The 56,941-nt window shown below is 73.4% G+C and carries 50 protein-coding genes (2 of these 50 running past the window's edge); 34 read left to right on the top strand and 16 right to left on the bottom strand.

The genetic code is table 11. The features are described from left to right. The 5 genes from ABZ898_RS17115 to ABZ898_RS17095 form a co-directional block, all read left to right on the top strand. A protein-coding gene (locus ABZ898_RS17115) for an NAD(P)H-hydrate dehydratase (RefSeq protein WP_361658816.1) crosses the window boundary here: on the top strand, positions 1 to 133 show its 3' portion. It extends 1,301 nt beyond the left edge of the window; the window shows 133 of its 1,434 coding nt (coding positions 1,302-1,434); its start codon lies off the left edge, out of view; the stop codon is at positions 131 to 133. A gap of 82 nt (positions 134 to 215) precedes the next feature. Continuing rightward, positions 216 to 1,370 (top strand): alanine racemase, encoded by a 1,155-nt coding sequence (gene alr / locus ABZ898_RS17110; RefSeq protein ID WP_361658813.1) that lies wholly within the window; start codon positions 216 to 218, stop codon positions 1,368 to 1,370. An 88-nt stretch (positions 1,371 to 1,458) separates the two neighbouring features. Further along, a complete protein-coding gene (locus tag ABZ898_RS17105; protein ID WP_361658810.1) occupies positions 1,459 to 2,700 on the top strand; it encodes an alpha/beta hydrolase in 1,242 nt (413 codons plus the stop codon). After that, on the top strand, positions 2,666 to 3,178 hold the full coding sequence (gene tsaE / locus ABZ898_RS17100) for a tRNA (adenosine(37)-N6)-threonylcarbamoyltransferase complex ATPase subunit type 1 TsaE (protein WP_361658807.1): 513 nt from the start codon (positions 2,666 to 2,668) through the stop codon (positions 3,176 to 3,178). The genes ABZ898_RS17105 and tsaE overlap by 35 nt, the downstream gene beginning before the upstream one ends. Before the next feature lie 127 nt (positions 3,179 to 3,305). Continuing rightward, positions 3,306 to 3,479: a hypothetical protein gene (locus tag ABZ898_RS17095; protein WP_361658805.1), complete on the top strand. Its 174-nt coding sequence runs from the start codon at positions 3,306 to 3,308 to the stop codon at positions 3,477 to 3,479. Between the two features lie 15 nt (positions 3,480 to 3,494). Here ABZ898_RS17095 and ABZ898_RS17090 read toward each other — a convergent pair whose 3' ends face one another. Then, complete coding sequence (locus ABZ898_RS17090; RefSeq protein ID WP_361658802.1) at positions 3,495 to 4,046, bottom strand: hypothetical protein; 552 nt, start codon at positions 4,044 to 4,046, stop codon at positions 3,495 to 3,497. A gap of 140 nt (positions 4,047 to 4,186) precedes the next feature. Here ABZ898_RS17090 and tsaB point away from each other — a divergent pair, with 140 nt between their 5' ends. Genes tsaB through ABZ898_RS17070 form a run of 4 tightly spaced genes read left to right on the top strand, consistent with a single transcriptional unit; the run spans position 4,187 to position 6,702 of the window. Beyond that, on the top strand, positions 4,187 to 4,843 hold the full coding sequence (gene tsaB, locus ABZ898_RS17085) for a tRNA (adenosine(37)-N6)-threonylcarbamoyltransferase complex dimerization subunit type 1 TsaB (RefSeq protein WP_361658800.1): 657 nt from the start codon (positions 4,187 to 4,189) through the stop codon (positions 4,841 to 4,843). Positions 4,844 to 4,860: 17 nt separating this feature from the next. After that, positions 4,861 to 5,355, top strand: coding sequence for a ribosomal protein S18-alanine N-acetyltransferase (rimI, locus tag ABZ898_RS17080; RefSeq protein ID WP_361658999.1), 495 nt, complete (start codon positions 4,861 to 4,863; stop codon positions 5,353 to 5,355). Then, the gene (gene tsaD / locus ABZ898_RS17075; RefSeq protein WP_361658797.1) at positions 5,348 to 6,451 is read left to right on the top strand and encodes a tRNA (adenosine(37)-N6)-threonylcarbamoyltransferase complex transferase subunit TsaD; all 1,104 of its coding nucleotides are present in this window, start codon (positions 5,348 to 5,350) and stop codon (positions 6,449 to 6,451) included. The genes rimI and tsaD overlap by 8 nt, the downstream gene beginning before the upstream one ends. Beyond that, complete coding sequence (locus tag ABZ898_RS17070) at positions 6,448 to 6,702, top strand: hypothetical protein (RefSeq protein ID WP_361658794.1); 255 nt, start codon at positions 6,448 to 6,450, stop codon at positions 6,700 to 6,702. The genes tsaD and ABZ898_RS17070 overlap by 4 nt, the downstream gene beginning before the upstream one ends. Positions 6,703 to 6,913: 211 nt before the next feature. Here ABZ898_RS17070 and ABZ898_RS17065 read toward each other — a convergent pair whose 3' ends face one another. From ABZ898_RS17065 to ABZ898_RS17050, 4 genes are read right to left on the bottom strand one after another with little or no spacing between them, the layout of a single operon-like run. Next, the gene (locus tag ABZ898_RS17065) at positions 6,914 to 9,220 is read right to left on the bottom strand and encodes a glycoside hydrolase family 3 N-terminal domain-containing protein (protein ID WP_361658791.1); all 2,307 of its coding nucleotides are present in this window, start codon (positions 9,218 to 9,220) and stop codon (positions 6,914 to 6,916) included. A gap of 33 nt (positions 9,221 to 9,253) precedes the next feature. Then, positions 9,254 to 10,072 carry a carbohydrate ABC transporter permease gene (locus ABZ898_RS17060; protein WP_361658788.1) on the bottom strand — a complete coding sequence of 273 codons (819 nt, stop codon included), beginning with the start codon at positions 10,070 to 10,072 and terminating at the stop codon, positions 9,254 to 9,256. A gap of 4 nt (positions 10,073 to 10,076) precedes the next feature. Beyond that, positions 10,077 to 10,937 carry a sugar ABC transporter permease gene (locus ABZ898_RS17055; protein WP_361658785.1) on the bottom strand — a complete coding sequence of 287 codons (861 nt, stop codon included), beginning with the start codon at positions 10,935 to 10,937 and terminating at the stop codon, positions 10,077 to 10,079. Then, the gene (locus ABZ898_RS17050; RefSeq protein ID WP_361658782.1) at positions 10,934 to 12,241 is read right to left on the bottom strand and encodes an extracellular solute-binding protein; all 1,308 of its coding nucleotides are present in this window, start codon (positions 12,239 to 12,241) and stop codon (positions 10,934 to 10,936) included. The genes ABZ898_RS17055 and ABZ898_RS17050 overlap by 4 nt, the downstream gene beginning before the upstream one ends. Before the next feature lie 117 nt (positions 12,242 to 12,358). On the opposite strand from ABZ898_RS17050, the gene ABZ898_RS17045 reads away from it, so the two are divergent. Then, positions 12,359 to 13,408: a LacI family DNA-binding transcriptional regulator gene (locus ABZ898_RS17045; RefSeq protein WP_361658779.1), complete on the top strand. Its 1,050-nt coding sequence runs from the start codon at positions 12,359 to 12,361 to the stop codon at positions 13,406 to 13,408. 38 nt (positions 13,409 to 13,446) lie between these two features. Here the strand turns inward: ABZ898_RS17045 and ABZ898_RS17040 are convergent, their stop codons facing one another. Further along, positions 13,447 to 14,739 (bottom strand): methyltransferase domain-containing protein, encoded by a 1,293-nt coding sequence (locus tag ABZ898_RS17040; RefSeq protein ID WP_361658776.1) that lies wholly within the window; start codon positions 14,737 to 14,739, stop codon positions 13,447 to 13,449. Between ABZ898_RS17040 and ABZ898_RS17035 the strand changes: the two genes are divergently transcribed. The 4 genes from ABZ898_RS17035 (at position 14,722) to groL (ending at position 18,522) form a co-directional block, all read left to right on the top strand. Continuing rightward, on the top strand, positions 14,722 to 15,627 hold the full coding sequence (locus tag ABZ898_RS17035) for a polysaccharide deacetylase family protein (protein ID WP_361658773.1): 906 nt from the start codon (positions 14,722 to 14,724) through the stop codon (positions 15,625 to 15,627). The two genes, ABZ898_RS17040 and ABZ898_RS17035, sit on opposite strands and share 18 nt — an antisense overlap. Next, on the top strand, positions 15,624 to 16,145 hold the full coding sequence (locus ABZ898_RS17030; protein ID WP_361658771.1) for a hypothetical protein: 522 nt from the start codon (positions 15,624 to 15,626) through the stop codon (positions 16,143 to 16,145). The genes ABZ898_RS17035 and ABZ898_RS17030 overlap by 4 nt, the downstream gene beginning before the upstream one ends. A gap of 321 nt (positions 16,146 to 16,466) precedes the next feature. Continuing rightward, positions 16,467 to 16,775: a co-chaperone GroES gene (gene groES / locus ABZ898_RS17025; protein ID WP_018543953.1), complete on the top strand. Its 309-nt coding sequence runs from the start codon at positions 16,467 to 16,469 to the stop codon at positions 16,773 to 16,775. Between the two features lie 118 nt (positions 16,776 to 16,893). Beyond that, a complete protein-coding gene (gene groL, locus ABZ898_RS17020; protein WP_361658768.1) occupies positions 16,894 to 18,522 on the top strand; it encodes a chaperonin GroEL in 1,629 nt (542 codons plus the stop codon). Between the two features lie 68 nt (positions 18,523 to 18,590). Here groL and ABZ898_RS17015 read toward each other — a convergent pair whose 3' ends face one another. The 3 genes from ABZ898_RS17015 to ABZ898_RS17005 all read right to left on the bottom strand — a co-directional run bounded on the left by ABZ898_RS17015 (position 18,591) and on the right by ABZ898_RS17005 (position 20,966). Continuing rightward, positions 18,591 to 19,397, bottom strand: coding sequence for an isocitrate lyase/phosphoenolpyruvate mutase family protein (locus tag ABZ898_RS17015; protein ID WP_361658765.1), 807 nt, complete (start codon positions 19,395 to 19,397; stop codon positions 18,591 to 18,593). Between the two features lie 74 nt (positions 19,398 to 19,471). Continuing rightward, positions 19,472 to 20,245 (bottom strand): SDR family oxidoreductase, encoded by a 774-nt coding sequence (locus ABZ898_RS17010; protein WP_361658762.1) that lies wholly within the window; start codon positions 20,243 to 20,245, stop codon positions 19,472 to 19,474. 52 nt (positions 20,246 to 20,297) lie between these two features. After that, entirely contained in the window at positions 20,298 to 20,966 is a 669-nt protein-coding gene (locus ABZ898_RS17005) for an MOSC domain-containing protein (RefSeq protein ID WP_361658760.1), read from the bottom strand. A gap of 80 nt (positions 20,967 to 21,046) precedes the next feature. Between ABZ898_RS17005 and ABZ898_RS17000 the strand changes: the two genes are divergently transcribed. Further along, complete coding sequence (locus ABZ898_RS17000; RefSeq protein ID WP_361658757.1) at positions 21,047 to 21,946, top strand: LysR family transcriptional regulator; 900 nt, start codon at positions 21,047 to 21,049, stop codon at positions 21,944 to 21,946. A 66-nt stretch (positions 21,947 to 22,012) separates the two neighbouring features. Here the strand turns inward: ABZ898_RS17000 and ABZ898_RS16995 are convergent, their stop codons facing one another. Continuing rightward, a complete protein-coding gene (locus ABZ898_RS16995) occupies positions 22,013 to 22,336 on the bottom strand; it encodes a WhiB family transcriptional regulator (RefSeq protein WP_361658754.1) in 324 nt (107 codons plus the stop codon). A 381-nt stretch (positions 22,337 to 22,717) separates the two neighbouring features. Here ABZ898_RS16995 and ABZ898_RS16990 point away from each other — a divergent pair, with 381 nt between their 5' ends. The 4 genes from ABZ898_RS16990 (at position 22,718) to ABZ898_RS16975 (ending at position 27,476) form a co-directional block, all read left to right on the top strand. Next, complete coding sequence (locus ABZ898_RS16990; protein ID WP_003948568.1) at positions 22,718 to 23,329, top strand: response regulator transcription factor; 612 nt, start codon at positions 22,718 to 22,720, stop codon at positions 23,327 to 23,329. 541 nt (positions 23,330 to 23,870) lie between these two features. Next, a complete protein-coding gene (locus ABZ898_RS16985; protein ID WP_161149924.1) occupies positions 23,871 to 24,458 on the top strand; it encodes a sigma-70 family RNA polymerase sigma factor in 588 nt (195 codons plus the stop codon). A gap of 247 nt (positions 24,459 to 24,705) precedes the next feature. Continuing rightward, positions 24,706 to 26,214: an IMP dehydrogenase gene (gene guaB / locus ABZ898_RS16980; protein ID WP_361658751.1), complete on the top strand. Its 1,509-nt coding sequence runs from the start codon at positions 24,706 to 24,708 to the stop codon at positions 26,212 to 26,214. Between the two features lie 137 nt (positions 26,215 to 26,351). Beyond that, positions 26,352 to 27,476: a GuaB3 family IMP dehydrogenase-related protein gene (locus ABZ898_RS16975; RefSeq protein ID WP_361658748.1), complete on the top strand. Its 1,125-nt coding sequence runs from the start codon at positions 26,352 to 26,354 to the stop codon at positions 27,474 to 27,476. A 90-nt stretch (positions 27,477 to 27,566) separates the two neighbouring features. Here ABZ898_RS16975 and ABZ898_RS16970 read toward each other — a convergent pair whose 3' ends face one another. Next, the gene (locus tag ABZ898_RS16970; protein ID WP_361658745.1) at positions 27,567 to 28,769 is read right to left on the bottom strand and encodes a nucleotide sugar dehydrogenase; all 1,203 of its coding nucleotides are present in this window, start codon (positions 28,767 to 28,769) and stop codon (positions 27,567 to 27,569) included. Between the two features lie 294 nt (positions 28,770 to 29,063). On the opposite strand from ABZ898_RS16970, the gene ABZ898_RS16965 reads away from it, so the two are divergent. After that, positions 29,064 to 30,770 carry a glycerol-3-phosphate dehydrogenase/oxidase gene (locus tag ABZ898_RS16965; RefSeq protein WP_361658742.1) on the top strand — a complete coding sequence of 569 codons (1,707 nt, stop codon included), beginning with the start codon at positions 29,064 to 29,066 and terminating at the stop codon, positions 30,768 to 30,770. Positions 30,771 to 30,799: 29 nt separating this feature from the next. Here the strand turns inward: ABZ898_RS16965 and ABZ898_RS16960 are convergent, their stop codons facing one another. Further along, on the bottom strand, positions 30,800 to 31,957 hold the full coding sequence (locus ABZ898_RS16960; protein WP_361658739.1) for a serine hydrolase domain-containing protein: 1,158 nt from the start codon (positions 31,955 to 31,957) through the stop codon (positions 30,800 to 30,802). A gap of 171 nt (positions 31,958 to 32,128) precedes the next feature. Here ABZ898_RS16960 and ABZ898_RS16955 point away from each other — a divergent pair, with 171 nt between their 5' ends. The 8 genes from ABZ898_RS16955 to ABZ898_RS16920 all read left to right on the top strand — a co-directional run bounded on the left by ABZ898_RS16955 (position 32,129) and on the right by ABZ898_RS16920 (position 46,480). Continuing rightward, entirely contained in the window at positions 32,129 to 34,087 is a 1,959-nt protein-coding gene (locus tag ABZ898_RS16955; protein WP_361658736.1) for a serine/threonine-protein kinase, read from the top strand. Positions 34,088 to 34,250: 163 nt separating this feature from the next. After that, on the top strand, positions 34,251 to 36,713 hold the full coding sequence (locus ABZ898_RS16950) for a protein kinase (protein WP_361658733.1): 2,463 nt from the start codon (positions 34,251 to 34,253) through the stop codon (positions 36,711 to 36,713). Between the two features lie 168 nt (positions 36,714 to 36,881). Beyond that, complete coding sequence (locus tag ABZ898_RS16945; RefSeq protein ID WP_361658730.1) at positions 36,882 to 38,510, top strand: serine/threonine-protein kinase; 1,629 nt, start codon at positions 36,882 to 36,884, stop codon at positions 38,508 to 38,510. A gap of 75 nt (positions 38,511 to 38,585) precedes the next feature. Then, the gene (locus ABZ898_RS16940; protein ID WP_361658727.1) at positions 38,586 to 40,169 is read left to right on the top strand and encodes a protein kinase; all 1,584 of its coding nucleotides are present in this window, start codon (positions 38,586 to 38,588) and stop codon (positions 40,167 to 40,169) included. A gap of 79 nt (positions 40,170 to 40,248) precedes the next feature. Beyond that, positions 40,249 to 41,874, top strand: a complete 1,626-nt coding sequence (locus ABZ898_RS16935) for a serine/threonine-protein kinase (RefSeq protein ID WP_361658725.1) — start codon at positions 40,249 to 40,251, stop codon at positions 41,872 to 41,874. Positions 41,875 to 41,940: 66 nt separating this feature from the next. Further along, on the top strand, positions 41,941 to 42,861 hold the full coding sequence (locus ABZ898_RS16930; protein ID WP_361658722.1) for a serine/threonine-protein kinase: 921 nt from the start codon (positions 41,941 to 41,943) through the stop codon (positions 42,859 to 42,861). A gap of 124 nt (positions 42,862 to 42,985) precedes the next feature. Further along, on the top strand, positions 42,986 to 44,599 hold the full coding sequence (locus ABZ898_RS16925; RefSeq protein WP_361658718.1) for a succinic semialdehyde dehydrogenase: 1,614 nt from the start codon (positions 42,986 to 42,988) through the stop codon (positions 44,597 to 44,599). Positions 44,600 to 44,725: 126 nt separating this feature from the next. Continuing rightward, entirely contained in the window at positions 44,726 to 46,480 is a 1,755-nt protein-coding gene (locus ABZ898_RS16920; RefSeq protein WP_361658996.1) for a GMC family oxidoreductase, read from the top strand. 693 nt (positions 46,481 to 47,173) lie between these two features. Here the strand turns inward: ABZ898_RS16920 and ABZ898_RS16915 are convergent. Further along, a complete protein-coding gene (locus ABZ898_RS16915; RefSeq protein WP_361658715.1) occupies positions 47,174 to 47,443 on the bottom strand; it encodes a chorismate mutase in 270 nt (89 codons plus the stop codon). 320 nt (positions 47,444 to 47,763) lie between these two features. Here ABZ898_RS16915 and guaA point away from each other — a divergent pair, with 320 nt between their 5' ends. The 4 genes from guaA to ABZ898_RS16895 all read left to right on the top strand — a co-directional run bounded on the left by guaA (position 47,764) and on the right by ABZ898_RS16895 (position 52,412). Beyond that, positions 47,764 to 49,344 carry a glutamine-hydrolyzing GMP synthase gene (gene guaA / locus ABZ898_RS16910; RefSeq protein WP_361658712.1) on the top strand — a complete coding sequence of 527 codons (1,581 nt, stop codon included), beginning with the start codon at positions 47,764 to 47,766 and terminating at the stop codon, positions 49,342 to 49,344. Positions 49,345 to 49,470: 126 nt separating this feature from the next. Then, positions 49,471 to 50,265, top strand: coding sequence for a class II aldolase/adducin family protein (locus ABZ898_RS16905; RefSeq protein WP_361658709.1), 795 nt, complete (start codon positions 49,471 to 49,473; stop codon positions 50,263 to 50,265). A 190-nt stretch (positions 50,266 to 50,455) separates the two neighbouring features. Further along, entirely contained in the window at positions 50,456 to 51,742 is a 1,287-nt protein-coding gene (locus ABZ898_RS16900; protein ID WP_361658706.1) for a hypothetical protein, read from the top strand. 139 nt (positions 51,743 to 51,881) lie between these two features. After that, a complete protein-coding gene (locus ABZ898_RS16895) occupies positions 51,882 to 52,412 on the top strand; it encodes a DoxX family protein (RefSeq protein ID WP_361658703.1) in 531 nt (176 codons plus the stop codon). 56 nt (positions 52,413 to 52,468) lie between these two features. On the opposite strand, the gene ABZ898_RS16890 is transcribed toward ABZ898_RS16895, so the two are convergent. Next, positions 52,469 to 52,684 (bottom strand): hypothetical protein, encoded by a 216-nt coding sequence (locus tag ABZ898_RS16890; RefSeq protein WP_361658700.1) that lies wholly within the window; start codon positions 52,682 to 52,684, stop codon positions 52,469 to 52,471. Next, a complete protein-coding gene (locus ABZ898_RS16885; RefSeq protein ID WP_361658697.1) occupies positions 52,671 to 54,113 on the bottom strand; it encodes a PspC domain-containing protein in 1,443 nt (480 codons plus the stop codon). Before ABZ898_RS16885 ends, ABZ898_RS16890 begins: the two co-directional genes overlap by 14 nt. A 175-nt stretch (positions 54,114 to 54,288) precedes the next feature. On the opposite strand from ABZ898_RS16885, the gene ABZ898_RS16880 reads away from it, so the two are divergent. After that, positions 54,289 to 55,581 carry a PspC domain-containing protein gene (locus tag ABZ898_RS16880; protein WP_361658694.1) on the top strand — a complete coding sequence of 431 codons (1,293 nt, stop codon included), beginning with the start codon at positions 54,289 to 54,291 and terminating at the stop codon, positions 55,579 to 55,581. Continuing rightward, positions 55,578 to 56,300, top strand: a complete 723-nt coding sequence (locus ABZ898_RS16875; protein WP_361658691.1) for a response regulator transcription factor — start codon at positions 55,578 to 55,580, stop codon at positions 56,298 to 56,300. Before ABZ898_RS16880 ends, ABZ898_RS16875 begins: the two co-directional genes overlap by 4 nt. Positions 56,301 to 56,354: 54 nt before the next feature. Here ABZ898_RS16875 and ABZ898_RS16870 read toward each other — a convergent pair whose 3' ends face one another. Next, positions 56,355 to 56,941, bottom strand: partial view of a C40 family peptidase gene (locus ABZ898_RS16870; protein ID WP_361658688.1) — the 3' portion only. It continues 514 nt past the right edge of the window; 587 of the gene's 1,101 nt are visible here — the last part of the coding sequence; the start codon falls outside the window, past its right edge; it ends in the stop codon at positions 56,355 to 56,357.

The raw sequence follows: 56,941 nt of genomic DNA, 5'->3' as shown, positions 1-56,941 counted from the left end.
GCTGGACGCGGGCAGTGCCGCCGCGTATCTGCACGGCCTCGCCGGACGCCTCGCCTCGCGCGGTGCCCCCATCGCCGCGCTGGACATCGCCGAGCGCCTCCCCGAGGCGTGGCGTGACGTCGTACGGGACTGAGCGGGGCCCCGGCGCGGCCCGCGCGGATCGCCGAGGAGTGCGGCCGGGGGCCGGTGGCGCCCTCTGAGAGACTGGGGGCGCCATGAGTGAGACTTCTGCTGTGCCGACCGCGCCCCTGCGCGCCCGCGCCGAGATCGATCTGGGTGCGCTGCGCGCCAACGTCCGGGCGCTGCGCGCCCGTGCGGAGGGCGCGCACCTGATGGCCGTCGTCAAGTCGGACGCGTACGGCCACGGCGCCGTGCCGTGCGCCCGCGCCGCCCTGGACGCCGGTGCGACCTGGCTGGGCACCGCCACCCCGGAGGAGGCTCTCGCGCTGCGCGCGGCCGGGCTGCCGGGCCGGATCATGTGCTGGCTCTGGGTGCCCGGCGGGCCCTGGCGGGAGGCGATCGAGGCCGACCTCGACGTGTCCGTCAGTGACATGTGGGCGCTTCGGGAGGTGACGGCGGCCGCCCGGGAGGCGGGCCGTCCCGCGCGGGTGCAGCTCAAGGCCGACACCGGGCTCGGCCGCAACGGCTGCCAGCCCGGCGACTGGCCCGAGCTGGTCGCCGGGGCGCTGGAGGCCGAGGCCGCCGGGCTGATCGAGGTCACCGGCCTGTGGTCCCACTTCGCCTGCGCCGACGAGCCCGGCCACCCCTCCATCGCCGCGCAGCTCACCCGGTTCCGGGAGATGACGGCGTACGCGGAGGAGCGCGGCGTCACGCCCGAGGTGCGGCACATCGCCAACTCCCCGGCCACGCTGACCCTTCCGGAGTCCCACTTCGACCTGGTCCGCACCGGGATCGCCATGTACGGCATCTCGCCCAGCCCCGAGCTGGGCACCCCGGCCGACTTCGGGCTGCGCCCGGTGATGACGCTGAGCGCGTCGCTGGCGCTGGTCAAGCGGGTGCCGGGCGGCCACGGCGTCAGCTACGGCCACCACTACGTCACCCCCGGCGAGACCACCCTCGGCCTGGTGCCGCTGGGCTACGCCGACGGCATCCCCCGGCACGCCTCGGGCGGCGGCCCGGTGCTCATCGACGGCAAGCCGCGCACCGTCGCGGGCCGGGTGGCGATGGACCAGTTCGTGGTCGACCTCGGCGGGGACGAACCCGAACCGGGCACGCGGGCCGTGCTGTTCGGGCCGGGCGACGGCGGCGAGCCCACCGCCGAGGACTGGGCGCAGGTGTGCGGGACGATCGCGTACGAGATCGTCACCCGCATCGGCACCCGCGTGCCCCGCGTCCATGTGAACGGATGACCCCCGCGGGTACCGGGCACGCTACTGTCCGGTAGCTCCGGGGCGCACCGGCCCGGCGGACGGCAGGACGGCGAGGAGGGAACGGCACGTGAGCGAGAGCAGTGCGGAGGCCGTGGTGGACGCGGTCGCCGCGACGGCCGCGTCCGGCGGCTGGCGCAAGGCGACTGGTCTCGCCGGCGCCGCGATAGGCGTCCTCGCCGCGGGCGCGGCGGCCGGGGTCGCCATAGAGCGGATGACGGTCGGACGCGGCATGCGCCGCAAGGCCGCGCTGGCGCTGGACTCCACGGGCCCCTACGGCACCCTGCGCGGCACCCCCGGCAAGGCTGTCGCCGACGACGGCACCGAGCTGTACTACGAGGTCGACGACGTCGAGCCCGACCCCGGTCCCGGCGTCTCCCCGCGCCGCCGCAGGCTCTTCGGCCGCAAGGCGCCCGCGCCGGTGACCGTCGTCTTCTGCCACGGCTACTGCCTCGGCCAGGACTCCTGGCACTTCCAGCGGTCCGCCCTGCGCGGCGTCGTCCGCACCGTGCACTGGGACCAGCGCAGCCACGGCGAGTCCGGGCGGGGCGTGGCCCAGACCCGCGACGGGCTGCCGGTCACCATCGACCAGCTCGGCCGGGACCTGAAGGCGGTGCTGGACGCGGCGGCGCCCGAGGGGCCCGTGGTGCTGGTGGGCCACTCGATGGGCGGGATGACGGTCATGGCGCTGGCCGCGCAGTACCCGGAGTACATCCGGGACCGGGTCGTCGCCACCGCGCTCGTGGGCACCTCCTCCGGGCGGCTCGCCGAGGTCAGCTTCGGGCTGCCGGTGGCCGGGGTCAACGCCGTGCGCCGGGTGCTGCCGGGCGTGCTGAAGGCGCTGGGGCAGCAGGCGGAGCTGGTGGAGAAGGGGCGCCGGGCCACCGCGGAGCTGTTCGCCGGGGTCATCAAGCGGTACTCGTTCGCGGGCCGGGACGTCGATCCGGCGGTCGCGCGGTTCGCGGAGCGGATGATCGAGTCCACCCCGATCGACGTGGTCGCGGAGTTCTACCCGGCCTTCACCGACCACGACAAGACCGAGGCGCTGGCCCTTTTCGCGGACATGCCCGTGCTGGTGCTGGCCGGGGTGCGGGACCTGGTCACCCCGAGCGAGCACAGCGAGGCCATCGCGGACCTGCTCCCGGACGCCGAGCTGGTGCTCGTGCCGGACGCCGGGCACCTGGTGATGCTGGAGCATCCCGAGGTCGTCACCGACCGTCTCGCGGACCTGCTGACCCGCGCGGGCGCCGTCCCGGCAGGGACTACCGTTAGCGGCTATGGAAGAGGCAGCAGCACCGCACAGCCCGGCTGAGACCCGGCTCACCGTCACCTCCCCCGAGCAGATGCGGGAGCTGGGCCTCAGGCTGGCCGGGCTGCTGCGCGCGGGCGACCTGGTGATGCTCACCGGCGAGCTGGGCGCGGGCAAGACGACACTGACCCGGGGGCTGGGCGAGGGGCTCGGGGTGCGGGGCGCGGTCACCTCGCCGACCTTCGTGATCGCGCGGGTCCACCCCTCGCTGGTGGACGGACCGCCCCTGGTCCACGTCGACGCCTACCGCCTCTCCGGCGGGCTCGACGACATGGAGGACCTGGACCTCGACGTCTCCCTGCCCGACTCGGTGATCGTCGTGGAGTGGGGCGAGGGCAAGGTCGAGGAGCTGACCGACGACCGGCTGGAGGTCGTCATCCACCGCGCGGTCGGTGACACCACCGACGAGGTCCGCCACCTCACCGTGACCGGTCTCGGCGAGCGCTGGGCGAAGGCGGATCTGGACGCGCTCGCCGGCTGAGGCGCCGATTTCCCGACACGGTGTCGGAATCGTATTGCGCGGGACGTACCGGGCGTGGTCACATGGTACCCAGCCCGTGGTTAGGCATACCTAACCCCGCCCGCCCCCGCAGCTCAGGAGGCGCCCCATGTCCGTTCCGCGTCCCACGCCCCGCCCCGAGCGGGCGGCAGGAGCCCAGGTGACCGCGCAGGTGTCCATGCGCGATCTGCTGGCGTCGTGCGCGGCGGCGAAAGCGGTCTCCACCCCGCCGCCCGCGCCGGTCCCCGCCGACTGCGCCCCGGGCCACCGCGAGGCGGCCTGAGGGCCGCGCCCCGCCTCAGCGGATCACGACCACCGGAACGCCGATCGTGGCGAAGCGCCACATGGCGTCGCCGTCGGGGCGCTTCTCCCGGATGCCGCCCGTGCGGGAGGAGCCGGAGGCGCCCGGCTCGTCGCGCACGGCCGCGCTGAAGCCGATCGTCACCCCGTCCACCGCGGCGAAGCGGACGACGTGCTCGACCGGGACGCCGTCGCTGCCGGTGATGGCGTTCGAGCGTGAGGTGACCCAGTAGGAGCCCGGCGCCGGGTCGACCCCGCCGGGGCGGACGCCGAAGGTGCGCTGGACGCGGCCGCGGTCGTCCACCAGCCAGACCCGGTCGTCGTCCACCGAGTACACGACCCGCTCACCCTTGCCGGAGTGCGCCGGCAGCGCCGTGGGGTGCCGGCGGTCGCGCGGGGCCTTGGTGGCCGCCACCGAGGGGGACGCGCTCGCCGAGGGGGCGCGCAGGCTCGCCGGGACGTTCGCGTGGGCCTGGTAGGCGAGGAAGCCGGCGGTGGTGACGGCCACCGCGGTGAGTCCGGCCACGATCCCCGAGCTGGTCCCTGCCACGTGCGCCACCTCTGCCTCGTACCGACCCGTACGGTTCGCGGGATAAGCGAATTTTCTCTCGGTTCGTACAGACCGTAGCAGTCAGTGACGGTCCGACCGGGACGGCCGTGCGCGAGCCGTCGGCGCCGTAGGCTGTTCGCGTGCTTCTGCTCGCTCTGGATACCGCCACCCCCGCCGTCACCGTCGCCCTGCACGACGGGACGGACGTCGTCGCCTCGTCGAGCCAGGTGGACGCCCGCCGCCACGGAGAGCTGCTGCTGCCCGCCGTCGACCGCGTCCTCGCCGCCGCCGGGCTCAAGCTGGACGCCGTGACCGGCGTCGTCGTCGGCACCGGACCCGGCCCCTACACCGGGCTGCGGGTCGGCCTGATGACCGCCGACACCTTCGGGCTCGCCCTCGGCGTCCCCGTGTACGGCGTCTGCACGCTGGACGGCCTCGCCTTCGCCGCCGACATCGGCAAGGGCCCCTTCGTCGTGGCCACCGACGCCCGGCGCAAGGAGGTCTACTGGGCGACGTACGCCGACTCCCGCACCCGGCTCACCGGCCCGGCCGTGGACCGCCCGGCCGACATCGCCGAGCGCGTCGCGGGGCTGCCCGCCGTGGGCGCGGGCGCGCTGCTCTACCCGGACACCTTCCCCGACGTCCACGGGCCCGAGCACGTCTCCGCCGCCGCGCTCGCCTCGCTGGCCGCCGGGAAACTGGCCGCGGGCGAGGAGCTGGAGCAGCCGCGGCCGCTGTACCTGCGCCGGCCCGACGCCCAGGTGCCGAAGAACTACAAGGTGGTCACCCCCAAGTGACCGCCGAGCTGCGCGAGATGCGCTGGTGGGACATCGACCGGGTCCTGGAGCTGGAGAAGGACCTGTTCCCCGAGGACGCCTGGTCGCGGGGCATGTTCTGGTCCGAGCTGGCGCACGCCCGCGGTGACGGCGCCACCCGGCGCTATCTCGTCGCCGAGGACGCCTCGCGGCTCGTCGGGTACGCCGGGCTCGCCTCCTCGGGCGACCTCGGCGACGTCCAGACCATCGCCGTCGCCCGCGACCAGCAGGGCACCGGTCTCGGCGCCCGGCTGCTGACCGGGCTGCTGCGGGCCGCCACCGCCTTCGAGTGCGCCGAGGTGATGCTGGAGTGCCGGGTGGACAACACCCGCGCCCAGAAGCTCTACGAGCGCTTCGGGTTCGTCCCCATCGGCTTCCGGCGCGGCTACTACCAGCCGGGCAACGTGGACGCCCTGGTGATGCGCCTGACCGACCCCTCTTCCTCCCTGGAAGACGTACAAGGAACCGAGCAAGGAACCGAGATCAATGGCTGACGAACCTCTCGTCCTCGGCATCGAGACCTCCTGCGACGAGACCGGCGTCGGCATCGTGCGCGGCACCACCCTGCTCGCCGACGCGGTCGCCTCCAGTGTCGACGAGCACGCCCGCTTCGGCGGGGTCGTGCCCGAGGTGGCCTCCCGCGCGCACCTGGAGGCGATGGTCCCGACCATCGACCGCGCCCTGAAGGAGGCGGGCGTCACCGCCCGCGACCTCGACGGCATCGCCGTCACCGCCGGTCCCGGCCTCGCGGGCGCCCTCCTGGTCGGCGTCTCGGCCGCCAAGGCGTACGCCTACGCCCTCGGCAAGCCGCTGTACGGCGTCAACCACCTCGCCTCGCACATCTGCGTGGACCAGCTGGAGCACGGCCCGCTCCCCGAGCCGACCATGGCGCTGCTGGTCTCCGGCGGCCACTCCTCGCTGCTGCTCTCCTCGGACATCACCTCCGACGTCCGCCCGATGGGCGCCACCATCGACGACGCGGCCGGCGAGGCGTTCGACAAGATCGCCCGCGTGCTGAACCTGGGCTTCCCCGGCGGCCCGGTCATCGACCGCTACGCCCGCGAGGGCGACCCGACGGCCATCGCCTTCCCGCGCGGCCTGTCCGGCCCCCGCGACCCCGCGTACGACTTCTCCTTCTCCGGCCTGAAGACCTCCGTGGCCCGCTGGATCGAGGCGAAGCGGGCGGCCGGCGAGGAGGTTCCCGTCCGTGACGTGGCCGCCTCCTTCCAGGAGGCCGTGGTGGACGTGCTGACCCGCAAGGCGGTGCGTGCCTGCAAGGACGAGGGTGTCGACCACCTGATGATCGGCGGCGGTGTCGCGGCCAACTCCCGGCTGCGGGCGCTGGCCCAGGAGCGCTGCGAGGCGGCGGGCATCCGGCTGCGGGTGCCGCGCCCCAAGCTGTGCACGGACAACGGCGCGATGGTCGCCGCGCTCGGCGCCGAGATGGTCGCCCGCAACCGCTCGGCCTCCGACTGGGACCTGTCCGCCGACTCCTCCCTGCCGGTCACCGACCCGCACGTGCCGGGCAGCGGGCACGGCCACGAACACGATCACGTGCACGAGGTCAGCAAGGAGAACCTCTACTCATGACCGTCGCCCTGATGTGGGAGGCGCGGGCCGCCGAGGGCCGGGGCGGGGAACTGCTCGCCTGGGCGAGGGAACAGCGGCTGGACGGCAGCCCGCTGCGCCGGGAGACCTTCCGGGCGCCGGGGGACCGGGTGCTGGTCATCACCTGGTGGGACGCGGCCTTCGACGCGGACGTGCCGGAGCTGCCCGCGCCGGACGGTGAGCTGGTCTCCCGGCCGGTGCACCGCTGGCGGTTCGAGCCGGTCGGGAACTGATCCGGGATCAGGAGTGGCGCGCGGCGGTGATCTCTGGCTATGATCATCACACAGCGAACGGCCGGAACAACTCCGGTCCGAACGCCAGGCGTTGGTGGTCCAAGTCAAGACGCCCCGCTTCCTGCGGGGAAATGCAGGTGCAAGACCTGCCCAGCGCTCCGATCAGAAGGCCGCTCCGGTTCACCGGGGCGGCCTTCGCCGTCTTCCCCGCTCAGTCCGCCGGGGACACCGTGCTCGCGCAGCGCAGCACCCGCCCCGGCCCGGTCTCCCGCACCGGCCCCGTCAGCCGCAGCCGTGTGGTGTGCCGGACCTCGGCACTGGACGGGCCGAGCCGCAGCTCCAGCGTGCCGGGCTCGACGATCCGCGCCCCCGTCACCCCGGTGAAGGACGCCAGGTCGGTGTGGAAGGCGAAGGTGATCCGGCGGGCCTCGCCGGGGGCCAGCTCCACCCGCTGGTAGCCGGCCAGCCGCACGTCCGGCCGGGTCACCGAGGCCACCGGGTCGTGCAGATAGAGCTGCACCACCTCCGCGCCCGCCCGCTCCCCGGTGTTGCGCACGGTCACCGTGACCTCGTGAGCGCCGTCCGTGCCGGTCTCCGCCTCGGCCGCGCCGAAGTCCGTCCAGGCGAACGTGGTGTACGCCAGGCCGTGGCCGAAGGGGTGCAGCGGGGTCGGGTCCAGGCTGCTGACCTCGCTCGCCAGGCCCAGCGGCGGCTGGAGGTACGTCCACGGCTGTCCGCCGGGCCCGCGCGGCACGCTCACCGGCAGCCGTCCGGAGGGGTTCACCCGGCCCGACAGGACCCCGGCCAGTGCCGGGCCGCCCTCCTCGCCGGGGAAGAACGCCTGCACCACCGCGCCGAGCCGCCCCGACCAGCGGCCCAGCGCGTAGGGGCGCCCGGTGAGCAGCACCAGCACCACCGGGGTGCCGGTCGCCACCAGCGCGTCCAGCAGCTCGCCCTGGACGCCGGGCAGCCGCAGGTCGGCGACGTCACAGCCCTCGCCGGAGGTGCCGCGGCCGAACAGGCCCGCCCGGTCGCCGAGCACGGCCACGCACACGTCGGCCTCCGTGGCGCGGGCCACCGCCGCCCCGAACCCGGAGGAGTCCGGGTCGGACACCCCGCAGCCTTGGGTGAACGTGACTTCGGCGTGCGGGAGTTCGGCGCGCAGCGCCTCCAGCACGGTCGGGATCTCGATGCCCGGCGCGACACCGGGGTGGTGGGGGAGGACGTGGGCCGGGAAGGAGTAGCAGCCGAGCATGGCCAGCGGGTCCGCCGCGCGCGGGCCGACGACCGCGATCCGGGAGCCTCGGCTCAGCGGGAGCAGCCCCGACGGGTTCTCCAGCAGGATCACCGACTCCTCCGCCAGCCGCCGGGCCAGCGCCCGTCCCCCGGGGGAGTCCAGCACGACGGGACCGGCCGGTTCCGGGTCCCAGCCGGGGTCCAGCAGGCCCAGCTCGCACTTCTGGAGCAGCACCCGGCGGGCCGCCCGGTCCACCAGGGCCTCCGGGACACGGCCCGCCTCGACGGCGTCCACCAGGGAGGTGCCGTAGCAGTCCACGGTGGGCAGTTCCACGTCCACGCCCGCCTCCAGCGCCAGGCGGGCGGCCCCGGCGCGGTCCTCGGCGAGCCGGTGCTGGGTGCGCAGGAAGCCGATGCCGAAGTAGTCCGCGACCACCGTGCCGGTGAACCCCCACTCCTCGCGCAGCACCCCGGTCAGCAGCCGGGCGTCGGCCGAGGCGGGCACGCCGTCGGTCTCGGTGTAGGCCGCCATCACCGACCGGGCGCCGCCCTCGCGCAGCGCCAGCTCGAACGGGGGCAGCGTCACGTCGGCCAGTTCGCGCGCGCCCGCCCGCACCGGGGCGAGATTGCGGGCGCCCGCCGAGGACGCGTACCCGGCGAAGTGCTTGAGCGTGGCCACGATCCCGGCCGACTCCAGCCCGCGTACGTAGGCGGCGCCGACCGTGCCGACCAGGTACGGGTCCTCGCCGGCGGTCTCCTCCACCCGGCCCCAGCGCGGATCGCGGACCACGTCCAGCACCGGGGCGAGGCCCTGGTGGACGCCGGCCGAGCGCAGGTCCCGGCCGATGCGGGCGCCCACCTCGGCCACCAGGGCGGGGTCGAAGGAGGCGCCCCAGGCGAGCGGCACCGGATAGGCGGTGGCGCCCCAGGCGGTGAACCCGGCCAGGCACTCCTCGTGGGCGAGCGCGGGGATGCCGAAGCGGTTCGCGGCGGCGATCCGGCGCTGGACGGCGGCGAGCGCGCGGGCGCCCCGGCCGGGTTCGACCGGGGCGGTGCCGAAGGACCGGGTGAGCTGGCCGAGGCCGTACGAGATCAGCTCCTCCCAGTCGGGGACCGCGCTCATCTCGCTCTGCAGCGGGGCGACCTCGCCGCCGTCCGGACCGGCGCCGACCCACACGCCGTACAGCTGGGCGGTCTTCTCCCGCGGTGTCATCCGGGACAGCAGGTCCTCGACGCGCTCGGCTGCGGGCAGGGCGGGGTCACGCCAGGCGGGGGTGGTCATGGAACTCCTGTCGGAGAGGTCGTACGGGGAAGGTCACTTGCCGCCCGCGCCCAGCAGGCCGCCGACCAGGGTGCGCCGGGCCAGCAGGCAGACGGCGAAGACGGGGACGCCGGACAGGACGACCGAGGCGAGCAGGGCGGGGATGTCGACGCCGAACTGGCTGACGTAGTCGTACAGCCCCAGGGTCAGCACCCGGCTGTCCTCGGACTGGGTGAAGATCAGCGGGAAGAGGAAGCCGTTCCACGCCTGGAGGGACGCGTAGACGACGACGGTGCCGATGCCGCCCCGGGCCAGCGGCACGACGAGCCGGAACAGCATCCGCGCCGGGGTCGCGCCGTCCAGCGCCATCGCCTCGTACAGCTCCTCGGGGATGTCCCGCAGGGTGCCGGTGAGCACCAGCACCGACACCGGCATCGCGAAGGCGGCGGTCGGCAGGGCGACGGCGAGCAGGCTGTCGTACAGGTGCAGCTTGGTGATCATCAGGTAGAGCGGGACCACCACGGCCTGCGCGGGGACGGCGACTCCGAGCAGGAACAGCCGGAACGCGCCGCCCGACCAGAAGCCGCGGGTGCGCACGGCGACGTACGCCAGCGGCACGCACAGCACCAGGACGATCCCCACCACCACGGCCGCGACCAGCACGGTGTTGGCCAGGAAGTGGCCGAAGCCGTTGTCCAGGACGGTGCCGTAGTTGGCCAGGGTGGGATGGCGCGGCGGGCGCAGGGCGTTGCCGCCGAGCGCCTCGTCCTGACGGGTCAGGGACACCGACACCATGACGTAGACGGGGACGAGCACGACGGCGAGCCAGATCGCCGCACCCAGGCCCGCCAGGGGGTTGGCCGGGCGCCTCACGGCGTCACATCCCTTCCCGCGTACTGCGCATGGCGCCGAAGCCGGTCACCCGGACCAGCAGCAGCGACAGCGCGGTGGCGGCCACGACCAGGAAGGTGGCGATGGCGCTCGCGTAGCCGAAGTCGTACGCCTTGAAGCCCGACTCGTACATCAGGTACGGCAGGATCGCGGTGTCGGTGCCGGGGCCGCCCTGGGTGAGGATCAGCACGGTCTCGAAGTAGGTCAGCGAGCCGACCACCATCAGCACGAGCGAGGTCGCCGCGGTGTTGCGGAGCTGGGGCAGCGTGATGGAGCGGAACCTGCGCAGGCGTCCGGCGCCGTCGATCGCGGCCGCCTGGTAGAGCACTTCGGGGATCTGCCGGGCGCCGCCCTGGTAGATCAGGGTGTGGAACGGGATGAACTGCCAGCCGCCGACGAAGACCAGCGCGAGGAACGCCCCGGAGGTGGTGCCGAGGGTGTCGCCGGGCACGATGCCGAAGTTGGGGTCGAGCAGGGCGTAGAACAGCAGCGAGACGGCGGTCGAGGACAGCAGGAACGGCACGAAGAAGACCGCCGACAGGATCGCCCGGTTGCGCTGCGGGCCCGCCGCCCAGACGCCGAGGAGCAGGGCGGCGGTCGTCTGGAAGGCGCAGCTCACCATGGTCAGCAGGGCGGTGACGGCCAGCGAGCGGGTCAGCCGGCCGTCGGTCAGCAGGGCGTGCCAGTTGGCGAGTCCGGCCGGGCGCGGCTCGCCCAGGCCGTTCCAGGTGGTGAAGGACAGGCCGAACGCCAGGGCCATCGGGACCAGGGCGAAGAAGCCGAAGAACAGCACGGCGGGCAGCGCCCAGGAGGGGTGCGGGCGTCCGGCGCCCCGCGCGGCGCTCACTTCAGCGCCTTCAGGGCCGCCACGAACCGCTCCGGCGACGACTTGCCGACGAACAGCTTGTTGACCTCGGTGAGCATCGGGGTGGCCGCGTCCGGGTCGACCGCCTGGTCCCAGCTCAGCGTGAAGGCGGGGGCCTCGCGGACCATCCGGTACTGGAAGCGGGCGAACTCGGGGCTGGGGGAGGCGTCCAGCAGCTTGTCGGCGCCGGCGGTGGCGGGCACGTCGCCGTTGGCGATCAGCTCGCGGGCGTAGGTGTCCGAGGCGCAGGTCCGCAGGAAGGCGAGTGCCGCGTCCTTGTTCTTCGTGCGGGTGTTCACCGACCAGTAGTTGGTGGGGTTGCCGACCACGTTGCGGATGTCACCGGCGCCGCCGTCGAACGTGGGGAACGCGCACCAGCCGAGGTGCTCGCGGGCGAAGTCCGGGAACTTGCCGAGCTGGGTGGAGTACTCCCAGGACCCCATCAGGTGCATCGCGGCCTTGCCCTTGGCGAGCGCGGCCGGGGCGCCGCCGTTGGTGTACGCGACCGAGCTGAAGCCCTTGCCGAAGGCGCCGCCGTCGACGAGTTCCCGTACCGTCCGCGCGGCCTTCAGTACGGCGGGGTCGCCCCAGCCGGCGGCGTCGCCGTTCTTGATCCGCTCGAAGACCCGCGGCCCGCCGATCCGGTCCACCAGGTACTCCAGCCACATGAGTTCGGGCCAGATGTCCGCCCCGCCGAGGGCGAACGGGGTGATCCCGGCCTTCTTGAGCCTGGCGTTGTTGTCGAGCAACTGGTCCCAGGTGGCGGGCGGCTTCAGGCCGTGCTCGGCGAACAGGGTCCGGTTGTAGAAGAGGATCACCGGCTGCATGCCGCGCATCGGGATGCCGTACGCGCGGCCGCCGAGGGAGCCGGAGGCGATGACGGAGGGCAGGAAGCCGTTCTTCAGCACGGGGTCGGCGGCGATGGTGCCGGTGAGATCGAGAACCTGGCCGGCCTCCTGGTAGGCCCGGATCGAGCCGCCGCCCCAGTTGAAGAACAGGTCCGGGGCGTTGGGCGAGCCCATGGCGGTGCGCAGCTTGGCCGGATACTCCGCGCCGGGCACCTTCTCCAGCCGGACGCTGCCCTTGGTCTCGCGGCCCGCCGCCGAGCCGTTGAACCGGGAGACCGCCTTCGCCTGCACCTTCGCCGCGTCGTCGCCGTACACGAACGCCGTGAGCGTGCCGTCCGAGCCGCCCGGCCCGCCGGAACCGCAGGCGGTCAGCCCGGTGGTGGCGGCGAGGGCGGTGGCGCCCGCGCCGAGGAACCAGCGTCTGCTGTGAGTCTCCATGTGCCGGGCACCCCTCACGGTCGCACCGAAAGTTTCGAACGATGGCTCGAATGTTCCGGGAAGGTATGGCGTTCCTGAGGGTTCGTCAAGACCTCGCGCAGAGCTACGATCTCGGCCATGGAGCCGTCGAAGACCGCAGCACCGCGCAGTGCCACGCTCGCCGAGATCGCCCGGGAGGCCGGGGTGTCGGCTCCGACTGTTTCGAAGGTGCTGAACGGACGGGCCGACGTGTCCGCGGCCACCCGCACCCGCGTGGAGGAACTGCTGCGCACCCACGGCTACCGCCGCAGGCGGGCCGAGGTCACCCGCTCACCCCTGATCGACCTGGTCTTCCACGAGCTGGAGAGCGCCTGGGCGATGGAGGTCATCCGGGGCGTGGAGAACGTGGCCCGCGACGCCGGGCTGAGCGTGGTCCTCTCCGAGAGCGCCGGGCGCCTCACCCCGGGCCGGACCTGGGCCGACCAGGTGGCCGGCCGCCGCCCGCACGGGGTGATCCTCGTGCTGTCCGGGCTCGACGAGTCCCAGCGGGCCCTGCTGACCAGCCGCTCCGTGCCCTTCGTGGTGATGGACCCGGCGGGCGACCCGGGGGCCGCCGTGCCCTCGGTCGGCGCCACCAACTGGCAGGGCGGCCTCGCCGCGACCCGGCATCTGATCGACCTCGGCCACACCCGGATCGGCGCCATCAGCGGCCCCTCCCGGATGATGTGCGCCCGCGCCCGGCTCGACGGCTACCGGGCGGCGCTGGAGACCGCCGGGCTGCCCGCCGACCCGGCGCTGACCGAGGAGGGCGACTTCCACCACGAGTCCGGCCACCGGCTGGGCCTCGCGCTGCTCGGCCGCCCGGACCGGCCCACGGCCGTCTTCGCGGGCAACGACCTCCAGGCGCTCGGGCTGTACGAGGCGGCCCGCGAGCTGGGGCTGCGGGTGCCGGAGGATCTGAGCGTCGTCGGCTTCGACGACCTGCCGGTCGCCCGCTGGGTGGGGCCGCCGCTGACCACCGTGCGCCAGCCGCTGACCGAGATGGCCGAGGCGGCGGCGCGGCTGGTGCTGGACCTGGGGCGCGGGGACCGGGAGCGGACGGCCACCCGCCTGGAGCTGGCGACCAGCCTGGTGGTGCGCTCCAGCACGGCTCCGCCGTCGCTCCAGGGCGGCCGCCGAGTGCTCTGAGGCGGCCTTCGAGTGGGCCCTTCGAAACTTTCGAAGGGTTACGCCGGGTGCCCGATCAGCATGGTGGGAGCGCCCGCCACGCGGGTCATGAACACCGTCGCGGAGTGGGGCCCCTGCGGCTTGACCTTGCGGCGCAGTTCCTCCGGCTCGACCGCCGAGCCGCGCTTCTTGACGGTCAGGTTGCCGACCCCGCGCTCCCGCAGCAGCGCCTTGAGCTTCTTGACGTTGAACGGCATCCGGTCGGTGATCTCGTAGGCCGAGGCGTACGGGGTGGGGCGCAGCTCGTCGGCGGTGATGTACGCGATCGTCTCGTCCAGCAGGCCGCCGTCCAGTTCCTCGGCGACCTCCGCGACCAGATGCGCCCGGATCACCGCGCCGTCCGGCTCGTACAGGTACCGGCCGGGCGGGCGGACCGCCGGGTCGGGCAGACCCCGGCCCCGGAGGGCGCGGGGGCCGGGCAGCAGGGTGGCGCGGATGCCGCCGGGTGCCTCGGTGCCGAACCAGAGCACGGCCTCCTTGACGTCGCCGCCGTCCGAGATCCACTCGGCCTCGGCCTCGGCGGGCACCGCCTCGTGCGGGATGCCGGGTGCGATCTTCAGGGCGGCTCGGGGCGCGGCGAGCGCGGTGGCCACGGCCCAGGACAGGGGCGGCGAGTACGCCTCCGGGTCGAAGATCCGGCCGCGGCCGCCGCGCCGGGCGGGGTCCACGAACACCGCGTCGTACCCGGCGGTGTCCACCTCGGTGACGTCGGCCTCGCGGACCTCGATCAGCTCCTCCAGCCCCAGCGCCTCGGCGTTGGCCCGCGCGACGGCCGCGGTGAGCGGGTCCCGGTCCACCGCGAGCACGCGGACGCCCGCGCGGGCCAGCGCGAGCGCGTCGCCGCCGATGCCGCAGCACAGGTCGGCCACCGAGGTGACGCCGAGCGCCCGCATCCGCTCCGCGCGGTACGCGGCCACGCTCGCCCGCGTCGACTGCTCGACCCCGTTGGGCGTGAAGAACATCCTCCGCGCGTCCTCCGCGCCGAACTTGGCCTCCGCCCGCTGGCGCAGCCGGGCCTGGCCGAGCGCGGCCGACACCAGTCCGGCCGGGTGGGTGCGGCGCAGCCGGGTGGCCACGGCGAGTTCGTCGGCGGGGGCGGTGCCGCGCACCTCGTCGAGGAGGGCCCGGCCCTCGTCGGTGCGCAGCGCGTGGAATCCCTGGAGGGCGGAGAGCTGGTCGTTCACCGGCTCATTGTGGGCCAGTCGGTGGACCGTGCGCCTCCGGCGGCGGTGTCGGGCCGGGATCGGGGCGGGCGCCTGCCAGTATCCGGCACCATGCGACATGTAGGACAAAATGACAAACTCCGGGCGTGTTCCCGGTCCCTGACCGTCCGCTGCACGGTCGTCGCCCTCGCCGCTGCGGCCGTCCTCACCGGCTGCTCGGACTCCGGTCCGGCCCCCGCCGGCCGCCAGGGGCCCACCAAGGCCCCCGACGCCGCCGCGGCCCGCCTCGCGGAGCAGCGGCGCATGGTGGCCGCGGCCCGCAAGTGGCAGCTCGACGAGGTGCCGCTCACGGCGCCCGCCCCGCCGAAGGTCAAGCCGAGGATCACCGCGCGCGACGGCTTCGAGGTGGACCACCAGGAGGACGAGGACCTGCCCCCGGTCTTCACCACCGTCCCCACCGACAAGAAGATCGTCTTCCTCACCATCGACGACGGCGCCGAGAAGGACCCCCGGTTCCTGCGGATGATGCGCGAACTGAAGGTCCCGTACACCGCCTTCCTCAGCGACTACCTGGTGAAGGACGACTACGGCTACTTCCGCAGGATGCAGTCGTACGGCAACACGCTGAACAACCACACCCTGACCCACCCCTACCTGCCCGGCCTCTCCTACGAGCAGCAGCGGGACGAGATCTGCGGCATGCAGGACATCATGGAGAAGCGGTACGGCAAGCGCCCCGAGGTCCTGCGGCCGCCCTACGGCGACTACAACCAGGACACCCTGCGCGCCGCCAAGTCCTGCGGCATCAAGTACGCGCCGATCTGGAACGAGGAGGTCTTCGTCGACCACTGGGAGTACCGCGAGGACGACCGGCGGCTGCGGCGCGGCGACATCGTGCTCACCCACTTCCGGGGCACCGACGAGTGGGACGGGACCATGGTCGACGACATGCGCCGCTTCCTCGACAAGGTCACCCGCGAGGGATACGCCGTGGCACGCCTGGAGGACTACCTGTGACCCGCCGGGCGCGGCCGGCCGGCGTCCGGCCCGCGGCACGGGCCGTCGCGCTCGCCTCGGCCGCCCTGCTGCTCACCGGCTGCGCCCAGTCGGTCGACCCGATCGAGCGCCTCGGCAAGAAGGCCGCGCAGGGCGTCCGCCACCCGGCCCCGGCCCCGGCCCGCCCCCTCTCGGCCCGTACGGGGACGCGTGCGGTGGACCATGTGGCCACGGCCGACCGCGTCGTCTTCCTGACCTACGACGCGGGCGCCGAACGGGACCGAAGGCTGGCCACCCTGGTCGGCCAACTCCACCTGCCGGTCACCGTCTTCACCCGCGCCGACACCGCCGCCCACTGGCGTGTGAGGACCACCCGCCACGGCTTCACCTACCGGGGCACCCCCGAACACCTGACCCCTGGCGACATCATCCGTATCACCCCGGACCGGGAGGGTGCTTTGGCCGAGCGCACGGCACAGGTGCTGAAGGAGGCCCGGAGAAGGGGCCTGACGGCCGGAAAGCTGACGGACTACCTCTAGCACCTCAGCCCGTCCGGCGATTGAGGACGAGGCCCGTCCAGGGCCGAAGCGGGGGTCCGGGGGCGGCAGCCCCCTGGACGACGCGCGCACCAACGGCACAGTGAAGCCACGCCAAAGAGGTACCCATCCCCGACGCGCCGCACGGCAATTGGCACTCCGCTTGACCGAGTGCTAACCCCGGTCATAGTCTCGGCACTGGCACTCGGCACACGAGAGTGCCAACAAAGCGACGGGCAGGTCCGGCACCCGCGACGACGGATCCACCTGGTCGCCACCTCAGACAGTCAACCCCGTGAATTCTCAGAAGGGGGAGGTCGGATCGTGACGACCGCCAGCTCCAAGGTTGCCATCAAGCCGCTCGAGGACCGCATCGTGGTCCAGCCGCTGGACGCCGAGCAGACCACGGCCTCTGGCCTGGTCATCCCGGACACCGCGAAGGAGAAGCCCCAGGAGGGCGCCGTCCTCGCCGTCGGTCCGGGCCGCTTCGAGAACGGCGAGCGCCTGCCGCTCGACGTCAAGGTCGGCGACATCGTGCTGTACAGCAAGTACGGCGGCACCGAGGTGAAGTACAACGGCGACGAGTACCTCGTCCTCTCGGCTCGCGACGTGCTCGCGATCATCGAGAAGTAGTTCACCCCGAAGCATCTGCTTCACCACTGCGCCCCTGGTTCCCGCGACCGTAAAGAAGCCGGGCGGCCGGGGGCGCAGGCACATCCACCCAGATTTTTCCGAGAGGGCTCCCGCTGTCATGGCGAAGACACTGAAGTTCGACGAGGACGCCCGTCGCGCCCTTGAGCGCGGCGTCAACAAGCTTGCCGACACGGTGAAGGTGACGATCGGCCCCCGCGGCCGCAACGTCGTCATCGACAAGAAGTTCGGCGCGCCGACCATCACCAACGACGGTGTCACGATCGCCCGTGAGGTCGAGATCGAGGACCCGTTCGAGAACCTCGGCGCCCAGCTCGTGAAGGAGGTGGCGACCAAGACCAACGACATCGCGGGTGACGGCACCACCACCGCCACCGTGCTCGCCCAGGCCCTGGTCCGCGAGGGTCTGAAGAACGTCGCCGCCGGCGCCTCCCCGGCCGCCCTGAAGAAGGGCATCGACGCCGCCGTCAAGGCGATCTCCGAGGACCTGCTCGCCTCGGCGCGCCCGATCGACGAGAAGTCCGACATCGCCGCCGTCGCCGCGCTGTCCGCCCAGGACCAGCAGGTCGGCGAGCTGATCGCCGAGGCCATGGACAAGGTCGGCAAGGACGGTGTCATCACCGTCGAGGAGTCCAACACCTTCGGTCTGGAGCTGGACTTCACCGAGGGCATGGCCTTCGACAAGGGCTACCTGTCCCCGTACTTCGTCACCGACCAGGAGCGTATGGAGGCCGTCCTCGACGACCCGTACATCCTGATCAACCAGGGCAAGATCTCCTCGATCACCGAGCTGCTGCCGCTGCTCGAGAAGATCATCCAGACCAACGCCTCGAAGCCGCTGCTGATCATCGCCGAGGACGTCGAGGGCGAGGCCCTGTCGACCCTGGTGGTCAACAAGATCCGCGGCACCTTCAACGCCGTCGCGGTGAAGGCCCCCGGCTTCGGCGACCGCCGCAAGGCGATGCTCCAGGACATGGCCGTCCTCACCGGCGCCACCGTCATCTCCGAGGAGGTCGGCCTCAAGCTCGACCAGGCCGGCCTGGACGTGCTCGGTACCGCCCGCAGGGTGACCGTCACCAAGGACGACACCACGATCGTCGAGGGCGGCGGCAACGCGGCCGACCTGACCGGCCGCGTCAACCAGATCAAGGCCGAGATCGAGAACACCGACTCCGACTGGGACCGCGAGAAGCTCCAGGAGCGCCTCGCGAAGCTGGCCGGCGGCGTGTGCGTGATCAAGGTCGGCGCCGCCACCGAGGTGGAGCTGAAGGAGAAGAAGCACCGTCTGGAGGACGCCATCTCCGCGACCCGCGCCGCGGTCGAGGAGGGCATCGTCTCCGGTGGTGGCTCCGCCCTGGTCCACGCGGCCAAGGTGCTGGACGGCTCCCTCGGCAAGTCCGGCGACGAGGCCACCGGCGTCAGCGTCGTCCGCAACGCGGTCGTCGAGCCGCTGCGCTGGATCGGCGAGAACGCCGGCCAGGAGGGCTACGTCATCGTCTCCAAGGTCAAGGACATGGAGAAGGGCCAGGGCTACAACGCCGCCACCGGCGAGTACGGCGACCTGGTCAAGGCCGGCGTCATCGACCCGGTGAAGGTCACCCGCTCCGCCCTGGAGAACGCCGCCTCCATCGCCTCCCTGCTGCTCACGACCGAGACCCTGGTCGTCGAGAAGAAGGAAGAGGAAGAGGCCGCCGCTGGTCACGGCCACGGCCACGGCCACTCCCACTAAGGCAACAGCCCTCTAGGGCTTGCGACTTCGCCCCGCCGGGAGAATCCCGGCGGGGCGAAGTGCTGTGATCAGCGCCCCTCGTGCAGCAGGCCGTTCAGCTCGGGGAAGGGGAGGGCGTCCGCGAGGGAGGAGCAGCCGCCGTCCGCGTAGAGGTCCAGGGCGGCGCGGCGGGCCGCGGCGTACGCGGACTGCGCCACTCCCGAACCGAGGCTCACCCGGGAGACGCCCAGCCTGCCCAGCTCGGCGACCGTGGGGGCGCCCGGGGCGGCCATGACGTTCAGGGGAGCCGGGACGGCGTCGGCCAAGGCCGCGACGGTCTCCGGATCGGTCACGCCCGGGACGAAGACCCCGTCGGCACCCGCGTCGAGGTACCGGTGCGCCCGGGCCAGCGTCTCCTCCAGCCGGGTCCCGGGGTCCCCGAGCCCGAACAGGTACGTGTCCACACGGGCGTTGATGAAGAGGTCCGCGCTCTGCCGCCGGGCCACGGCCACCCGTTCGGCCAGCTCCGCCGGGGGCCGGGTGCCGTCCTCGATGTTGATGCCGACGGCACCCGCGTCCAGCACCCCGGCGACCGTCCCGGCCACCCCGGCCGCGTGCTCCGCGTACCCGCCCTCGATGTCGGCGGTCACCGGCACCGACACGGCGGCCACGATCCGGGCGACGACGTCCAGCGCGCGGTCCCGGGCGAGGCGGTCACCGTCCGGCGCGCCCAGCGACCAGGCCACCCCGGCGCTGGTCGTGGCGATCGCCGGGGCGCCCGCGGCCTCGATGACACGGGCGCTCGCCACGTCCCAGGCGTTGGCCAGCGCGAGGGGCGCCTCGGGGGTGTGCAGGGAGCGGAAGAGCCGGGCGGTGTCCGGCTTCGAGAAGGTCATGACCGCAGTCAAACACCGCTCCCCACCCGCCTTCTGGCAGGAATCCGACATGGACGCGGACCCCGCCGCTCCCTCTAGCGCGGCCCGTACTTGCGCCCCGTGCGCGCGCTGATCCCGCCCAGCAGGCCGCGGGGGGCCACCTTCGCCAGGCCCATCAGGGTCTTGTAGCGGGGGTCGGGGATGGAGACGGTCTTGTTGCGGGCGAGGTCGTTCAGCGCCTCGGCGACCAGCTTGTCGGCGTCCAGCCACATCCAGCCGGGGATGTTGTCCGTACCCATCCCGGCCCGCTCGTGGAACTCGGTGCGCACGAAGCCGGGGCACAGCGCCATCAGCCGGACCCCGCTGCCCGCCAGGTCCTTCGCCGCGCCCTGGGTGAACTGCACGACCCACGCCTTGGAGGCGCCGTACGTGCCGCGCGGGACGAAGGCCGCCACCGAGGCGACGTTCACCACCCCGCCGCGCCCGCGCTCCCGCATCGCCTCCGCCGCCGCCGAGGTCAGCCGGAGCACCGCCTCGCAGTGCACCTTGATCATCCGCAGCTCGTCGGCCATGGAGACGTCCAGATAGCGGCCCTTGTTGCCGAACCCGGCGTTGTTGACCAGCAGGTCGACCGGGTTGCGGCGGTCGCCGAGCCGCTCGGCCACCGTCTCGATGCCCTTGTCCTCGGCGAGGTCGGCGGTCAGCACCTCCGCCTCGACGCCGTGCAGGTCGTGCAACTCGAGCGCCTGCTCCCGCAGCCGCGCCGTGTCCCGCGCGACCAGCACCAGGTCGTGCCCGTCCGCCGCCAGCCGCCGTGCGAACGCGGCGCCGATGCCCGCGGTCGATCCCGTAATCAGAGCCGTAGTCATGGCCCAAGAGTAGTGACCCGGACCGGCGGCCCCGGCGCCCGCTGACGGCGGTTCAGCGGGCCTGGCGCTCCAGGTACTTGTGGATCACGGCCACCGTCTCGGCGTGCAGGGCGTCGCCCGCCGCGAGCAGCGAGGGCAGCAGCTCGCGCTCGGTGGTCACCGCGCGGAACTGCTTCGCCGCGGTCACCCCGTGGTCCGGCCGGTGCACGATCTCCACCGCGTCGCCCGCCCGTATCCCGCCCGGCTCGATCACCCGCAGGTAGGCACCCGTGGCGCCCTTCCGGGTGAACCTCTTCACCCAGCCCGGCTCGGCCATATGGCCCTGGAACGTACGGCACGGGATACGCCCCGACGTCACCTCCAGCACCACGGCGGAACCGATCCGCCAGCGCTCGCCGATCAGCGCCCCGGAGACGTCCAGCCCGGCCGTGGTGAGGTTCTCCCCGAAGCAGCCGTTGGCCAGGGGCCGGCCCAGCTCGCGCTCCCAGTCGTCGAGGTCCTCGCGCGCGAACGCGTACACCGCCTGGTCGTCCCCGCCGTGGTGGCGCAGCTCGCACACCGCGTCCCCGGCCAGCCCGCTGCCGCCGACCCCCTTCGCCCCGGGCGCCGCCACCCGCACCGGCCCGTCGACGGGCCGCTTGTCGATGCCCGTCACCCCCTCGGCCTGGTCGGTGTACGGCACCGCGCGGGGTCGCCCCAGATTGACGGAGAGAAGCTTCATGCGCGCACGGTACGTGACCGGTTCCCAAAGCGTCGACGCGATATCGGGACCACGGTCCAAGTACGGCTTATGCTCGAAGGGTGATCGAGGCCCGCCATCTCCGCGTCCTGCGCGCCGTCGCCGCCACCGGTTCCTTCTCGGCGGCGGGGCGCGAGCTGGGCTGCACCCAGCCGGCCGTCAGCCAGCAGATGAAGGCGCTGGAGACCTCCGTCGGCACCCCGCTGCTGGTCCGGGGCGGCCGCGAGATGCGGCTGACCCAGGCCGGCGAGGCCCTGGTCAGGCACGCCTCCGGCATCCTCGCCGGGCTCACCGCCGCCGAGGAGGAGGTCGCCGCCATCGCGGGCCTGCGCGCGGGCCGGGTCCGGCTGGTCTCCTTCCCCAGCGGCACCTCCACCCTGGTCCCCAACGCCCTGGCCGCCCTGCGCGCCGCCCACCCCGGCACCCGCGTCTCGCTGGAGGAGGCCGAGCCGCCGAGGTCGGTCGAGCTGCTGCGCGAGGGCGACTGCGACGTGGCCCTGGCCTTCCGCTACGAGGGCGCCGCCGCCACCGAGGAGTGGGACGACCTGGTGGTACGGCGCCTGCTGACGGACCGTCTCGTCGCCCTGGTCCCCGAGCGCCACCGCCTCGCGGGCGCGGACGCCGTCGCCATCGGGGAACTGGCGGAGGAGCCCTGGATCGCGGGCTGCCCGCGCTGCCGGGGCCAGCTCGTCCAGGTCTGCGAGGGCGCGGGCTTCACCCCCCGCATCGACTTCGCCACCGACGACTATCCGGCCGTGGTCGGCCTGGTCGGCGCCGGCCTGGGGGTGGCCGTACTGCCCCGGCTGGCGGTGGAGTCGGTACGGCCCAGGGGTGTGCGGGTGGTCCGGCTGGAGCCCGCGGTCCGCCGCGAGATCGTCGCCCTGACCCTGCCCGACCTGGCCCAGGTCCCGGCGGTGGCCGCGACGCTGGAACAGCTCGGACGGGCGGCTTCGCGCGCGTAGGCGCGGGCCGGGGCACGGGTCAGGGGCACGCGCAGCGCGTGCCCGGGTGTGTGCAGAAACGTTCCTTCACGCGTGCGGGCCAGTGCCCCCGCCGGCGGTGGACACCAGGCGGTTGCGGGCCCTGCCCATCAGCTCTTCGCGCTCGTCCTCGGTGAGCCCGCCCCACACGCCGTACGGCTCACGCACCGCCAGCGCGTGTGCCGCGCACTGCGCACGGACCGGACACCGCATGCAGACCTCCTTGGCCGAGTTCTCACGTGCACTCCGCGCCGCACCGCGCTCGCCCTCCGGGTGGAAGAAGAGCGAGCTGTCCACCCCTCGGCAGGCTGCCAGCAACTGCCAGTCCCACAGGTCCGCGTTCGGTCCGGGAAGGCGGGAGAAATCTGCCATTACGTGACCCCTTGTAGCCGTTCTGGGCGGATACTGTGCCTTCGACCGTACATCTCCGGTCTAAGGAGATGAAAATATGACTCATTGCGAATCTAGCCTCAGACACTGAGAAATGGGACCAAAAACGGCTAAATGGGGCACGGGTTGTGATGAAAAGCCGTGGGTCCGTCGCGCATGTCTGCACCGTGTCGGAGCCCTCACGTAGAGTGCCGAAGTCAGTACGCCGACCCGTAACTCTTTCGGGTGACCGTCGTTGAGAGTGCGGAGGCGGTTGAAAACACAAGTGCTCGGGCAGGCGTCCGAGACGGTCGACCGCACAGGTGACGATTCCGTACCAGCCTGGAGGCTCAAGGTGACGCGCATTTGCTGCGGAGGGCGGTCATGACTTCCGTCCTCGTCTGCGACGACTCCCCGCTTGCCCGAGAGGCGCTTCGCCGCGCGGTTGCGACCGTGCCCGGCGTCGAGCGCGTGACGACGGCGGCCAACGGCGAGGAAGTCCTCCGCCGCTGGGGTGCCGACCGTTCCGACCTCATCCTGATGGATGTACGCATGCCCGGCCTGGGCGGCGTCGAGACCGTGCGCCGTCTGCTCTCCGCCGATCCGGGCGCGCGCATCATCATGCTGACCGTCGCCGAGGACCTCGACGGCGTCGCCCTCGCGGTCGCCGCCGGCGCCCGGGGCTACCTGCACAAGGACGCCTCCCGCGCGGAGCTGCGGGCGACGGTCACGCAGGCCCTCGCCGACCCCACCTGGCGACTGGCCCCGCGCCGGCTCCGCTCGGCCGAGATGGGCGCCGCGCCCACGCTCACCGCGCGCGAGATCCAGGTGCTGGAGGGCATGAGCCACGGCCGCTCCAACGCCGAGATCGGCCGCGAGCTGTTCCTCTCCGAGGACACCGTCAAGACCCACGCCCGGCGGCTGTTCAAGAAGCTCGGCGCCTCCGACCGCGCCCACGCGGTAGCGCTCGGCTTCCGCTGGGGACTGGTCCGGTAGGTCGTGCGCGGCCGCTGCGCCCGGCCTGGACGGCATCGTCCTGGGCGGGTGGTGGAGGGTGTACGAGGGTGCGGTCGCGCGGTTCCGGCGGCGGACCCGGTCGCCGGACGGCCGGGGCCCGCACCCGGCCGGCTTCCGGCCGGCGCCGGACGTCTCCTGGAGGCGGGCGCGGCGCCGGACGTCACGGCACACGGCCCGCGCCGGACAGCCCAGGTGGAGTTCCGGGCCGGTGACGGTGACGGTGGCGCGGAAGTGGCTGGTCCCCGGCGCGTCCGGCCGGCCGCCGCGCGAGTCCGACCAGGGGGACGCCCCTCGGCCGGACCCGGGCGCCGGAACCGCTCTCCGGGTGCGTGCTGCTCGTTTCGGCGCGGATGCCGCATCCTTGAGGTGTGGAGTCTCTCGGGGACGAGTCGAGCGAGCGCGAAACCAGCGGAAGGGGAGGGCGCAGGAGATGAGTGCCGGCGCACCTGCTCATAACGCTTCGGTGCACAACGACGAGCGCGATGCGACGGACCGCGCGGCCGCAGGGCACCATGGACCGATGCGCGACGACGAGGCGGGCACGGCCCCCGGGCCCATCGGCGCCCTGGTGCACCGTGCCGTCGACGGGGACGAGCAGGCCACGCACGACCTGCTCGCGCACGTCCACCCCCTCGCGCTGCGCTACTGCCGCACCCGCCTGTCGCGGCTGCCCGGCGACGCCCGCCACTTCGTGGAGGACCTCGCCCAGGAGGTCTGCGTGGCGGTGCTGCTGGCCCTGCCCCGCTACCGCGACACCGGCCGTCCCTTCGAGGCGTTCGTCTTCGCCATCGCCTCCCACAAGGTGGCCGACCTCCAGCGCGCGGCGATGCGTCACCCCGGTTCCACGGCCGTCCCCTCGGACGAGATGCCCGAGCGCCCCGACGACTCGCTCGGCCCCGAGGAGCGCGCCCTGCTCAGCTCCGACGCCGCCTGGGCGAAGAAGCTGCTGGCCAACCTCCCCGAGAACCAGCGCGAACTGCTGCTGCTCCGTATCGCCGTGGGCTTGACCGCGGAGGAGACAGGGCAGATGTTGGGAATGTCACCAGGGGCGGTGCGAGTGGCCCAGCATCGCGCGCTGAGCCGGCTGCGCGCCCTTGCCGAGCAGTAGCCCGTGACCGCGCGCCGAGGTGCGCCCCGGCGTGCGGGCGAAGGGTCCGCCGTGGCGTGAACGAGCCGGTGAGAAGCCTGAGAGGGCCCCGGTGCCGGCCCGTCGGCGACCCGTCGGTGAACGCGTCCGCCGCGGAATCCGTACGAACATACGAAGCCTGAAGCGCCCCCGTAGCGTGGAATTTGCTCACGACGCTTCCCGTTAGCATGGACATCCGCACCGATCAAGGCCATTTGGGGAAGGTGTCATGACTGCCAACGTCGACGGAGTGCCCGGTAAATTCCAGACACTCGGGCTGACCTACGACGACGTGCTGCTGCTGCCGGGCTCGTCGGACATGGCGCCCGACGACATCGACACCGCCTCGTACGTCTCCCGGAACGTACGGGTCAACATCCCGCTGCTGTCCGCCGCCATGGACAAGGTGACCGAGTCCCGCATGGCGATCGCCATGGCCCGTCAGGGCGGCGTGGGCGTGCTGCACCGCAACCTGTCCATCGAGGACCAGGCCAACCAGGTCGACCTGGTGAAGCGGTCGGAGTCGGGCATGGTCACCGACCCGATCACCATCCACCCGGAGGCGACCCTCGCCGAGGCCGACGCGCTGTGCGCCAAGTTCCGCATCAGCGGCGTGCCCGTCACCGACCCCGACAAGCGGCTGCTGGGCATCGTCACCAACCGCGACATGGCCTTCGAGACCGACCGTGCCCGTCGGGTGCACGAGGTCATGACGCCGATGCCGCTGGTCACCGCCAAGGTCGGCATCTCCGGCCCGGAGGCCATGGAGCTGCTGCGCAAGCACAAGATCGAGAAGCTGCCGCTGGTCGACGACCGCGGTGTGCTCAAGGGTCTGATCACGGTCAAGGACTTCGTCAAGGCCGAGCAGTACCCGAACGCGGCCAAGGACGCCGAGGGCCGGCTGCTGGTCGGCGCGGCGGTCGGCGTGGCCGGTGACTCCTTCGAGCGCGCCCAGGCGCTGATCGAGGCGGGCGCCGACTTCATCGTCGTGGACACCGCGCACGGTCACTCCCGTCTGGTCGGCGACATGATCGCCAAGATCAAGTCCAACTCCTCCGGCATCGACGTCATCGGCGGCAACATCGCGACCCGTGACGGCGCCCAGGCGCTGGTGGACGCGGGCGCGGACGGCATCAAGGTCGGTGTCGGCCCCGGCTCGATCTGCACCACGCGTGTGGTCGCCGGTGTGGGTGTCCCGCAGGTCACCGCGATCTACGAGGCCGCGCTCGCCGCCAAGGAGGCCGGTGTCCCGGTCATCGGCGACGGCGGTCTGCAGTACTCCGGCGACATCGCCAAGGCCCTGGTCGCGGGTGCCGACACGGTGATGCTCGGCTCGCTGCTCGCGGGCTGCGAGGAGTCGCCGGGCGAGCTGCTGTTCATCAACGGCAAGCAGTTCAAGTCCTACCGCGGCATGGGTTCGCTGGGCGCGATGCAGACGCGCGGCGACCGCCGTTCGTTCTCCAAGGACCGCTACTTCCAGGAGGGCGTCGCCTCCGACGAGGCGCTGATCCCCGAGGGCATCGAGGGCCAGGTGCCCTACCGCGGCCCGCTGTCCTCCGTGGTGCACCAGCTCGTCGGAGGTCTGCGCCAGTCGATGTTCTACGTCGGCGGCCGTACCGTGCCGGAGCTGCAGGACAACGGCCGGTTCGTCCGGATCACCTCGGCGGGTCTCAAGGAGAGCCACCCGCACGACATCCAGATGACGGTCGAGGCGCCGAACTACAGCAGCAAGAAGTGACGCACGCGTACGCGTGCGGGTCGTGAGAGGGCGGTTCCGGAGATGTCCGGGACCGCCCTCCGCGTCGCCCGGGACGGCCGTCACCGGCCCGGTCGGCGATACTGGAAGACGCTGTAAGCATCAGGGAAAGGCATGACGTGACTGAGATCGAGATCGGGCGCGGCAAGCGCGGCCGCCGGGCGTACGCCTTCGACGACATCGCCGTCGTCCCCAGCCGCCGTACGCGGGACCCGAAGGAGGTCTCGATCGCCTGGCAGATCGACGCCTACCGCTTCGAGCTGCCGTTCCTGGCCGCTCCCATGGACTCGGTCGTCTCCCCGGCCACCGCGATCCGCATCGGCGAGATGGGCGGCCTGGGCGTCCTCAACCTCGAGGGCCTGTGGACCCGGCACGAGGACCCGCAGCCGCTGCTGGACGAGATCGCGGAGCTGCCGGCCGAGGTCGCCACCCGCCGCCTCCAGGAGATCTACGCGGCTCCCGTCAAGGAGGAGCTGATCGGCCAGCGCATCAAGGAGGTGCGCGACGCCGGTGTGGTCACGGCCGCCGCGCTCTCCCCGCAGCGCACCGCCGAGTTCTCCAAGGCGGTCGTCGACGCGGGCGTGGACATCTTCGTCATCCGCGGCACCACGGTCTCGGCGGAGCACGTCTCCTCCTCGCACGAGCCGCTGAACCTGAAGCAGTTCATCTACGAGCTGGACGTCCCGGTGATCGTCGGCGGCTGCGCCACGTACACCGCGGCCCTGCACCTGATGCGCACCGGCGCGGCCGGTGTGCTCGTCGGCTTCGGCGGCGGCGCCGCGCACACCACGCGCAACGTGCTGGGCATCCAGGTCCCGATGGCGACCGCGGTCGCCGACGTGGCCGCCGCCCGCCGCGACTACATGGACGAGTCCGGCGGCCGGTACGTGCACGTCATCGCGGACGGCGGGGTCGGCTGGTCCGGCGACCTGCCCAAGGCGATCGCCTGCGGCGCCGACGCGGTGATGATGGGTTCCCCGCTGGCCCGTGCCACGGACGCGCCCGGCAAGGGCCACCACTGGGGCATGGAGGCGGTCAACGCGGAGCTGCCGCGCGGCCAGAAGGTCGACCTCGGCACCGTCGGCACCCTTCAGGAGGTCCTCACCGGCCCCTCCCGCACCCCCGACGGCTCCATGAACTTCTTCGGCGCCCTGCGCCGCGCCATGGCCACCACCGGCTACAGCGAGCTGAAGGAGTTCCAGCGCGTCGAGGTCACGGTGGCGGACAGCCAGCACCGCCGCTGATCTTTTTCCGCACGCAGAGGGCCCGGTCACCTTGGGGTGACCGGGCTCTTTCGCGCGCTCGGAGGCGACCGGCTCAGCGGCGGCGCGTGCTTACAACCGGTGCGCCGCGCCCGTCGGGGTCGCTCCTCGGGTGTCCAGCAGCAGTTGGGCCTTCACCGAGAGGCCCTGGAGGTCGTAGGTGCGGTGGGGCTGGAGGAGGAGGGTGAGGTCGGCGGCGGCCGCGGCCTCGTAGAGGGAGTCGGCGCGGGGGACCGGGCGGTCCAGGACGTGCCAGGCGGGGACGTGGGGGTCGTGGTAGCTGACGGAGGCGCCCAGCTCCATCAGGCGGACGGCGATCTCGTGGGCCGGGGTGTCCTGCTGGTCGGCGAGGTCGGCCTTGTAGGTGACGCCGAGGAGGAGGACGCGGGCGCCCCGGGCGGACTTGCCGTGCTCGTTGAGGAGGGCGGCGGCGCGCTGGACGACGTAGTGCGGCATGCGGTCGTTGACCTGCTGGGCCAGCTCCACCATGCGCAGGCCCCGGCTCGCGTGGCCGGTGAGGTCCTGCGGAACGCCGTGGCCGCCGACGCCGGGCCCCGGCCGGAACGCCTGGAAGCCGAAGGGCTTGGTCTCCGCGCAGCGGATCACGTCCCACAGGTCGACGCCCAGCTCGTGGCAGACGACGGCCATCTCGTTGACGAGCGCGATGTTGACGTGCCGGAAGTTGGTCTCCAGCAGCCGTACCGCCTCCGCCTCGCGCAGTCCGCGCGCCCGGACCACCTTGTCGGTGAGCCGGCCGTAGAACGCGGCGGCCGACTCGGTGCAGGCCGGGGTGAGACCGCCGATGACCCTCGGGGCCGGGGTGTGGTCGCGGCTGCCGGGGTCGACGCGGCTGGGGGAGTAGGCGAGGTGGAAGTCGCGCCCGGCGCGCAGGCCGGAGCCCCGCTCCAGGATGGGGCGCAGCAGGTTCTCGGTGGTGCCGGGCAGGACGGGCGACTCCAGGATGACCGTGGTGTGCGGGCGCAGCCGCTCGGCCAGGGTGCGGGCGGCCGCCTCGACCTGGCCGAGGTCGAGTTCGCCGTCGGCGCCGCGCGGGGTGGGCGCGCAGATGACGGCGGTGCGGACCCGGCCGAGCTGGGCCGGGTCGGTGCCGGGCCGGAACCCGGTGGAGCGCATCCGGCGCAGCTCGGCGGGGCTGAGCGACCCCGCCTCGGGGCCGGTGGCGTACCCGATGGTGGGGATGCCTGCGTTGACGGCGGCCTGGGCCAGCGGCAGGCCGTAGGGACCGAGTCCGATGACGGCGAGATCTGCGGGCATGGCGTGGGCCGTCCTTCCCGATAGCCGAAGTGGGAATGGTGCGCAAGCCCGGTGGACCGCCTGAACGAGCGCACAGTCAGACTAGGTACAAATATGACCGTTATGTGTGATTGTGTTCGTGTGTCTTCGGGATGATACGCGCGGGTTTTCCACAGCCTGGGAGGCCGTGGTGGCCGAAGCCGGCCGGCACCGCCACACTTTTGAGCATGAGGTTCTGGGCATGAGGAGGGGACGAAGGGGCCGCGACCACCGGGTGCGGCCCGGCCTGCGGGTCTGCGAGAGCGGGAGGCAGTGGTGAGGACAGCGACCCTTGACCCGGCGCGGCGCGCCGAGGCACTTGCGGAGATGGCCGAGCGCGAACTGGACGTGCTGGTGGTCGGCGGCGGCATCGTGGGCGCGGGCACCGCGCTGGACGCGGCCACCCGCGGTCTGTCCACCGGACTGGTCGAGGCGCGCGACTGGGCGTCCGGCACCTCCAGCCGGTCCAGCAAGCTGATCCACGGCGGTCTGCGCTATCTGGAGATGCTCGACTTCCCCCTCGTGCGCGAGGCCCTGAAGGAGCGCGGCCTGCTGCTGGAGCGCCTGGCACCGCACCTGGTGAAACCGGTGCCGTTCCTCTACCCCCTCCAGCACCGGGGCTGGGAGCGGCTGTACGCGGGCACCGGCGTCGCGCTGTACGACGCGATGTCCATGGCCCGCGGCCACGGCAGGGGTCTGCCCACGCACCGCCACCTCACCCGCACCCGCGCCCTGCGGGTCGCCCCCTGCCTGCGCAAGGACGCCCTGGTCGGCGCCCTGCAGTACTACGACGCCGCGGTGGACGACGCCCGCTTCGTCACCACCCTGGTCCGCACCGCCGCCTCCTACGGCGCCAAGGTCGCCAACCGCACCCGCGTGACGGGATTCCTGCGCGAGGGCGAGCGGGTCGTCGGGGTCCGGGTGGAGGACGTGGAGGGCGGCGGGGAGTACGAGATCCGCGCCCGCCAGGTCGTCAACGCCACCGGCGTGTGGACCGACGACACGCAGGGGCTGGTGGGGGAGCGCGGCCAGTTCCACGTCAAGGCGTCCAAGGGCATCCACCTGGTCGTGCCCAAGGACCGCATCCACTCCAGCACCGGCCTGATCCTGCGCACCGAGAAGTCCGTGCTGTTCGTCATCCCCTGGGGCCGGCACTGGATCGTCGGCACCACCGACACCGAGTGGGACCTGGACAAGGCGCACCCGGCCGCGTCCAGCGCCGACATCGACTACCTGCTGGAACACGTCAACTCCGTCCTGGCGGTCCCGCTCACCCGCGACGACGTCGAGGGTGTCTACGCGGGCCTGCGTCCGCTGCTGGCCGGCGAGTCCGAGGCCACCAGCAAGCTGTCCCGCGAGCACACCGTGGCCCATCCGGTGCCGGGCCTGGTGGTCGTCGCGGGCGGCAAGTACACGACGTACCGGGTGATGGCCGAGGACGCCGTCGACGCGGCGGTGCACGGCCTGGACCGGCGGGTCGCCGCGTCCGTCACCGAGGAGATCCCGCTGCTCGGCGCCGAGGGCTACCCGGCGATGTGGAACGCCCGCGAGCGCATAGCCGAGCGCAGCGGACTGCACGTGGCCCGGGTCGAGCACCTGCTGAACCGGTACGGCTCGATGGCCGACCAGCTCCTCGACCTGATAGCCGCCGACCCCTCCCTCGGCGAGCCCCTGCGGCACGCGGACGACTACCTGCGCGCGGAGATCGTCTACGCGGCCTCGCACGAGGGGGCCCGGCACCTGGACGACGTCCTCACCCGCCGCACCCGCATCTCCATCGAGACCTTCGACCGGGGCACCCGCAGCGCCCGCGAGGCCGCCGAGCTGATGGCACCGGTGCTGGGGTGGGACGAGGACCAGATCGCCCGCGAGGTCGAGCACTACGAGAAGCGGGTGGAGGCCGAGCGTGAGTCCCAGCGCCAGCCCGACGACCTCACGGCGGACGCGGCCCGTCTGGGGGCGCCGGACATCGTGCCCCTGTAGCCGCGTCCCCTGGGCGGGGCGTCGGCCGACTACCAGGTGCGGGGGCAGAACTCGGCGGCGAGCAGCGCCCGTTCGAGCCGGGGGTCGGCCTCCGCGTCCGTGTTCACCCGGAAGGTGAGGACCCGGCTGCCGTCGGCGGTGGCCGCGGTGCGCACATAGCTTCCCGCGATCCGTCCGTTGTGTCCCCAGACGGTGAGCCCGCACGGAAGCCGGGCCGGATAGAGGCCCATGCCGTACGCGCCGTGTGCGGCCCGGGTGTCCAGCATCTCGCGCAGTTCCGGCCGGGGTAGCAGGGTGCCGCCCAGCAGGGCCGCGTAGAAGCGGTCCAGATCGTCGAGCGTGCTCACCAGCTCGCCCGCCGCCCCGGCCACGCGGGGGTCGAGTTCGGTGACGTCGGAGCCGCCGGCCGTGTAGGCCCGGCCGTGCGGTGCGGGCAGGGAGCGGCGCGAGCCGGGGAAGGAGGTGCCCTTCAGGCCCAGCGGGGCGATGATCCTGCGCCGCGCCTCGGCGGCGTAGGAGCGGCCGGTGACCTGCTGGATCACCATGCCGAGCAGGACGTAGTTGGTGCTGGAGTAGGCGTGGCGGCCCGGGGCGTGGGCGGGGAGGGTGAGCGCGAGAGAAACGGCCTGACGTGCGGTCAGGGGCAGGGTGCCGTGGGTGGCCCCGGCGAAGTCGGGGATGCCGCTGGTGTGGGCGAGCAGGTCGCGCACGGTGACGCGAGTGCCGTCCACCTGTGGCGCGGGGGGCAGGAGGGCCTTGGGTGACCCGTGCGGCGCGTCGCCCGGTCCGGCGGCGATACGGCCGGATTCCTCGCCGGTGTGCCGTGTCCCGGCGTGAACCCGGGGCAGGAGACCGGGGAGGTGCTGTTCGACGGTGTCGGACAGGGAGAGCCGTTGTTCCGCGGCGAGTTGCAGCACGACGGTCGCCACGAAGGTCTTGGTGACGCTCCCGGCGCGGAAATGGTCGGCACGGGCGATGCCCCGGCCCGCGTCCGCGTAGCGCGATGCGCGGCGTGTGCCGTGACGGTCCTGCGCGAGCAGGGCCGCGGCAGGGGCTCCACCCTCGCTGACCAGCAGCGGAAGCACAGTGTCCGAGAAGCCCGCGACCGGTGTCGCGCCGGGGGCCGAGGGGGTGAGCAGCAGAGCCACGAGAACCGGTATGGACAGGACTGTCCGAAGGGTCGGCATCCCTGGCTCCTTCCGTGTCGGGGCCCATCATCCCGGCAACTGGAACATCTGGTCCGACGGGTCCGCCGACACCGCGGACGAGGTGCGCCCACAGGGCCCCCCAGGGCGTCGGCCGGTTGTCGCGTGAGGGACAATGAAGGCTCTGTCAGGGCGGGTTGCATGAGGGGACGCATGTCGGAGGCGGAGCGGGCGGGGACATCCCGTCAGGAGACTCGTCAGGGCAAGAACGAGCGTCGTCTTCTCGCCGGGCGGTACCGGCTGGGGGACGTGCTGGGCCGCGGTGGCATGGGCACGGTCTGGCGTGCCGAGGACGAGACCCTCGGCCGGACGGTGGCCGTCAAGGAGCTGCGGTTCCCGTCGAACATCGACGAGGAGGAGAAGCGGCGTCTGATCACGCGCACGCTGCGCGAGGCCAAGGCGATCGCCCGCATCCGCAACAACAGCGCGGTGACGGTCTTCGACGTGGTCGACGAGGACGACCGCCCGTGGATCGTCATGGAGCTGGTCGAGGGCAAGTCCCTGGCCGAGGTCATCCGCGAGGACGGCGTCCTGACGCCGCGTCGGGCCGCCGAGGTCGGGCTCGCCGTGCTGGACGTGCTGCGCTCCGCGCACCGCGAGGGCATCCTGCACCGTGACGTGAAGCCGTCCAACGTGCTGATCGCGGACGACGGCCGGGTGGTGCTCACCGACTTCGGCATCGCCCAGGTCGAGGGCGACCCGTCCATCACCTCCACCGGCATGCTCGTCGGCGCCCCCTCCTACATCTCCCCCGAGCGGGCCCGGGGGCACAAGCCGGGCCCGGCCGCCGACCTGTGGTCGCTGGGCGGCCTGCTGTACGCGTCGGTGGAGGGCGTGCCGCCGTACGACAAGGGTTCGGCCATCGCCACGCTGACCGCCGTGATGACCGAGAGCCTGGAGGAGCCCAAGAACGCGGGCCCGCTGGGCGACGTCATCCGGGGTCTGCTCACCAAGGAGCCCGCGCAGCGGCTCGACGACGCCGGCGCGCGGGCGATGCTCAACAAGGTCATCAACGCCGCCGACCCGGAGCCCCTGGACGCGACCCGGGTCGTGCCGATCCCGGCGCAGCCCGACTCGCCCGAGGACAAGCGGCGCGAGGACGCCGGGGACAAGGTGCGCGGCGCCCTGCGCTCGGTCCGCAAGGCGGCCGGGGCCTCGGCGGCCGCTGCCGCCGCCCGCCCGAAGAGCGGCTCCGGCGCCGCTGCGGACACCGCCGGCCGCGGCGGTTCCGACACGCCGGACCCGGGTGCGAACAAGCCAAGTTCGAGCTGGCCCGTGATGTCGTCGCCGGACCTGGATCTCACGCGCAGGCCCGTGCCGAAGGCGTCCCTCACCGACGTGGTGTCCAAGCGCACGCTGGTCGTCGTCGCGGTGGTCGTCGCCCTGGCCGTGCTGGTGCTCGGCACCGTGCTGGCCATCACGCTCGGTGGCGACGACGACAAGGGCGGCGCCAAGGCCGCGCCCAGCGCCGGTGCCTCGACCAAGCGGGACACGGGCAAGGACGGCGGTTCCGGTGGCGCGAGCCCGGACGGCTCGGGCTCCGGCTCCGCGACCGCCACCGACGGTTCCCGTTCCGGCGGGGCGGGCGACGCGGGCACCGCCGACGACTCCGAGGGCAAGGACGACGGCGAGGGCTCGGACGACTCCGGCTCGTCCGGCGGCAAGGGCTCCGGCAGCGCGCCCGCCGTCACGACGCGCAAGAGCCCGCAGGGCTACTCCATCGGGCTGCCCGAGGGCTGGAAGTACGTGTCCACGAGCGGCGCGGGCGACCGGTACACCGGCCCCGACGGGCAGAAGCTGCTCGTCGGCTGGACCAGCACGCCCAAGAGCGACCCGGTGCGCGACTGGGAGAACCAGGAGCGGTACATGGTCCGCTCCCAGTACGACCGCATCCGCATAGCGAAGGTGGACTACCGGGGCTGGAACACGGCCGACTGGGAGTTCACCTACGTGGACGGCGGCACCAAGTACCGCTCCATCGACCGGGGTTTCGTGGTCAACGACCACCTCGGGCACGCGCTGATGTACACCGCGAAGAGCGCCGGGTGGGACGACTCGCTGCGCGAGGACACCTGGAAGACGCTCACGACGTCCTTCGAACCCAAGTCGTGACCTGAACGATCCCGGGTCGGTAGCCCGGAATCGGTCATCCCCTCGGTGCGGGTTGCCTCCGGCACGTATCGTGAATGGTTGAGAACCGTACGCAGCCGGGTGTGACGCGTGACGGGCGGCGAACGATCGCCGACGACCGGAAACGGCAGGGGGGTTGGCAGACGTGGACGAGTACGCGGGCCGGGTTCTCGCAGACCGCTACCGCCTGCCGCTTTCCCCCTCCGACGAGTACGAACTCACCGAGACGTACGCCTTCGACACCTACAGCGGGCAGGAGGTGCTGGTCCGTCAGGTGCCGTTGCCGGAGGTCGTCGAGGCCGAGGTCATCGACGCCGAGGGACTGCCCGAGGGCTTCACCGCGCGTGAGCGCGGCCGCCGCGCCCCGGCGGGCCGCAGCGCCCCGGCGGGCCGCAGCGCCACCCGTTCCCCGCGTGACCCGGCCGTCCGGCGCGCCGTGGAGGCCGCGCAGGCGGCCGCCCGGATACCGGACCACCCGCGCCTGGACCAGGTCTTCGACGTGTTTGCCGAGGGCGGCTCGCTGTGGATCGTCAGCGAGGCGGTGTCCGCGCGCCCGCTGTCCGCGCTCCTCGCCGAGCAGCCGCTGTCCCCCTACCGCGCCGCCGAGGTCGCGGCGGACGTGGTGATGGCGCTGCGCGTCCTGCACGCGCACGGCTGGACCCACCGCAACATCACCGCCCGCACGGTCCTGGTCTGCGACGACGGCCGGGTCATGCTGACCGGCCTCGCGGTCGGCGCGGCGGAGGAGGCGCTGTGCGGGTACGACCCGGTCCCGGCCCAGGACGGGCCTCAGGAGCCGGCCGTGCCGGACCGGCGGCAGCAGGACGGTCGCGCGCTCGCCCGTCCGGCCGCCGCGGCCGCCGACACGGACCCCGAGGCCGCACGGCGTGCCGCGATCCAGGCGCGGGTGGCGGGCCGGCTGCCGGCCCCCGCCGCAGGCGGCGACTCCGCACCCGCCGCGCCGGCCCTGCCGCGCCCGGCGGAGAGCGGTGACGACATCCGGGCCGCGCGCGCCGGGGCCATCGCCGCGTACCGCGCCGGTGCCCGCGCCGCCGCCCGGGTCCAGGAGACGGAGCGGGGCGGCCGCAGCGCCCTGCCCGGAGCCCGTACGCCCGCCGAGGGGGAGATCGCGGAGGGGAGCGGCCCGCCGCCCGGCTCCGTGGCCGACCCGTACGGCGTGGCCGGGCGGACCTGGCACGGCGCCGTGCCCCGCCCCGGCGCCCCCGCCCGGCAGGACGCGGCGCCGCCGTACCCGTTGAACCCCGCCCAGCCGGGCGTGCCGGCGCCGCCCCGGCCCGCGCTGCCCGCGCAGAACGGCGGTGCCGGTGGGTCCGGCTGGGACGAGCCGGAGGCCGCCGGGGCGCGGCGCGGGCCGGGCACCGCGATCGCGGCGGAACGTGCACGGCACATGCGGATGACCGTCGTGGGGCCGGTGACCGAACGCTGGGCGCCCGAGCAGGCCGGTCCGGTGCACGAGAACTGGCAGCTGGCCGCGCCCGTGGGGCCCGCCACCGACCTGTGGGCGCTCGGCGCGCTGCTCTTCCGCGCCGTCCAGGGCCACGCGCCCTACCCGGAGGAGTCCACCGCCGAGCTGGTGCAGCTGGTGTGCGCGGAGCCGCCCGCGTACGCGGAGGAGTGCGGTCCGCTGCGCCCGGTGGTGGAGTCGCTGCTGCGCCAGGACCCCACCGAGCGGCTGGACTTCGAGGAGCTGAGCGGCTGGCTGCGCTCGCTGGTGCGCTCCGCGCCCGAGCCGGACGCCGGTGCCCATGTGGTGCCGGTGCCGCCCGCCGACCCGGCCCGGCTGCCGATCGTGCGCAGGCGCGGCGAGCTGGCCCGGTGGCGGCGGCGGAACAAGGCGCCCGTGCCGCACCCGCACGCCCGGCACAAGCGGGCCCGGCAGGAGGCCGGCGGTTCGCCGCGCAGCCTGGGCCGGGTCCTGCTGCTGCTCGTCCTGCTGATGCTGGCCGGTGCCGTCGCCTACGCGGTGATGTTCATGCCCAAGCAGGGGGAGGACAGCGGCCGGACCGGGGCGGCGGGACCGGCGAGCCCCGCGCCCTCCCGTGAGCAGCGGCCGTCCGGCGGGGCGAGCACCCCCGACGACGGCCCGGCCGCGTCCTCGCCCGCCACCGAGACCCAGACCGGGGGCGGGGCGGCCGCGGACGGGTTCACCCTGCGCACCGACCCGGCCGGCTTCAAGGTCGCGGTGGCCGAGGGCTGGAGTCACGCGCCGCGCAACGGCAGCGGCCAGGTCGTCTACTCCCACGGCACCTTCGAACTGGTCGTCGTGCCGGGCCGGGACACCACCGCGGCCTACGGCAGCGACCCGATGGTCTACCAGCGGGACAAGGAGAAGGAGTTGCAGCCCTACCGCGACTCCAGCTGGGCCACCGCGTCCGGACTGCGCACCATCGAGGTGGGCGGACGGACCATGGCCGAGGGGCAGTTCACCTGGACCGACGCCCAGGGCCGCGACCTGTTCGTGCGCAACATGGCGATGCTGCTGAACGGGCGGTACCACATCGTGCAGGTCCGGGGCCCGGAGGCGGAGCGCGACGAGGTCACCCGGCTCTACGACCAGGCGACGGCCACCTACCGCTACACCGGCTGAGGTGACACCTCCGCAGAACCCTTGGCGGAAGCGGGTGTTCGGTTCCGGGCGCTGTGCGGAAGCGACAACTGTCACAGTGCGGATTCCGTGGGACCCCGCCGGTTCCCTGAGCCCGGTCCGCTCCATAGTCTGACCCTGACAAGAGCATTGCGGGGCAACGTGAATCAGATGCAGGGCCAGCTGGTGGCGGGCCGCTACCGGCTCACCGATTCCATCGGCAGCGGCGGCATGGGCCGGGTGTGGCGCGCCCATGACGAAGTGCTGCACCGGAAGGTGGCCGTCAAGGAGCTGACCGCGGCGCTCTACGTCTCCGAGAGCGACCAGCACATCCTGCTGGCCCGTACCCGGGCCGAGGCCCGCGCCGCCGCGCGCATCAACCACTCCGCCGTCGTCACCGTGCACGACGTCCTGGAGCACGACGGCCGCCCCTGGATCGTGATGGAGCTGGTCGAGGGCGAGTCGCTGGCCGACGCGGTCAAGGAACGCGGCCGGATCGAGCCCCGCGAGGCCGCGCGGATCGGCCTGTGGGTGCTGCGGGCGCTGCGCGCCGCGCACACGGCGGGGGTGCTGCACCGGGACGTGAAGCCCGGCAACGTCCTGCTCGGCCGGGACGGCCGGGTCCTGCTCACCGACTTCGGCATCGCCCAGATAGAGGGCGACAGCACCATCACCCGTACCGGTGAGGTCGTCGGGTCGGTCGACTACCTCGCGCCGGAGCGAATACGCGGGCACGACCCCGGTCCCGCCTCCGACCTGTGGGCGCTCGGCGCGACGCTGTACACCGCCGTCGAGGGCCGCTCGCCGTTCCGCCGCACCTCGCCGCTGGGCACCATGCAGGCGGTCGTGGAGGAGGACGCCGAGGAGCCGCGCAACGCCGGCCCGCTCGGCCCGGTCATCGCCGCCTTCCTCCACAAGGACCCCTCCCACCGCCCCGACCCCCACACAGCCGAACGCCTGCTCTCCGACGCGGCCGCGGGCCGGCTGCCCGAGGCGCCGACCGTGTCCACGGCGCCCCCGGCACCGGCCCCGTACGGCGGCGCAGCCCCCTCGCGTCATACCGCCACCGCCGTCACACCCCTCGCCGCGGACGCGGGCCGGGCACCGGCCCGGCGGGGGCCCCGGGCCCGTATGACGGCGCTGGTCGCCGCCGCCGCGCTGGTGTTCGGGGCGAGTCTGGCCGTCGGGTACCTGCAGTGGGGCGGCGGGCGGCACACCGAGGGCGGCCCAGACACCTCCCCGAGCCCGTCGGTCTCCGCCTCGTCCTCGTCCTCGGCCTCCGCGTCGGCCATGGCCGACTCCGGCCTGGCGGGCACCGGGACCGTCCCCGACAGCTGGGAGCGGCACGACGACCCGGTCGGCTTCAGCCTCTCCCTGCCCAAGGGCTGGACCCGCAAGGTGTACGGCATCGCGGGCGACCTCAAGCAGATCGACTACTCGCCCGACGGCGGGGTGCACTTCGTCCGGATCGCCGTGGACACCTCGCCCGACTTCGCCGACGTCCGCCAGCACCAGGAGGACCTGGAGGAGCAGTTGCAGCGGCTGGTGGACTACCGGCGGGTGAGGATGGAGGGCAACACCTACCGCGACCGTGAGGGCTCGCTGTGGGAGTACACCTGGACCGCGCTCGCGCGGGACGCGCCCTACGTCGCCGGTCCCCGGCGCGCCGTCGAGGAGGCGTACATCTCGCGCGGGGGCACCGAGTACGTCATCTACATGTCGTCGCCGGCCGAGGACTGGGCCACGGCGGACCGGCAGTTCCAGTGGGTGCTCCAGAGCTGGCATCCCCAGGGAGGCTGAATCGGCCGTCACCGTGCGCACCTTGGCCGGTCAGCGCCCCGGAGGGGATACGTCCGGTACGGCATGATGGGGCACATGGGGACCGAGGGGCACGACCTCCGTGTGATCGCGGGCCGTTACCGCCTTGAGGCGCGCATCGGACGCGGCGGGATGGGTGTCGTCTGGCGTGCCGACGACCTGGTGCTGGGCCGTCAGGTGGCCGTCAAGGAGATCGCCCTGGACGACTCCCTGTCGGAGGACGACGCCCGCAGGCGGCGGGAGCACTCCTTCCGCGAGGCGCGCGCGGTCGCGCAGTTGCGGCATCCGCACATCATCGTGGTGCACGACGTGGTCGAGCAGGACGAGCGCCCCTATCTCGTCATGGAGCTGATCGACGGCGGCTCGCTCGCCGAACGGGTCACCGCCGACGGCCCGGTGGACGCCGCCGAGGCCGCCCGGATCGGCGCCGACCTGCTGAGCGCGCTGGCCACCGCGCACGCGGCCGGGGTGCTGCACCGGGACATCAAGCCCGCCAACGTGCTGCTGGAGTCCGGCACCGACCGCGTGGTGCTCACCGACTTCGGCATCGCGCGGGTCGCGGGCGCCTCCACCCTCACCGAGACCGGGTCGTTCGTCGGCTCGCCCGAGTACACCGCCCCCGAGCGGATGTCCGGGCTGCGCGGCGGCCCCGCGTCCGACCTGTGGTCACTGGGCGCGCTGCTGTGCGCCGCGCTCAGCGGCGAGTCGCCCTTCAGGCGCGACTCGCTCGGCGGCATCCTCCACGCCGTCGTCACCGACGAGATCCGGCCGCCCGCCGAGGCGGGGCCGCTGCTCCCCGTCGTACGGGGCCTGCTGGAGCGCGATCCGGAGCTGCGCCTCGGCGCCGCCGACGCCGAGCGGATGCTGCGGACCTACCTGGACACCGGGCGCATGCCTCCCGCGTCCGGCGTACCGGCCGCCGCCCGTACCCTCCGGCTGCTCGGCGGGGTACGCGGCGCCAAGGCCGACACGCCGGACCCTCCGGCCGCCCCGGAAAGGCCTCCGGGCACCGCCGCACCGGCGTCCACGCGCCGCCCTCCGAGACGGGCCCGGCTGGTCGCCGCCCTGCTGGTCGCCGCGGTGGCCGGAGCCGCGGCGTCGGCGGCGGTGCTGATGTTCCACGAGCACCGGGGCGGCGACGACGCGCCCGGCGCCCCCTCCGCCTCCCGGACTCCGGGCCCCGCGGGCACCCCCGCGCCCTCCGGGTACCGCACCGCACGCGACCCGGCCGGCTTCACCCTCGCCGTGCCGAGCGGCTTCACCCGTGAACGGCAGGGTGAGCGCGTCTTCTACCTCTCCGCCGGGGGGACCTTCCGCCTCGGCATCAAGATCTCCCCGCCGGAGCCCGGCGGCCCCGCCGCCGTCCTGCAGCGGCTCGCCGACCGGGGCGGGGCCGACAACCCCGGTTACCGCGGCGGCCGGGTCACCGAGACCGGCCGCGAGGGACACCCCGCCGCGTTCTGGGAGTTCACCTGGGACGGTTTCAGCCTCGCCGAGGGACCCCGGCACACCTACGACCTGTGCTGGGAGGAGGACGGCCGGATGTACGACGTGTGGGTGTCGGGCCCGGTCGGGAAGGTGCGCGAGGCCCGCGAGCACTTCGACGTGGCCGTGGACACCTTCACCGTCACGGCCCGCTGAGCCGCCGCTCGGTCACGGCTCTGTGACCGGTTCGCGCCACCTCTGGCCGCGTGCGCGGGCCGCTTGGTAGGCATGAACCATGAGCAGCGACGGGGGAGTCGGCCGCGCGGCCGACGACACGACGAGTTTCGTACTGCGCCCACCGGACCGGCCGGAGGGTCCGCCGCGCGCGCCGTCCGTACCGGACCGGGCCCCGGGGCCACCGCCCGCGGAACCCGGCGCCGGGCGGCTGATCGCCGGGCGCTACCGGCTGCTCGCCAAGCTCGGGCACGGCGGCATGGGTACGGTGTGGCGGGCCCGGGACGAGACGGTGGAGCGCGAGGTCGCCGTCAAGGAACCCCGGGTGCCCGAGCACCTCTCCGAGCGCGAACGCGCCGACGTCTTCGAGCGGATGCGCCGCGAGGCCCGCGCCGCCGCCCGCCTCGACCACCCGGCCGTGGTCGGTGTGCACGACGTCGCCGTGGTCGACGGGCGTCCCTGGATCGTCATGGAGCTGGTGCGCGGCCGCTCGCTGGGCAGCGCCCTCCAGGAAGGCACGCTGGACCCGCGTGAGGCGGCCCGGATCGGCCTCGACGTGCTCGGCGCGCTGGAGACCGCGCACGCGGCGGGCGTGCTGCACCGGGACGTGAAACCGGACAACGTGCTGCTGGGGCGGCACGACCGCGTCGTCCTCACCGACTTCGGCATCGCCCAGATCGAGGGCGACACCCGGCTCACCGACACCGGTGGTTTCGTCGGCTCGCCCGAGTACACCGCGCCGGAACGGGTGCTGGGCCGACGGCCAGGACCGGCGAGCGACCTGTGGTCCCTCGGCGTCGTCCTGTACACGGCCACCGAGGGCGTGTCGCCGTTCCGGCGCAGCAACACCCCGGCCACCCTCCAGTCCGTGCTGCACGCGACCCCGGCCCCGCCCGCCGCGCGGGGCCCGCTGGCCGAGGTCATCGACGGCCTCCTCCGCAAGGACCCCGCCGCCCGGCCGGACGCGGCACGGGTACGCGCCCTGCTGGAAGCGGCCGCCCGGCCGCCGGCACCCCCGCCCCCGCCTCCGCTCCCGACCCGTACCGAGGCCGTCGCCCGGCCCGCGTGGCGTCCGGGCCGGGCCACCTGGCTCGGCGCCGGCGCGGCGGTGGTCGCGGCCGCCCTCGCCGGCTGGCTGGTGCTCGCCGACCCGTTCGCGGGCCCGCTGCCCGACGGCTGGACGGACCGCGCGGCGCCCGCCCTCGGCGCCACCCTCGCCGTCCCGGCGAGCTATCAGGTGGGGCGCCCCGAGAAGGACGACACCGAGCGGGACTGGGTGTCGTACACCGACTGGAGCGGGGCCGTATCCGTCGTGCTGAGCCTCGACCGCGCGGCCGACGACTCCCTGCACGACATCCAGAGCAACGCCGCCGCCCAGATGTACGCCGACGACGAGAAGTTCAAGAAGGACGGGGACTACCGGATCGACATGCCGGGCGGCGCGAAGACCAGACCGGACGGCTCGGCCACGTACCAGGGGCGCAAGGCCGCCCGGAACACCGTCGTCTACACCACCGACGACACGCAGAACCCGCGGCCGCGCGAGATGGAGCTCTTCTACTACCGCACCTCTTCGGGCGACATGTACAAGCTCGTCGTCGGCTATCCCGGCAAGGGCGATCTGACCGCGCGGGGGCGGGAGGTGGCGGAGGCGGCCATCGCCGGTCTGCGCTTCGACAAGCCCTGAAACAAGCCGAGTCGAAGGCTCACGGCCGCGTCGACAAGCCGCGGGTGCGCGCGGTACTCATGGGGCATGAGTGAAGACGGCGCACACCCGCTCGGCGGACCTCCGGTCGGCGGGCGCTACCGGCTCCTCGAACGCATCGGGGCCGGGCCGACCGGCACGGTCTGGCGCGCCCGCGACGAGCGGGACGGGGACCTGGTCGCCGTCAAGGAGCCCCGGCTGCCCGGTGATCCGGCCGGGGACGAGGCCAGCGGGCGGATCGCGCACCGGCTCCACCGCGAGGCCGGCGCCGCCGCCCGTGTGCGTCATCCGTCCGCCGTGCGGCTGCGGGACGTGGTCACCGAGGCCGGACTCCCCTGGATCGTCATGGAGTTGGTTGAGGGCGAGTCGCTGACCGAGATCCTGCGGCGTGGTCCGCTGCCGCCCGCCGAGGCGGCCCGGATCGGGCTCGCCGTCCTCGGCGCGCTGCGCGCCGCGCACGCCGTCGGCATCGTGCACCGGGACATCAAGCCCGCCAACGTGCTCGTCGAGTCCGGCACCGGGCGCGTCGTCGTCACCGACTTCGGGATCGGCGACGGGCACGCCGACGACGCCCCCGAGGGGTTCACCGCCCCGGAGCGGGGTCTCGGGCGCGGTGCCGGACCCGCCTCCGACCTGTGGTCGCTCGGCGCGCTGCTCGCCGCCGCCGTGGCGGACGGCGACGCGGGCCCGCTCGGCCCGCTGCTGGAGCGGCTGCGCGCCCCGGACCCCGGCGCCCGGCCGGACGCCACGGAGGTGGCGGCGGAACTCGGGGCGTGTGCAGGGGTACGGGCCGAGGAGCGGGAGCCACGCCCGGAGCCGCAGCCGCAGCCCGAACCTCAGCGCCAGTCTCAGCCCGAATCCCAGCCCGACGAGCTCACGCAGACCGTCGTGACACCCGCTCCCGTGGTCCGCCGGACCCCGCTCGCGACCCTCGGACTGCTGCTGTCGAAAAAACCCGGCGCCCAGTGACCGGGTCGACAACGCGCTGATCAGCACGTTCGCCGCCAGTGATCGCTGGCGGAATGTGTGCGCCCGGTGAAACCCCGTTACCGACGGGTACCGAAAGCCCGGCCACCGGCATACCCTGCGGCTCATGACGGACTCGCAGGCCCCCGAAGTCACGGGTACCAACCCGACAGCCCCGGCCCCCGAGGGCGTGCGCACCGCCTCGGACGTGGTCACGCCGGAACTGGTGGCCCAGCTCACCAAGGGCGTCCACGGCTCCGGCCGCACCGCCAACCACACCCCCTTCACCGGCGGGAAGCTGGCCGACCTGCCCGAGTCCACCCCGGACGACGTCGCCGCCGCCTTCGAGGCCGCCCGCGCCGCCCAGGGCGTCTGGGAGCGGACCCCGGTGCGGGAGCGGGCCGCGGTGCTGCTGCGCTTCCACGACCTGCTGCTGGAGCGCCAGTCGGAGGTGCTCGACCTCATCCAGCTGGAGACCGGCAAGGCCCGGCTGCACGCCCACGAGGAGGTGCAGGCCGTCGCCGTCGCCGCCCGGCACTACGGCCGCAAGGCCCCCGCCTATCTGCGGCCCAAGCGGCACACGGGCGCCGTGCCGACCCTGACCAAGGTGACCGAACTGCGGCACCCGCGCGGGGTCGTGGGCCAGATCGCCCCCTGGAACTACCCGCTCGAACTCTCCGTCGGCGACGCCCTGCCCGCCTTCGTCACCGGCAACGCGGTCGTGATGAAGCCGGACACCGAGACCTGCCTGACCGCGCTGTGGGCCCGCGACCTGCTCATCGAGGCCGGACTGCCCGCCGGGGTCTTCCAGGTGGTGCTGGGCGAGGGCCCGGTGATCGGCCCGGAGCTGGTCCGGCACGCCGACTACGTCTCCTTCACCGGCTCCACCCGCACCGGCCGCGAGGTCGCCCAGGGCGCCGCCGCCCGCCTGATCGGCGTCTCCCTCGAACTCGGCGGCAAGAACGCCATGCTGGTCCTTGAGGACGCCGACATCGAGAAGGCCGCGGCCGGCGCCGTACGTGCCTGCTTCTCCTCGGCCGGGCAGCTCTGCATCTCCATCGAGCGGCTCTACGTCCACGAGTCCGTCGCCGACGCCTTCCTGGAGCGCTTCGCCGCCCGTACGAAGGCCATGCGGCTCGGCACCGCCCTCGCCTACGGCGCCGACATGGGCTCGCTGGCCGGGGAGCGCCAGCTCAAGGCCGTCGAGGCGCATGTGACCGAGGCCGTCGCCAAGGGCGCCGAGGTGCTCGCGGGCGGGGTGGCCCGGCCCGACATCGGCCCGTACTTCTTCGAGCCGACCGTTCTCGACGGCGTCGACGACACCATGTCCGTGTGCGCCGAGGAGACCTTCGGCCCGGTCGTCTCCGTCTACCGCTTCCGCTCCGACGACGAGGCCGTGGAGCGCGCCAACGCCACGCCGTACGGCCTCAACGCCTCGGTGTGGACGACCAGCGCTAAGCGCGGCCGGGACGTCGCCGCCCGGCTGCGCACCGGCACGGTCAACGTCAACGAGGGGTACGCCCCCGCGTACGGCAGCGCCCAGTCCCCGATGGGCGGCATGAAGGACTCCGGCCTCGGCCGCCGCCACGGCTCCGAGGGCATCCTCAAGTACACCGAGGCCCAGACCGTCGCCCACCAGCGGCTGCTGCCCATGGCGCCCTCGCTCGGCATGGACGACGCCGGGTACGCGGCCTTCATGAGCCGCAGTCTGAAGGTGATGAAGGCGCTGCGCCTGCGCTGATTCCCCGACCCGATCCGCCCGTTCCCCCACCGTTCTCGACGAGGAGAGCACGTGCCGCAGGAGAAGACCGCCCAGAACCGGGACGACGAAGGGCGCGGAGGGCGCGACGACGGTTACGACTACGACGTGCTCGTGGTCGGCTCCGGCTTCGGCGGCTCGGTGACCGCCCTGCGCCTGACGGAGAAGGGTTACCGCGTCGGTGTCCTGGAGGCGGGCCGCCGCTTCACCCCCGCCACCCTGCCCCGCAACTCCTGGGACCTGCGCAACTACCTCTGGGCCCCGAGGCTCGGCCTCTTCGGCATCCAGCGCATCCATCTGCTGGGCAACGTCATGGTGCTGGCCGGGGCGGGTGTCGGCGGCGGCTCGCTGAACTACGCCAACACCCTGTACGTGCCGCCGAAGCCGTTCTTCGAGGACCCGCAGTGGCGGCACATCACCGACTGGCAGGACGAGCTGACGCCGTACTACGACCAGGCCCGGCGCATGCTCGGCGTGCGGCTCAACCCGACCACCACGCCCTCCGACGCGCACCTGAAGGCGGCGGCGCAGCGGATGGGCGTCGGCGACACCTTCCACATGGCGCCGGTGGGTGTGTTCTTCGGTGACGGCGAGGACGCCGACGGCTCGGCCACCGCGAGCCCCGGCGAGCAGGCCGCGGACCCGTACTTCGGCGGTGCCGGGCCCGCACGGCGGGCGTGCACCGAGTGCGGCGAGTGCATGACCGGGTGCCGGCACGGCGCGAAGAACACCCTGAACGAGAACTACCTCTACCTCGCGGAGAAGGCCGGCGCGGTGGTGCACCCGCTGACCACCGTCGTCTCCGTCACCGACGACTCGCGCGGCGGCTACGCGGTGGCCACCCTGCCGACCGACCGCAAACGCACCGCGCGGGGGCGGCTGTTCACCGCCCGCCGGGTCGTCCTCGCGGCCGGCACCTACGGCACCCAGACGCTGCTGCACCGCATGAAGGCCAACCACCAGCTGCCCCACGTCTCCGCCCGCCTCGGCGACCTGACCCGCACCAACTCCGAGGCCCTGGTCGGCGCCCAGACCGACAACCGGCGCTACCGCAAGGCGCACGGCGCGGACAAGGTCGACTTCACCCGCGGGGTGGCCATCACCTCCTCGGTCCACCCGGACGCCGACACCCACATCGAGCCGGTCCGCTACGGCAGGGGCTCCAACTCGATGGGCGGTCTCACCATCCTCCAGGTGCCCTACGCGGAGGGCTCCTCGCGCGTCCTCGGCTGGCTCGCGAACGCGGTCAGGCACCCGGTGCAGTTCGCCCGGTCCTTCTCCAACCGGCGCTGGTCGGAGCGGACCATCATCGGGCTCGTGATGCAGTCGCTGGACAACTCCCTGACGACGTACCTGAAGCCCGGCGGCGTCGGGAAGGGCCTGCTGACCGCCCGGCAGGGCCACGGGGCGCCGAACCCGACCCAGATCAAGGCGGCCACCGAGGCCGCTTCCGCCCTCGCCGCCGAGATCAACGGCTTCGCGGGCAGCAACGTCGGCGAACTCATGGGCACCCCGCTCACCGCGCACTTCCTCGGCGGCTGCCCCATCGGCGACTCCCCGGAGACCGGGGTGATCGACCCGTACCACCGGCTGTACGGGCACCCCGGCATCTCGGTGGTGGACGGGGCCGCGGTCTCCGCGAACCTGGGCGTCAATCCGTCGCTGACGATCACCGCGCAGGCCGAGCGGGCCATGGCGTACTGGCCGAACAAGGGCGAGGAGGACGCGCGGCCCGCACCGGGGGCGGCGTACCGGAGGCTGGAGCCGGTGGTGCCGCGCAGCCCGGCGGTCCCGGCGGACGCCTTCGGCGCGCTCCGGCTGCCGCTGCTGGCGGTGCCGCGGGTGCCGCCCAGGAAGAGCTGAGGGACCGGGCCGGGGGAGGGGCCGGGAAAGAGACGAGGACCTGCGTCCCCCTCCGAACGCAGGTCCCTCGATTCTCACCGTTTTCTTGATCCGGCAGGTGGTTCGATGCGCGAGGGCCGCCGGGGGTTGTGCCGTCCTCGCACATTTCGGTGTGATGTGCGTCACGAAGGTGTCCGGACGTGACGAAGGGCCCCGCGGGACTCGGCCGCGGGGCCCTTGTCGTCAGCACCGGCGTCAGGGAAGCGCCGGTGCCGGGAAGCGGCGCCGGGGGGTCGCGCCGCACGCCCCGGTGGTCCCGCACCTCCGGCGGAGGATCGATGCGGGTCCCACGTGGTGGGTCGGTGCCGGTGTCCGCGCGGGGACATGGGGGAGGGGCGCGCTCGCGTACCGCACGCCCTGAGGCGTCCGCGGCCGCTCTGCCCGGCACTGGTTCATGTGTGCAGTTGTCCGCCGGACGGCTCCGGGCGTCCCCGGAGCCGGCCGTTTCTCCTGGGTGACCGGGCCGCTGTCCCCTGCCGTCCGGTCACTTCTCCGGGACGAGGTCCCACGGCGTACGGCACGACCCGTACGCCTCATCGCCCCGGCGAGCCACGCGTGGTTCTGTCGGGCCCGCCCCTGGCTGGCACGGACAACGGGCTCAACGAAGGGGTGCGGGGCCGGTCACGCGCCGTACGGGTGAGAGCGGCACCGAACTCAGATGCGACCCCGGCACAGCTCCAGCAGGGTCATGGCGAGCGAGGTGCCGGGCTTGCCGAGGGCGTCCCGGTAGCGGCCGAGGATCTCCATCTCGCGCGACAGGCTCACCCGGCGCCCGCCGGAGGCGATGCGGGTCCGCTGGACCACGGCGGAGACGGCCATGCGCTCCTGGACGAGTCCGATGATCCGGTCGTCGAGCGCGTCGATCCGCTCGCGGGCGTCGTCGATGGTCCGCTCGGGGGCGTCCTGCGGGGTGGTGGTGGTCATGTCCGGGGCTCCTGGGCTCTGGGGCCGCCCCGGACCGGCAGGGCCCGGAAAAGCGACAGGCGCTCCGGGCCTTGTCGGCCCGGAGCGCCTGTCGGAAGTCGCTTGTTATGTGCTCAAGCAGAACGACCATGGCAGCCGGCGGGCCCGGTGCCATAGGTAAAGCGGAAGGTCGTCTGGGTGAACACGGGGTCAGTATGCCACGGCCCGCGGGCGCCCCGGACCGGGCGCGGACCCCCGCTCCCGGCGCTCGGGAGGGGGTCGGCGCCCGCCCCGTTAGAATCGGTCGTACAGACCCCCGCCCAACCGCCGGAAGGCACCCCGTGTCATCAGCGACCCAGTCTGCCGCCGCCCCCGACACCGTCCTGGTCGTCGACTTCGGCGCGCAGTACGCCCAGCTCATCGCCCGTCGCGTCCGCGAGGCGCGGGTCTACAGCGAGATCGTGCCCAGCACCATGCCGGTCGCCGAGATGCTCGCCAAGAACCCCGCGGCGATCATCCTCTCCGGAGGCCCCTCCTCGGTCTACGCCGAGAACGCCCCGCGGCTCGACGGCGCCCTCTTCGAGGCCGGCGTCCCCGTCTTCGGCATGTGCTACGGCTTCCAGCTGATGGCGCAGACCCTCGGCGGCACCGTCGACAACAGCGGCGCCCGCGAGTACGGCCGTACCCCCCTGCACGTCTCCATGTCCGGCTCCACCCTCTTCGAGGGCACCCCGGACGAGCAGCCCGTGTGGATGTCCCACGGCGACGCCTGCTCCGCCGCCCCCGAGGGCTTCACCGTCACCGCCTCCACCGACGTGGTCCCGGTCGCCGCCTTCGAGAACGACGAGAAGAAGCTCTACGGCGTCCAGTACCACCCCGAGGTCATGCACTCCACGCACGGCCAGCAGGTGCTGGAGCACTTCCTGTACCGGGGCGCGGGCCTGACCCCGTCCTGGACCACGGGCAACGTCATCGAGGAGCAGGTCGCCGCGATCCGCGAGCAGGTCGGCGACAAGCGCGCCATCTGCGGCCTGTCCGGCGGCGTGGACTCCGCCGTCGCCGCGGCCCTGGTCCAGAAGGCCATCGGCTCCCAGCTGACCTGCGTCTACGTCGACCACGGCCTGATGCGCAAGGGCGAGACCGAGCAGGTCGAGAAGGACTTCGTCGCTGCCACCGGCGTCCAGCTCAAGGTCGTCGACGCCGAGGAGCGCTTCCTCAAGGCGCTCGCCGGGGTCTCCGACCCCGAGGAGAAGCGGAAGATCATCGGGCGCGAGTTCATCCGCGTCTTCGAGCAGGCCCAGGCCGAGATCATCGCCGACGCGGGCCCGGCCGTGGAGTTCCTGGTCCAGGGCACCCTGTACCCGGACGTGGTCGAGTCCGGCGGCGGCACCGGCACCGCCAACATCAAGTCGCACCACAACGTCGGCGGTCTCCCCGAGGACCTCGAGTTCCAGCTCATCGAGCCGCTGCGCAAGCTGTTCAAGGACGAGGTCCGCATGGTGGGCCAGGAGCTCGGCCTGCCCGAGGAGATCGTCCAGCGCCAGCCCTTCCCCGGCCCCGGCCTCGGCATCCGCATCGTCGGCGAGGTCACCAAGGAGCGCCTGGACCTGCTACGCGAGGCCGACGCCATCGCCCGCGAGGAGCTGACCGCCGCCGGTCTCGACCGCGAGATCTGGCAGTGCCCGGTCGTGCTGCTCGCCGACGTCCGCTCGGTCGGCGTCCAGGGCGACGGCCGCACCTACGGCCACCCGATCGTGCTGCGCCCGGTCTCCTCCGAGGACGCCATGACCGCCGACTGGTCGCGTCTGCCGTACGACGTCCTCGCCAAGATCTCCACCCGGATCACCAACGAGGTCCGCGACGTCAACCGTGTCGTCGTCGACGTCACCTCCAAGCCGCCGGGCACCATCGAGTGGGAGTGACCCCGGTACCGGCCCGCTGACCGGTACCGCCCGAGGTGGAACGGCTCCTGCCGTTCCACCTCTTTTGGTACCCGGCCGACCGGAGGTAACTTCCGGTCCGTGAAGCACCCCAGCGCTGGAGGACCCATGCACCGGCCCACCCCTCCCCCGCCGCTGCCCACCGACAGACTGCGGTTCGCGATGCCGCCGATGCACGAGTCGGTCGCCGACGAGCGCCGCCATCGCAAGGAGCGGCTCGCGGGCGCCCTGCGCCTCTTCGGGCGCGCCGGGTTCGAGGACGGCGTCTCGGGCCACATCACGGCCCGCGACCCGGAGTTCAGCGACTGCTTCTGGGTCAACCCCTTCGGGATGCCCTTCAAGCACGTCACGGTGAGCGACCTCGTCCTGGCCAACCAGGACGGCCAGGTCGTCGAGGGCCGCTACCACGTCAACCAGGCCGCCTTCACCGTCCACGCCGCCGTGCACGCGGCCCGCCCGGACGTCGTCGCCGTCGCGCACTGCCACTCCGTGCACGGCCGCGCGCTGGCCGCCCTCGGCGAGGTCCCCGACCCCATCACCCAGGAGAGCTGCGCCTTCTACGAGGACACCGCGCTCTACGACGCCTACACCGGTGTCACCGTCGACGCCGAGGAGGGCCGCCGCATCGCCTCGGTGCTCGGCTCCCGCAAGGCCCTGGTGCTGCGCAACCACGGCCTGCTGACCGTGGGGGACTCCGTCGACGCGGCCGCCTGGTGGTTCATGTCGATGGAGCGCTCCTGCCAGGTCCAGCTCACCGCGGAGGCCGCCGGCCGCCCCGTCGTCATCGAGCACCGGCAGGCCGTCGCAACCCGCGAGCAGCTCGGCGGCGACCTCGTGGCCTGGATCAACTACCAGCCGCTGTGGCGGGACATCAGCCAGAGCGAACCCGATCTCCTGAGCTGATCGGTGCGGACATCCGTGCGATCGGGTCAGCAGGACGGGCGGTCCTTCCCGCCCGGGGTGGACCGGCGAACGCCGGCTGTCCGGCGTAGGGCACAATTCGCTTTTGTCAAAGGGGAGTTGCGCGGCCGACGTACGCACTGTGGGTGACGACGGCCATGCCTTGAGCCAGTGGGGAAGGCGGGCGTCGGTCGTGGCGGTGCAGGAGGCGAGGCGGGGCGCCGCGGCAGAGGGCGCGGGAGTGCACACAGGCGGCTGCGCGTGCGGGGACTGCCCGCACGGCGCGCGCGAGGGACACCGCCGGGCCCTGGCGGCCTTCCGGCACGGCCGCGACGAGTTCGCCGCCGGACGCGGGCTGCCCCCGGCCGTGGCCCACTCGGCCTCGGCGTCCCGCCAGTGGATCTCCGCCGAACTCGCCCAGCGGGCCGAGGCGGTCGCCGACGGGGGCCGCGCCGAGGGCGAGGCGTGGCTGGCCGGACTGTGGTCGCGTACGGCGGTCCTGGCCTGGGGCGCCGTGGTCGTGCTCCTGCTCGCCCAGGCCCTCACCGCGATCGGCGCGGGCTGGAGCAGCGCCCGTACGGCCGGACTGCTCGCCGCGGTGGCCGTCGCGGGCGCGCTGACCCTGGCCGGCTTCTTCCACCGGGCGCGCGGCGGGGCGCTGGCCCCGATGATCGGCGAGGACAACCGGATGTCGACCTCCCGCACGGTCGCCGCCTGCTGGGTGCTCTTCGTCGCCTACGCCGTCCTGGTGCTGGCCGGCCGCCTGGCGGCCGCCTCGGACCCCGCCGAGCGCGACGCCCTCATCGCCGGGCTCGACCTCGCGCGCGGCGCGGGCGTGATGACCGTCCTCGCCGTGCTGTGCGGCATCGCCGTCGTGGTGCGGCGGGTGGTCGGGCTGCGCGTGCTCGGCCAGCGGCTCCAGAAGGTCCCGGCGCACCGGCCGCGCGCCGCCGACCTGCTCACCGACGACGCGGGCCGGGGCGCCTTCACCGACATCCAGTACGTCGTGGTCAGCGCCGTCGCGCTGGTCTTCGCCGCCGTCCGGCTGGGCCGCCGTCCCGACCAGCTCCCCGACCTGCCCTGGGGGCTGGCGGTGCTGGTGCTGATCTCGGCGGCGACCTATCTGGCGGGCAAGTACGCCGAGGGCGGCCGCCCGGTGGTCCTCTCCGTGGTGCGGGCCCGTGAGCCCGGGGACCTGGACGGGCCGATCCGGACCGGGGACGACATCGAGATCCGGGGCACCGGCTTCGTCCCGCCCGGCGCCCAGGGCGCCGACCGCCTCGCCCGCATGGTCGTCCGCATCGGCGCGGTCGACGTCCATGTGCCGCTGGTCCCGGTCGCCGGGGGGTTCCGCAATCCCACCGACACCGTGCTCACCGTCCCGGTACCGGTCGAGGTGGAGCCCGGCACGGTGGAGGTGCAGGTGGTGACGGCGGCCGGACTGGCCACCAACCGCTGCCCGATCGAGGTGGCGGACTGACCCCGGTGACCGCTGGACGCCCCCGTACGCTGCACCGATAACCGGAAAAACCTCCGGGAGAGGATTGAACCGGCCCCCCGCGTCATACGTATCGTCGGGTGAGGGGTCCGGCACGGCGGGCGAGAGGCGGCTTTCAGTGATGACTCACGGTATGCGTACGGACACGCACACCTCCCATCTCGACGGGGGCCGTGACTGGCGGACGACCGCCGGCCGTTACGCCCTCCTCCCACTGCGGATCTTCCTCGGCGTCACCTTCGTCTACGCGGGCCTGGACAAGCTCACCGACAGCGCCTTCATGAAGGCGGGCGGCGCCGGTTCGCTCGGCGACACGATGCGCGCGGTCCGGGACTCCTCCGCCATCCCCGCCCTCGTCGACCTGGCGCTGAAGAGCCCCGTCGGCTTCGGCTACGCCATCGCGCTGGGCGAGCTGGCGGTGGGCATCGGCATCCTGATCGGACTCCTCGGCCGGCTGGCCGCCCTCGGCGGCGCGCTGATCTCGCTGAGCCTCTGGCTGACCGTGAGCTGGGCCTCCAGTCCGTACTACTACGGCAACGACCTCGCCTATCTGATGGCCTGGCTCCCCCTCGTCCTCGCCGGGACCCCCTACCTCTCCGCCGACGCCTTCCTCCGCGACCGCCGCCGGCGCAGGTCGGGCGGCTACCGCTAGGCAGGGTCGGCAGGCGCCCGGTCTCCCGGGCACGCCCCTCTCCGGACGCGCTGTGCTCAGACCTTCTCGTCCTCCGTGGCGTTCCGTCTGCGCGCGGCGCGGGTCACGGCGGTCGTCACCCCGGCCAGGATCAGGCCGCCGACGGCCAGGGGGATCGCGGTGAACCAGGGGATGTCCCACAGGCCGCGCAGGTCCCCCAGGTAGAGGCCGCCCGCGGCGGTGAGGGAGATTCCGCCGACCAGCCGTCCGGGCTGGAACTCATGACGCAGCACGGGTCACCTCCACCTGTCCGACGCCCACGTGCAGGTCGATCCGCAGCACGCCCGCCTTCCGGGTCCCCTTGTCCGGGACCAGGTTCGCCGTCTCGTGGCGGCCCGGCCGTACGTCCACGTTCCTCGGGTCGTCGCCGGGCAGCCGGATGTCGCCCACGCCCACGTCGATGCTCAGCACCGCGGTCGCGTCCGCCGGGACGACCACTCGCAGCCGCCCCGCTCCGAGTCCCGCTCTGGTGGCCATCGTCTGATCCCCGGTCAGGTGCAGTGCGGTCAGGTCGAGGGTGGCGGAGCCGGACCCCAGTTCGTACACCGGGCGGAGGTCCGCCGCGGTGGCCGGCCGCCACGCGGTGTTGTGCCAGTGGGAGGTGACATCGCCGGGCAGCGCGGCACTTCCGGCCAGCAGCAGCGCCGTGACCAGGGCGAGGAAGGCCGAGCCGCCGCCCGTCCGGCCCAGGAAGGCGCTGACGGCTATCCCCAGTCCGAACACCACGAGGGCACAGGCCAGCCCGGTCTGCAGGCTGGTGGCCAGCGGCCGGGTCTCCCAGGTGCGGCTGCCGCCCAGGAAGCCCGCCAGCAGGGCGAGCAGGAACACCCAGCCGCTGATCCAGCGGGCGCCCCGGCGCCGGGGGCGCTCCACGCGCGGGGTCCGTCCGGCGAGGGAGTGGGGCCAGGGGAGCTGGATGCCCACGTCGAGGGCCGGGTAGGTCGCCACATGGTCGCTGTAGTCGTCGCCGGGGCCCCAGAAGTACCCGGTGCCGCCCACATGGGTGCCGTCCTTGACGATCGGGTCCCGCCACCAGGAGGGGGCGCCGTGGCTGATCGGCGGCGCCTTGGTCTCCGGCGGGGCGTCGGCGGCCGCCTGCGCGGCTATGGGGTGGCCCCTGGGGGATTTCGGCCGGTCGCCCGGTTCGGGGTCGGGGTCGGCCGCCGCCCGGTGCCGCGACCAGTACCCGGCCCCGGCCAGCAGCAGGGAGAGCACCACCGCGAAGGTCAGCACCCCGCCGTTGCGCAGGGTGGTCAGGACGACGCCGCAGCCGATCAGGGCGAACAGGACGGCGGCCAGCGCCTGCCCGTCGACCCGGCCGGTGAGCAGCTTGCGTACCTCGTTCTCCTCCTCGTCGTCGTACGGCACGAAGAGCCAGGCGAAGCCGTAGAAGATCAGGCCGATGCCGCCGGTCGCGGCCAGCACGGCCAGGGTGATGCGGAAGATCACCGGGTCCATGTCCGTGTGCCGCCCGAGGCCCGCGCACACGCCCGCGATCATCTTGTGCCGCCGGTCGCGCCGGAGGCGGCGCGGGGCCTCGGCGGTGCCGGCCCCCTGCCCGTCCGCCGCGGCGGACGCGGCATCCGGCGGCCCGGTGCCCGAGGCCGGGCGCGGGCCGGAGCCGGGTCCCGGACCCGTCGCGGCGTGCTCGTGATCCGTCATGTGTCCATGGTGACGGGCCGGGAGCCGTGTGGGCAGCCGGGCCGACCCTGGCTGAACCCTGAAATCGCCCCTGAGACCGGACCGGGGGATGTTCGAAGACCCCGGGGAAGATCAGGGGAGTCTCGGGGGACGACCCTGATGCCCCGGCACCCGGCGCCGTGTGACCATCGTTGGCATGCCGGAAGCCGCAGCACTCCCCCTCGAAGACCCGCGGCCGCCGCGCAAGCTCTACCGCAGCGGTGACGGCCGCTGGCTGGGCGGAGTGGCGCGGGGCCTCGCCGGGCATCTCGGGCTGCCCGTGGTGTGGGTCCGGCTCGCCTTCGTCGGCCTGTTCATGGCGAACGGCCTCGGCGCGCTGCTGTACGCCTCCTTCTGGTTCTTCGTCCCGCTCGGCGTCGGCGGTGTGGGCGACCACAAGCCGTCCTCGCTGGTCGGCACCGAGACCTCGCCGGACGGGCGCCGGAGACTGGTGGCGCGCAAGCCGGACAAGGGGCAGATGGTCGCGCTGCTCCTCATGGTCATCGTGTCCATCGTCTTCCTGGGCAGCGTCAACCTGACCAACACGGCCAAGGCGTACCTGGTGCCGGCCGTGCTCGTCGCGGCGGGCGTCGCCCTGGTGTGGCGTCAGGCGGACAACGCCCGCCGGGCCCGCTGGGTCGAGGTGGGCGGCCGCCGGCGCACGCTGACCCTCCTCAGGGCGGGCGTGGGCGTGCTGCTGGTCACGGCCGGGGTCTCCGCCATCTTCGTCATGCAGGTCTCCGCGGTGCACCTGGGCGCGGTCCTGGAGGCCGCGCTCGCCGTCCTCGTCGGCATCACCCTGCTCGCGGGTCCCTATCTCGTCCGCGTGACCCAGGACCTGTCCGAGGAACGCCTGATGCGCATCCGCGCCCAGGAGCGGGCCGAGGTCGCCGCCCACGTCCACGACTCGGTGCTGCACACCCTCACCCTGATCCAGCGCAACGCCGACAACGCGGGCGAGGTGCGCCGGCTGGCCCGGGCGCAGGAGCGGGACCTGCGCACCTGGCTGTACAAGCCGGAGGGCACCGGCAAGGACGAGGCCGACGAGCCGGACACCGTCGCGGAGGCGGTGCGGCGCAACGCGGCCGAGGTGGAGGACAAGCACGGGGTGCCCATAGAGGTCGTGGTGGTGGGCGACTGCCCGCTGGACGACCGGACGAGCGCGCAGATGCAGGCCGCGCGCGAAGCGATGGTGAACGCCGCCAAGTACGGTGGCGAGGGCGGTGCCGTGCAGGTCTACGCCGAAGTCGAGGGGCGTACGGTCTTCGTGTCCGTCCGCGACCGGGGGCCGGGTTTCGACCTCGACTCCATACCCGCGGACCGCATGGGGGTCAGGGAGTCGATCATCGGGCGTATGGAGCGCAACGGCGGCACGGCCCGGCTGCGTCCGGTGCCGGACGGCGGCACGGAAGTCGAGCTGGAGATGGAGAGGGCGGAGAAGACGGCATGAGCGACGCGACCGAGGCGAACGGCACGACGGGGGCCGGGGCGGCGGAGGGTACGGCGGGGCGTCAGGTGCGTGTGGTGCTCGTCGACGACCACCGCATGTTCCGCACCGGGGTGCGGGCGGAGATCGGGCAGACCGCCCGGACCGGGGTGGAGGTGGTCGGCGAGGCCGCGGATGTCGACCAGGCGGTCTCGGTCATCGCCACGGCCCGCCCCGAGGTGGTCCTCCTCGACGTCCACCTGCCCGGCGGCGGCGGGGTCGAGGTGCTCCGGCGCAGCGCGGCGCTGATGGCGGACCCGGAGCGTCCCGTGCGCTTCCTCGCGCTGTCCGTCTCCGACGCCGCGGAGGACGTGATCGGGGTGATCCGGGGCGGCGCGCGCGGCTATGTCACCAAGACCATCACCGGGTCCGACCTGATCGACTCGATCTTCCGGGTGCAGGAGGGCGACGCCGTCTTCTCGCCGCGGCTGGCCGGGTTCGTGCTGGACGCGTTCGCGTCCACCGACGCCCCGCCGGTCGACGAGGACCTGGACCGGCTCACCCAGCGCGAGCGGGAGGTGCTGCGTCTGATCGCCCGGGGCTACGCCTACAAGGAGATCGGCAAGCAGCTCTTCATCTCGGTGAAGACGGTCGAGTCCCATGTCTCGGCGGTGCTGCGCAAGCTCCAGCTCTCCAACCGGCACGAGCTGACCCGCTGGGCGACGGCCCGCCGCCTGGTCTGACGCGGACGGCTCCGGGCGGCGCCCCTGGAGCCGGGCCCCGTCTCTCACGGTCTCTCACGCCACCCGGGTGGCTCCCGCGAACGGCATCTGGTCGATGGGCGCCACGCGGACCGGCGCCGAGGGGTTGGGGGCGTGGATCATGCGGCCGTTGCCGACGTAGATGCCGACATGGCTGATGCCGGAGTAGAAGAAGACCAGGTCACCGGGGCGGAGCTGGGAGCGGGAGACGCGCCGGCCCGCGTTGATCTGGGCGTAGGTGGTGCGGGGCAGCGAGATGCCCGCGGAGCGGTAGGCGGCCTGGATCAGCCCCGAGCAGTCGAAGGCGTTCGGGCCGGTCGCGCCCCAGACGTAGGGGCTGCCGAGCTTGCGGTAGGCGTAGGCGACGGCCGTGGAGGCGCGGGAGCCGGGCGCGGTGGCGCGAGGCGGGGACGGCGTGGCGGGGGCCGCCGGTACCGGTGCCGAGCGGCCGCCGGTGCCAGTGCTGGTGCCGGAGCGGGTGGCGCGGGCCTGGGCGGCCGTGGCGCGGTCGGTGACCTCGGCGCGTTCGGTCGGGGTGAGCCGTTCGAGCAGCCGCCGCGCCTGCGCGAGTTTCGCGGTGACGGTGTTCTTGTGCCGCGCGAGTTCCGTCTGCCGCGACCTCA

Source organism: Streptomyces sp. NPDC046860, assembly GCF_040645115.1.
Taxonomy (GTDB): Bacteria; Actinomycetota; Actinomycetes; order Streptomycetales; family Streptomycetaceae; genus Streptomyces.
This window is presented reverse-complemented; position numbering and strand designations above follow the sequence as displayed.

Coding starts and splice junctions, on each gene's coding strand:
- ABZ898_RS16930 (WP_361658722.1), top strand. CDS start 41,941: ATGAGTGAAGACGGCGCACACCCGCTCGGCGGACCTCCGGTCGGCGGG.
- ABZ898_RS17015 (WP_361658765.1), bottom strand. CDS start 19,397: ATGACCTTCTCGAAGCCGGACACCGCCCGGCTCTTCCGCTCCCTGCAC.
- ABZ898_RS16955 (WP_361658736.1), top strand. CDS start 32,129: ATGTCGGAGGCGGAGCGGGCGGGGACATCCCGTCAGGAGACTCGTCAG.
- ABZ898_RS16885 (WP_361658697.1), bottom strand. CDS start 54,113: ATGACGGATCACGAGCACGCCGCGACGGGTCCGGGACCCGGCTCCGGC.
- rimI (WP_361658999.1), top strand. CDS start 4,861: ATGCGCTGGTGGGACATCGACCGGGTCCTGGAGCTGGAGAAGGACCTG.
- groL (WP_361658768.1), top strand. CDS start 16,894: ATGGCGAAGACACTGAAGTTCGACGAGGACGCCCGTCGCGCCCTTGAG.
- tsaE (WP_361658807.1), top strand. CDS start 2,666: ATGGAAGAGGCAGCAGCACCGCACAGCCCGGCTGAGACCCGGCTCACC.
- ABZ898_RS17035 (WP_361658773.1), top strand. CDS start 14,722: ATGCGACATGTAGGACAAAATGACAAACTCCGGGCGTGTTCCCGGTCC.
- alr (WP_361658813.1), top strand. CDS start 216: ATGAGTGAGACTTCTGCTGTGCCGACCGCGCCCCTGCGCGCCCGCGCC.
- ABZ898_RS17050 (WP_361658782.1), bottom strand. CDS start 12,241: ATGGAGACTCACAGCAGACGCTGGTTCCTCGGCGCGGGCGCCACCGCC.
- ABZ898_RS17070 (WP_361658794.1), top strand. CDS start 6,448: ATGACCGTCGCCCTGATGTGGGAGGCGCGGGCCGCCGAGGGCCGGGGC.
- ABZ898_RS16995 (WP_361658754.1), bottom strand. CDS start 22,336: ATGGCAGATTTCTCCCGCCTTCCCGGACCGAACGCGGACCTGTGGGAC.
- ABZ898_RS16990 (WP_003948568.1), top strand. CDS start 22,718: ATGACTTCCGTCCTCGTCTGCGACGACTCCCCGCTTGCCCGAGAGGCG.
- ABZ898_RS17095 (WP_361658805.1), top strand. CDS start 3,306: ATGTCCGTTCCGCGTCCCACGCCCCGCCCCGAGCGGGCGGCAGGAGCC.
- ABZ898_RS16960 (WP_361658739.1), bottom strand. CDS start 31,957: ATGCCGACCCTTCGGACAGTCCTGTCCATACCGGTTCTCGTGGCTCTG.
- tsaD (WP_361658797.1), top strand. CDS start 5,348: ATGGCTGACGAACCTCTCGTCCTCGGCATCGAGACCTCCTGCGACGAG.
- guaB (WP_361658751.1), top strand. CDS start 24,706: ATGACTGCCAACGTCGACGGAGTGCCCGGTAAATTCCAGACACTCGGG.
- ABZ898_RS16905 (WP_361658709.1), top strand. CDS start 49,471: ATGCACCGGCCCACCCCTCCCCCGCCGCTGCCCACCGACAGACTGCGG.
- ABZ898_RS16945 (WP_361658730.1), top strand. CDS start 36,882: ATGCAGGGCCAGCTGGTGGCGGGCCGCTACCGGCTCACCGATTCCATC.
- ABZ898_RS16925 (WP_361658718.1), top strand. CDS start 42,986: ATGACGGACTCGCAGGCCCCCGAAGTCACGGGTACCAACCCGACAGCC.
- ABZ898_RS17045 (WP_361658779.1), top strand. CDS start 12,359: ATGGAGCCGTCGAAGACCGCAGCACCGCGCAGTGCCACGCTCGCCGAG.
- ABZ898_RS17065 (WP_361658791.1), bottom strand. CDS start 9,220: ATGACCACCCCCGCCTGGCGTGACCCCGCCCTGCCCGCAGCCGAGCGC.
- ABZ898_RS16895 (WP_361658703.1), top strand. CDS start 51,882: ATGACTCACGGTATGCGTACGGACACGCACACCTCCCATCTCGACGGG.
- ABZ898_RS16940 (WP_361658727.1), top strand. CDS start 38,586: ATGGGGACCGAGGGGCACGACCTCCGTGTGATCGCGGGCCGTTACCGC.
- ABZ898_RS16985 (WP_161149924.1), top strand. CDS start 23,871: ATGCGCGACGACGAGGCGGGCACGGCCCCCGGGCCCATCGGCGCCCTG.
- ABZ898_RS16880 (WP_361658694.1), top strand. CDS start 54,289: ATGCCGGAAGCCGCAGCACTCCCCCTCGAAGACCCGCGGCCGCCGCGC.
- ABZ898_RS17010 (WP_361658762.1), bottom strand. CDS start 20,245: ATGACTACGGCTCTGATTACGGGATCGACCGCGGGCATCGGCGCCGCG.
- ABZ898_RS16875 (WP_361658691.1), top strand. CDS start 55,578: ATGAGCGACGCGACCGAGGCGAACGGCACGACGGGGGCCGGGGCGGCG.
- ABZ898_RS17005 (WP_361658760.1), bottom strand. CDS start 20,966: ATGAAGCTTCTCTCCGTCAATCTGGGGCGACCCCGCGCGGTGCCGTAC.
- ABZ898_RS16935 (WP_361658725.1), top strand. CDS start 40,249: ATGAGCAGCGACGGGGGAGTCGGCCGCGCGGCCGACGACACGACGAGT.
- ABZ898_RS16970 (WP_361658745.1), bottom strand. CDS start 28,769: ATGCCCGCAGATCTCGCCGTCATCGGACTCGGTCCCTACGGCCTGCCG.
- ABZ898_RS16915 (WP_361658715.1), bottom strand. CDS start 47,443: ATGACCACCACCACCCCGCAGGACGCCCCCGAGCGGACCATCGACGAC.